This is a genomic window from Haemophilus sp. HMSC71H05, from assembly GCF_001838635.1.
GTDB lineage: Bacteria > Pseudomonadota > Gammaproteobacteria > Enterobacterales > Pasteurellaceae > Haemophilus_D > Haemophilus_D parainfluenzae_R.
Genome location: NZ_KV838028.1, coordinates 1 through 57671, shown reverse-complemented (window position 1 = coordinate 57671; position 57671 = coordinate 1). Strand labels below are relative to the sequence as shown.

At 39.8% G+C, this 57671-nt stretch carries 43 protein-coding genes, 4 tRNA genes and 1 pseudogene (1 of these 48 running past the window's edge); 22 read left to right on the top strand and 26 right to left on the bottom strand.

The genetic code is table 11. From position 1 onward, the window contains the following. On the top strand, nucleotides 1-5304 hold the 3' portion of the coding sequence (locus HMPREF3279_RS04120; protein ID WP_083327166.1) for a two-partner secretion domain-containing protein. The gene continues 3507 nt to the left of window position 1, outside the view; the window shows 5304 of its 8811 coding nt (coding positions 3508-8811); its start codon lies off the left edge, out of view; its stop codon occupies nucleotides 5302-5304. 5 nt (nucleotides 5305-5309) lie between these two features. After that, the gene (locus HMPREF3279_RS04115; protein ID WP_243583402.1) at nucleotides 5310-6161 is read left to right on the top strand and encodes a hypothetical protein; all 852 of its coding nucleotides are present in this window, start codon (nucleotides 5310-5312) and stop codon (nucleotides 6159-6161) included. Nucleotides 6162-6264: 103 nt separating this feature from the next. On the opposite strand, the gene purT is transcribed toward HMPREF3279_RS04115, so the two are convergent. From purT to HMPREF3279_RS04095, 4 genes are all read right to left on the bottom strand, one after another. Continuing rightward, complete coding sequence (purT, locus tag HMPREF3279_RS04110) at nucleotides 6265-7446, bottom strand: formate-dependent phosphoribosylglycinamide formyltransferase (protein WP_070868173.1); 1182 nt, start codon at nucleotides 7444-7446, stop codon at nucleotides 6265-6267. A gap of 9 nt (nucleotides 7447-7455) precedes the next feature. Then, nucleotides 7456-7959: an S-ribosylhomocysteine lyase gene (gene luxS, locus HMPREF3279_RS04105; protein ID WP_070868172.1), complete on the bottom strand. Its 504-nt coding sequence runs from the start codon at nucleotides 7957-7959 to the stop codon at nucleotides 7456-7458. A gap of 256 nt (nucleotides 7960-8215) precedes the next feature. Further along, entirely contained in the window at nucleotides 8216-8695 is a 480-nt protein-coding gene (locus HMPREF3279_RS04100; RefSeq protein ID WP_070853235.1) for a YqaA family protein, read from the bottom strand. Further along, nucleotides 8695-9294: a beta-phosphoglucomutase family hydrolase gene (locus tag HMPREF3279_RS04095; protein WP_005694997.1), complete on the bottom strand. Its 600-nt coding sequence runs from the start codon at nucleotides 9292-9294 to the stop codon at nucleotides 8695-8697. The genes HMPREF3279_RS04100 and HMPREF3279_RS04095 overlap by 1 nt, the downstream gene beginning before the upstream one ends. A 111-nt stretch (nucleotides 9295-9405) precedes the next feature. On the opposite strand from HMPREF3279_RS04095, the gene HMPREF3279_RS04090 reads away from it, so the two are divergent. Next, complete coding sequence (locus tag HMPREF3279_RS04090; RefSeq protein ID WP_070868171.1) at nucleotides 9406-9771, top strand: PRD domain-containing protein; 366 nt, start codon at nucleotides 9406-9408, stop codon at nucleotides 9769-9771. A 22-nt stretch (nucleotides 9772-9793) separates the two neighbouring features. On the opposite strand, the gene ppx is transcribed toward HMPREF3279_RS04090, so the two are convergent. The 7 genes from ppx to HMPREF3279_RS04055 form a co-directional block, all read right to left on the bottom strand. Beyond that, a complete protein-coding gene (gene ppx / locus HMPREF3279_RS04085) occupies nucleotides 9794-11338 on the bottom strand; it encodes an exopolyphosphatase (RefSeq protein WP_070868170.1) in 1545 nt (514 codons plus the stop codon). A gap of 8 nt (nucleotides 11339-11346) precedes the next feature. Next, entirely contained in the window at nucleotides 11347-15246 is a 3900-nt protein-coding gene (locus HMPREF3279_RS04080; protein ID WP_070868169.1) for an autotransporter assembly complex protein TamB, read from the bottom strand. Between the two features lie 3 nt (nucleotides 15247-15249). Then, nucleotides 15250-16986, bottom strand: a complete 1737-nt coding sequence (locus HMPREF3279_RS04075) for an autotransporter assembly complex protein TamA (RefSeq protein WP_070868168.1) — start codon at nucleotides 16984-16986, stop codon at nucleotides 15250-15252. 188 nt (nucleotides 16987-17174) lie between these two features. Next, a complete protein-coding gene (gene dtd, locus HMPREF3279_RS04070) occupies nucleotides 17175-17609 on the bottom strand; it encodes a D-aminoacyl-tRNA deacylase (protein WP_049368186.1) in 435 nt (144 codons plus the stop codon). Further along, on the bottom strand, nucleotides 17606-18430 hold the full coding sequence (locus HMPREF3279_RS04065; RefSeq protein ID WP_014064504.1) for a virulence factor BrkB family protein: 825 nt from the start codon (nucleotides 18428-18430) through the stop codon (nucleotides 17606-17608). Before HMPREF3279_RS04065 ends, dtd begins: the two co-directional genes overlap by 4 nt. After that, the gene (locus HMPREF3279_RS04060) at nucleotides 18430-18903 is read right to left on the bottom strand and encodes a YchJ family protein (protein WP_070868167.1); all 474 of its coding nucleotides are present in this window, start codon (nucleotides 18901-18903) and stop codon (nucleotides 18430-18432) included. Before HMPREF3279_RS04060 ends, HMPREF3279_RS04065 begins: the two co-directional genes overlap by 1 nt. A gap of 1 nt (nucleotide 18904) precedes the next feature. Further along, nucleotides 18905-19570: an MOSC domain-containing protein gene (locus tag HMPREF3279_RS04055; protein ID WP_070868166.1), complete on the bottom strand. Its 666-nt coding sequence runs from the start codon at nucleotides 19568-19570 to the stop codon at nucleotides 18905-18907. Between the two features lie 123 nt (nucleotides 19571-19693). On the opposite strand from HMPREF3279_RS04055, the gene HMPREF3279_RS04050 reads away from it, so the two are divergent. After that, the gene (locus HMPREF3279_RS04050; protein ID WP_070868165.1) at nucleotides 19694-21193 is read left to right on the top strand and encodes a helicase HerA-like C-terminal domain-containing protein; all 1500 of its coding nucleotides are present in this window, start codon (nucleotides 19694-19696) and stop codon (nucleotides 21191-21193) included. Nucleotides 21194-21241: 48 nt separating this feature from the next. Further along, nucleotides 21242-22000, top strand: coding sequence for a uridine phosphorylase (udp, locus tag HMPREF3279_RS04045; protein ID WP_070868164.1), 759 nt, complete (start codon nucleotides 21242-21244; stop codon nucleotides 21998-22000). Between the two features lie 45 nt (nucleotides 22001-22045). Here the strand turns inward: udp and HMPREF3279_RS04040 are convergent, their stop codons facing one another. From HMPREF3279_RS04040 to HMPREF3279_RS04010, 6 genes and pseudogenes are all read right to left on the bottom strand, one after another. After that, a complete protein-coding gene (locus HMPREF3279_RS04040) occupies nucleotides 22046-22861 on the bottom strand; it encodes a shikimate 5-dehydrogenase (protein WP_070868163.1) in 816 nt (271 codons plus the stop codon). Between the two features lie 9 nt (nucleotides 22862-22870). Continuing rightward, a pseudogene (locus HMPREF3279_RS10225) lies at nucleotides 22871-22954 on the bottom strand (serine O-acetyltransferase); the annotation flags it as partial. Between the two features lie 1430 nt (nucleotides 22955-24384). Continuing rightward, complete coding sequence (gene cysE, locus HMPREF3279_RS04025; protein ID WP_070868160.1) at nucleotides 24385-25182, bottom strand: serine O-acetyltransferase; 798 nt, start codon at nucleotides 25180-25182, stop codon at nucleotides 24385-24387. A gap of 9 nt (nucleotides 25183-25191) precedes the next feature. Then, complete coding sequence (gene gpsA / locus HMPREF3279_RS04020) at nucleotides 25192-26199, bottom strand: NAD(P)H-dependent glycerol-3-phosphate dehydrogenase (RefSeq protein WP_070868159.1); 1008 nt, start codon at nucleotides 26197-26199, stop codon at nucleotides 25192-25194. Nucleotides 26200-26252: 53 nt separating this feature from the next. Then, nucleotides 26253-26762 carry a protein-export chaperone SecB gene (secB, locus tag HMPREF3279_RS04015; protein WP_070868158.1) on the bottom strand — a complete coding sequence of 170 codons (510 nt, stop codon included), beginning with the start codon at nucleotides 26760-26762 and terminating at the stop codon, nucleotides 26253-26255. Nucleotides 26763-26771: 9 nt separating this feature from the next. Continuing rightward, complete coding sequence (locus tag HMPREF3279_RS04010) at nucleotides 26772-27218, bottom strand: rhodanese-like domain-containing protein (protein ID WP_070868157.1); 447 nt, start codon at nucleotides 27216-27218, stop codon at nucleotides 26772-26774. 249 nt (nucleotides 27219-27467) lie between these two features. On the opposite strand from HMPREF3279_RS04010, the gene ansB reads away from it, so the two are divergent. The 3 genes from ansB to HMPREF3279_RS03995 all read left to right on the top strand — a co-directional run bounded on the left by ansB (nucleotide 27468) and on the right by HMPREF3279_RS03995 (nucleotide 30735). Then, the gene (gene ansB, locus HMPREF3279_RS04005; RefSeq protein WP_049371982.1) at nucleotides 27468-28517 is read left to right on the top strand and encodes an L-asparaginase 2; all 1050 of its coding nucleotides are present in this window, start codon (nucleotides 27468-27470) and stop codon (nucleotides 28515-28517) included. Nucleotides 28518-28672: 155 nt separating this feature from the next. Next, complete coding sequence (locus tag HMPREF3279_RS04000; protein WP_065243672.1) at nucleotides 28673-29974, top strand: anaerobic C4-dicarboxylate transporter; 1302 nt, start codon at nucleotides 28673-28675, stop codon at nucleotides 29972-29974. A 125-nt stretch (nucleotides 29975-30099) separates the two neighbouring features. After that, entirely contained in the window at nucleotides 30100-30735 is a 636-nt protein-coding gene (locus HMPREF3279_RS03995; RefSeq protein ID WP_070868156.1) for a hypothetical protein, read from the top strand. Nucleotides 30736-30789: 54 nt separating this feature from the next. Here HMPREF3279_RS03995 and HMPREF3279_RS03990 read toward each other — a convergent pair whose 3' ends face one another. After that, complete coding sequence (locus HMPREF3279_RS03990; RefSeq protein ID WP_070868155.1) at nucleotides 30790-32313, bottom strand: YfcC family protein; 1524 nt, start codon at nucleotides 32311-32313, stop codon at nucleotides 30790-30792. A gap of 171 nt (nucleotides 32314-32484) precedes the next feature. Then, on the bottom strand, nucleotides 32485-33363 hold the full coding sequence (locus HMPREF3279_RS03985; RefSeq protein WP_070868154.1) for a VirK/YbjX family protein: 879 nt from the start codon (nucleotides 33361-33363) through the stop codon (nucleotides 32485-32487). Nucleotides 33364-33597: 234 nt separating this feature from the next. On the opposite strand from HMPREF3279_RS03985, the gene lon reads away from it, so the two are divergent. From lon to serA, 4 genes are all read left to right on the top strand, one after another. Continuing rightward, nucleotides 33598-36015, top strand: coding sequence for an endopeptidase La (gene lon, locus HMPREF3279_RS03980; RefSeq protein ID WP_070868153.1), 2418 nt, complete (start codon nucleotides 33598-33600; stop codon nucleotides 36013-36015). Between the two features lie 48 nt (nucleotides 36016-36063). Next, entirely contained in the window at nucleotides 36064-37212 is a 1149-nt protein-coding gene (gene hemW, locus HMPREF3279_RS03975) for a radical SAM family heme chaperone HemW (protein ID WP_070868152.1), read from the top strand. Nucleotides 37213-37321: 109 nt separating this feature from the next. Then, a complete protein-coding gene (gene rpiA / locus HMPREF3279_RS03970; RefSeq protein ID WP_005695032.1) occupies nucleotides 37322-37981 on the top strand; it encodes a ribose-5-phosphate isomerase RpiA in 660 nt (219 codons plus the stop codon). A gap of 19 nt (nucleotides 37982-38000) precedes the next feature. Continuing rightward, a complete protein-coding gene (gene serA / locus HMPREF3279_RS03965; protein WP_070868151.1) occupies nucleotides 38001-39233 on the top strand; it encodes a phosphoglycerate dehydrogenase in 1233 nt (410 codons plus the stop codon). Between the two features lie 110 nt (nucleotides 39234-39343). Here the strand turns inward: serA and hybE are convergent, their stop codons facing one another. The 6 genes from hybE to hybO all read right to left on the bottom strand — a co-directional run bounded on the left by hybE (nucleotide 39344) and on the right by hybO (nucleotide 45536). Continuing rightward, nucleotides 39344-39853 (bottom strand): hydrogenase-2 assembly chaperone, encoded by a 510-nt coding sequence (gene hybE / locus HMPREF3279_RS03960; protein WP_070868150.1) that lies wholly within the window; start codon nucleotides 39851-39853, stop codon nucleotides 39344-39346. 90 nt (nucleotides 39854-39943) lie between these two features. Further along, on the bottom strand, nucleotides 39944-40417 hold the full coding sequence (locus HMPREF3279_RS03955) for a HyaD/HybD family hydrogenase maturation endopeptidase (RefSeq protein ID WP_070868149.1): 474 nt from the start codon (nucleotides 40415-40417) through the stop codon (nucleotides 39944-39946). Beyond that, nucleotides 40417-42126 (bottom strand): hydrogenase 2 large subunit, encoded by a 1710-nt coding sequence (hybC, locus tag HMPREF3279_RS03950; protein WP_049365051.1) that lies wholly within the window; start codon nucleotides 42124-42126, stop codon nucleotides 40417-40419. The genes HMPREF3279_RS03955 and hybC overlap by 1 nt, the downstream gene beginning before the upstream one ends. Continuing rightward, nucleotides 42126-43352, bottom strand: a complete 1227-nt coding sequence (gene hybB, locus HMPREF3279_RS03945) for a Ni/Fe-hydrogenase cytochrome b subunit (protein ID WP_005695037.1) — start codon at nucleotides 43350-43352, stop codon at nucleotides 42126-42128. Before hybB ends, hybC begins: the two co-directional genes overlap by 1 nt. Then, nucleotides 43345-44385 (bottom strand): hydrogenase 2 operon protein HybA, encoded by a 1041-nt coding sequence (gene hybA / locus HMPREF3279_RS03940; RefSeq protein WP_049383968.1) that lies wholly within the window; start codon nucleotides 44383-44385, stop codon nucleotides 43345-43347. The genes hybB and hybA overlap by 8 nt, the downstream gene beginning before the upstream one ends. A 2-nt stretch (nucleotides 44386-44387) precedes the next feature. After that, nucleotides 44388-45536 (bottom strand): hydrogenase 2 small subunit, encoded by a 1149-nt coding sequence (gene hybO, locus HMPREF3279_RS03935; protein ID WP_049365049.1) that lies wholly within the window; start codon nucleotides 45534-45536, stop codon nucleotides 44388-44390. A 403-nt stretch (nucleotides 45537-45939) separates the two neighbouring features. Between hybO and HMPREF3279_RS03930 the strand changes: the two genes are divergently transcribed. The 6 genes from HMPREF3279_RS03930 to cydC all read left to right on the top strand — a co-directional run bounded on the left by HMPREF3279_RS03930 (nucleotide 45940) and on the right by cydC (nucleotide 55961). Then, a complete protein-coding gene (locus HMPREF3279_RS03930) occupies nucleotides 45940-46497 on the top strand; it encodes a LemA family protein (RefSeq protein ID WP_257282832.1) in 558 nt (185 codons plus the stop codon). An 11-nt stretch (nucleotides 46498-46508) separates the two neighbouring features. After that, complete coding sequence (locus HMPREF3279_RS03925; protein ID WP_070868148.1) at nucleotides 46509-47396, top strand: DUF3137 domain-containing protein; 888 nt, start codon at nucleotides 46509-46511, stop codon at nucleotides 47394-47396. Nucleotides 47397-47572: 176 nt separating this feature from the next. Beyond that, nucleotides 47573-49999, top strand: coding sequence for a DNA topoisomerase (ATP-hydrolyzing) subunit B (gene gyrB / locus HMPREF3279_RS03920; protein ID WP_070868147.1), 2427 nt, complete (start codon nucleotides 47573-47575; stop codon nucleotides 49997-49999). Nucleotides 50000-50163: 164 nt separating this feature from the next. Further along, nucleotides 50164-52494 (top strand): TonB-dependent hemoglobin/transferrin/lactoferrin family receptor, encoded by a 2331-nt coding sequence (locus tag HMPREF3279_RS03915; RefSeq protein WP_070868146.1) that lies wholly within the window; start codon nucleotides 50164-50166, stop codon nucleotides 52492-52494. A gap of 70 nt (nucleotides 52495-52564) precedes the next feature. Further along, nucleotides 52565-54310, top strand: a complete 1746-nt coding sequence (locus tag HMPREF3279_RS03910; RefSeq protein ID WP_070868145.1) for an ABC transporter ATP-binding protein/permease — start codon at nucleotides 52565-52567, stop codon at nucleotides 54308-54310. Then, the gene (cydC, locus tag HMPREF3279_RS03905) at nucleotides 54303-55961 is read left to right on the top strand and encodes a thiol reductant ABC exporter subunit CydC (protein WP_070868144.1); all 1659 of its coding nucleotides are present in this window, start codon (nucleotides 54303-54305) and stop codon (nucleotides 55959-55961) included. Before HMPREF3279_RS03910 ends, cydC begins: the two co-directional genes overlap by 8 nt. A 40-nt stretch (nucleotides 55962-56001) precedes the next feature. Here cydC and coaA read toward each other — a convergent pair whose 3' ends face one another. Beyond that, nucleotides 56002-56937: a type I pantothenate kinase gene (coaA, locus tag HMPREF3279_RS03900; protein WP_005695046.1), complete on the bottom strand. Its 936-nt coding sequence runs from the start codon at nucleotides 56935-56937 to the stop codon at nucleotides 56002-56004. Nucleotides 56938-57150: 213 nt separating this feature from the next. On the opposite strand from coaA, the gene HMPREF3279_RS03895 reads away from it, so the two are divergent. The 4 genes from HMPREF3279_RS03895 (at nucleotide 57151) to HMPREF3279_RS03880 (ending at nucleotide 57536) form a co-directional block, all read left to right on the top strand. Then, nucleotides 57151-57226 (top strand) — tRNA-Thr (locus tag HMPREF3279_RS03895). 30 nt (nucleotides 57227-57256) lie between these two features. Continuing rightward, nucleotides 57257-57341: transfer RNA gene (locus HMPREF3279_RS03890), tRNA-Tyr, on the top strand. Between the two features lie 41 nt (nucleotides 57342-57382). Beyond that, nucleotides 57383-57457 (top strand) — tRNA-Gly (locus tag HMPREF3279_RS03885). A gap of 3 nt (nucleotides 57458-57460) precedes the next feature. Then, a tRNA-Thr gene (locus HMPREF3279_RS03880) sits at nucleotides 57461-57536 on the top strand. Nucleotides 57537-57671 lie beyond the last annotated feature (135 nt).

The window sequence follows — 57671 nt, the reverse complement described above, 5'->3', positions numbered from 1 at the left end:
GGACGTACTGAAACCGGCAATAGGCTTGTCGATCGTCAAAGTGAATTGAAGGTAACTGACAAAGGCGGTGAGTTATCTATTCAAAGTGGTGGCGATATCACCTTGAAGGCAGCAAATGTGAAGTCGGCAGGCACTGTTGATGTGAATGCTAAAGGTAAACTCTTGGTGACGACTGAGAAGCAAAGCAGCAAAGAGCATTATAACTTTAGTAATAACCATCACTATCACTTAGATAAGGAAAGTGAAGTAGGTTCAGTTATTGAGGGTAAAGATGGTGTACGTTTAATTGGACAAGAGGAGACGACACTTCGTCAAGCGAAGGTTAGTAGCGAAGATGGTAAGATGATGGTTGCGTCTAAAGGTGATGTTCTCATTGAAGAAGGTCGTGATATTGAGCATTTAGATCGCCGAAATAAACAAACATTGAAAGGTTTCTTAACCAAAGAAACCGAAGAACGTCGTCATCATCACGATTATAATTTAGCTAAAGGTAGTAGATTACAAGGTAAAAATGTTGAAATACTTTCTCAAACATCAAATGTTTCTGTAAAAGGATCTGACATTCAGGCTAAAGAGAATATTCATTTACAGGGTAATCAAGTAAAAGTCACAGCAAGCCTTGATAAGATGGAGTCCCAAGATTCTTCTTCATTTAAGAAATCAGGATTAAGTGTCTCAGGTAAAGGTGGCGTAATGCAGATTGGTTACCAACGAGACAAATTGAACAATAACGGTTCAAGTTACAACGAAAATGTAAATGGTAGTGAATTAGTTGCAAAAGATGGCAATTTATCTATTTATGCTCAACAGGATGTAGATGTAGATGCTTCACGCTTAGCTTCTGGTAAAGATATGTCGATCACGGGTAAAAATGTTCATTTAAATGCGATGAATGAACAGCATGACAGTGAATATCATCAGGAACAAAAATCGACAGGTTTTGGAATGGGCTTTGTATATGATCCAGTTTCTCGAGCAAAAGAAAACTATCGTCAGAAAGAAGCTCAAGGTGCTACAAAGAGCGTTGTTGGTAAGGCTATGGGGGCCTCTGATGCAGTTGCTGATTCTATAGAATCCATGGTGCGTGGCATACAACCTTATGCTAACCACAATCGTAGTGAATCAAATAAATACAATCAAAAAACTGTCGCAAAAATAACTTCGCTTGAAGCTGGCCGTAATATGAGTATAAATGCTATAGAGGGCGATATTCGCACTCAAGGTAGTAGCATAAGTGCAGAAGGTGATGCGCAGTTTATTGCAGCTAAAAATGTTGATTTTAATGTGGCGGTACACGAGCAATCGCAACATGCTTCATCTCGACAACGAGGAGCCGGTGTAGACGGTTTGGCGAAATATGTGGCAGGGGTGCACACACAGCGAGAAAATGGGGATACTAGTCTTCGGCAAGAGGTTGGTGCTCAGATTTCCATTGGTGGTAAGAGCACTACAATTGCCGAGAACGGTGATATTACTCTAAAAGGAACGACATTTGTCTCTAATGACAAAAATATCCTGCAAGCTAATAATGGCGATGTGAAATTACTGACAGCAGAAACAACGGATAGAAGCACTCAGATGCGCAAAGGGCATAGTGTAGGGGAGGCGGCTATCTCAGATACTGAGCGTTTCTTTGGTTATAATCGCACTAGAATGAATCAGGACGGCGAGCAGATTACGCATAAGGGTAGTCAACTTGCAAGTCTCAATAGCACGGTTGATGTGTATGCGGGTAAAGATTACCTGCAAACAGCAAGTGAAGTTTTAGCCAAAGAGAAGGTCAATATTAATGCTCAAAATATCACTATCAATAATGCAATTAATCACCAAGATAACAGCTATAGTGAGAGTGATTTAAAAATAGGCCAATTTAGTCGTGTAAAATCGCCAATCATCGATTTAATTAACACGATTGAAGGGGCAGCAAAAAATGACAAAGCATCGGATCGCTTGAAAGCAGCGAATGTAATGAGTGTGGCAGCGCAGGGTTATAACTTATATAACGCCTTCAGTAAGATGGCGACAAAAGACCCGAAATCTAACACCTATTTGCTTCGTGTTGAATCGGGTAGCGGTGTGGCACATAGTCGTCAAAGCCAAGAGAGTTTTGGTGATATCAGCCAAGGTAGTCGCATAAATGCCAAAGAGATTAATCTTATTGCTCGCGGTGATGGTAGCTTAAATGAAAAGGGCGAACGTCAATTAGGAAATATCAATTTAACGCATACTGATCTTACATCCCGAGATGAAAATGGTAATAGAATCAAGGATAGTAAAATTACCTTAACCGGCAATGAGTTGAATATCAAAGCTGGTGAAAGCCACACTCAATTTAAAGGACGTAATCAAAGTGTAGGTGTTGAAGCAGGGGTGGCGGCAACAGTAGGTGCTCAAACCGGTATAGGCGTTTATGCACGAGTAGGCGGAAGCAGTGGCAAGGAAGATGGCGAAAGCAAAACTTACCAAGCCAGCCACTTAGACGCACAAACTGTGACTTTAAACAGCCAAGGGGATACTAATCTTATTGGTAGTCAGGTGGCGGCCAATAGGGTGAATGCCAATGTGGGTGGCAAGCTCAACATTGAAAGTTTACAAGACGAAGAACGCTTTAAAACCAAATCAAGCGGAGGCGGTTTAGAAGTGGAATTTGGTTTTGGCAACAACTGGAGCTTGAGCGGTTATGGTAATGCTTCAAAAGGCACAACTCACCGTAAACAAGTGAATGAACAAGCCGGTATTTTTGCTGAAGAAGGCGGTTATCATATCAATGCTGATAGCGTTCAGTTAAAAGGTGGTGCGATTGCGAGCACCAATCCAAAAAATAGTGAATTAGCGACAAATAAACTGACTTTTGAAGATATTCAAAATGAATCAAGCAGCAGTGCAGCGAGCGCAAGCGTTAGCGGCAGCATCAAAGAGTCAAAAGAAAAATGGGTTGATAATGAGACCGGCAGAGCGGTTAAACCGAACACAGAAAATAGTACCAAACTAGACAGTCAACGTAGTGGGGGTATAAGTCCAGGCTTACCAATGTTTGAGCGAGACAGTGACAGTTCGGTTACCAGAGCGACACTGACGGAAGGGACGATTATCTTGAATAAAGATACTCATCCAACCGTCACCACAGCAAAAGAGTTAGGTATCAATACAGACCTTGCCCAAGCTAATAATCAAGTGGCACAGACGAAAGATGTGAAAGCGCAAATCCAAGAGCAGCAACAGATTTCGACAGCTATTGGTAATGTGAAATCGGCTGTGGATACTTATACGTCAAATAAATTAAATGAAGCAGAAACTGCTGAACGACGTGCAAAAGCAGAATATGATAAAGCTCAGGCTAATAATGCAAGTAAGGATGAGTTGAATTTCCTTGAATATCGGTTAAGAGAAGCTAAGCGAGAAGTGGGTGAATGGGGATATGGCGGAGGAAACCGTCGAACTATAGACACCGTCACAGCCCTCTTTACTGGCGTACTCTCAGGGCAAGGTGCTTCAGCCACAACTGTCGCAACCTTATCGCCAACGGTGAATAAACTGATTGCGGATAATACGCATGATAAAGCAACTAATGCACTTGCACATGCCGTATGGGGAGCGATTGAGGCTCAAGTCAATGGCGGAAGAGCAGCACATGGTGCGATAAGTGCAGCAGGGGCTGAATTACTGGCGCCACAAATTGCCTCTATACTTTATGGTAAATCGGAAGCTGATTTAACGCCAGATGAAAAGGCGGGTGTCATTAGTATGGCAAGTCTTGCAGGCGGTATTGCCGGTGCCATAATGAACGGAAAATCAGAAGGTGTTGAAATCATTGGCAATACGGCAATTAATGCACAGATTGCGGAAAATACGGTGACGAACAATTACCTTTCTGGGTGGCAGGCTAAGCAAAGAGATGAAGAGTTTGCGGCATGTAATGGTAGCTTGCGCTGTGAATTAAAAACAGGTGTTTATTGGGAATTGGTGAGTTCGGGACAAGATACTGCTTATGGTGCCGGGCTTGCGACGTCAATTCCAGTGGGGCTTTTTGAAACAGGGAAAGGCATTGCTGAGATTGCGATGCATCCGATTGACTCACTGAATGCGATTAAAACCTTAATTCAAGAAGGCAATTTCACTGAAGCAATGAAACAATCCTATGCGAATAGAATTGATAAGATGATTGTTGAGTATGAGAAAGCGGGTGCAGAAGGGGCTTTCAAGGCCGGTTTAGAGGCAGGTCAATTACTGCAAGAGACGGCGGGAATACTTGCTGGTGGTGCGGGTTTGGCCAAAGTTGGAATTAAGCTAACGAAAACAGCGACAAACTTAGCGAAGAATGTTGTTAAGCATGAAGGAAAGGTGATAAATGTAGCATCAAGTGTAGCTTCAACGGTCAAAGAAACTACTACACTTAAGCCTAAACCAGAAAAAACACTAAATATTGTTTGTGGTATGGGAGAAAAATGTTTTGTAGCGGGCACCTTAATTGAAACTGTAAATGGTTTAAAACCAATAGAGGAAATCCAATATGGTGAACTGATTTGGTCTCGTGAAGAATTTGGTGAGAAATATGCTTATAAACCTGTTTTTGCTAATAAGGTAACGTTAAATCAAGAAACTTTTAAGGTTGTTGTGAAAAATGAAGATGGTAAAACTGAATCCTTTGTCACTACAGCGGAACATCCTTTCTTTGTTGAAGGAAAAGGATGGTTGAAAGCGATTTTACTTAAAGAAGATATGGTTCTACTTGATAGAAATGGCTTACCATCTTTACAAGTGGTATCGCAACAGGCTACTGGAAAACTAGAAACAGTTTATAACATCGCCGTAGAAGAATTTAGCACTTACCATGTAGGGGAATTTGGTGTTTGGGTTCACAATGCAAATTGTTGTGATTTTGTGAATGTAAAATATGGTGATATTGAGGCTAAATTTAAGCAAGGCGGTTGGGTTAATCCAAAAAATGATCGAGTGATGTATATCGATCCTTTTGATGGTAAATTTAAAGATTTTCCAGATGGAGCAAGAGCTTCGGTGGATCATATTTTGCCACAAAGCGCATTTAATAAAATTGATGGTTTTGATAAATTACCAAAACATGTTCAAAATGAATTAATTAATCACCCTATGAATTTACAGCCTTTACCAAAGGAACTAAATTCATCTAAAGGTGCTAAAATTGAAACAGGAACGGAAGGTTGGCAGAGATATGTTAAGGAAAACAAAGATATATCACCAACATATAGAGCGTATTTAGAAAACACTCAAAGAAATATGGTGGCTTTAGTTGAGGAACAGATTAAAAAGAGAGGTCTTAAGTGAAATTTATGACTAAATCTGATTTATATAAAGAGTTTGACGAAGTCTATTTCAACTTATCAGAGCTATGCTTTGATAAAATAAACTTATTTTATCGAAAATTTGATGATTTTGACCCAATGAAATTTGATGGTTTAAATTTAGTAAATAAAGTTGAACCAGAAAATTATCTTATTGAACGATTTAAAGTTATACAGCCTGAGTCATATTCTCATTTATACGATGGAAGATTTTTTTATGCTATTAAAAGAAGCCAGATTCCAGTAATGAATGATATAACTGAATTTGGCGTAATAATTAATGATATTGTTTATTACATAAGTTATGACCCATTTTCATTCTCTAAGGGAGAATATAAGCTACATCATAAAAGTATTCCTTATGAATTGCTTAACTCTTGGTTATTTTTTAGTGATAAATGGATTGTCTCAGAGGGTATAACTTCAAATATATATAAAAGTAATTTACCTTCATTATTATTAATGCCTATTCATTCAATTATAGAAGGTTTTGAAGATAGTCATGGCGTTGCACTTCCTGAATATACAACATTTCTTGAGCAGAAATTTAATCATGCTTTTAGACAAAGCTATGACGATGATAAATTCAATGATAAAAAATATTTTGAATTAAGATGTTTGCTTGATACCCGCTCTAATGATGATTGGAGTAAAACAGGATATCAATTATTTGTGTCTTCACATAATGATGAACGTAATGTTTATGTGATACCTAGAGCAGATGTGATGGGTATTAAAAAGTTGACGAATCCAGCAGAGGCAATAGATCATTATGCTGCTCATTTATTCTCACGTGCTGAGGGTGAGTTTGATTTTATGAAATATGCAGAAGATTTCTAATTAATACAATAAATTAAAGTGCGGTCAATTTTCACAGAGTTTTAAAACCTCTTAAAAATTGACTGCACTTTTTATTTTCAACGATGCTTATGTTAAGTAAATCTTATAATTTCACATCCAACTTCGCGTAAGCACGCTCTACTTTTTCCAATGCTTTTTCTACGGAAATATCACGAGCGAGTAAGACACCTAAACGGCGATGGCCATTGACTTCGCCTTTGCCGAAAATGCGAATATTGGTGTTTGGTTCAGCCAATACTTCGGCGATATTGCCAAATTGCACGTTTTTCGATTGACCTTCTACCACAATGGCTTTGGAAGCGGATGGGCTAATTAAGGTGATTTCTGGGATAGGTAAGCCTAAAATCGCACGGGCGTGTAAGGCGAACTCAGATAACTCTTGAGAAATTAGTGTGACCATGCCGGTATCATGTGGGCGAGGGGAGACTTCATTGAAGATAACCTCATCACCACACACAAACATTTCCACGCCGAAAATACCGCGACCACCTAATGCAGTGGTGATTTTCTCTGCGACCTCTTGTGCTTTTTTCAAGGCTGCATCAGACATAGCTTGTGGTTGCCACGATTCACGATAGTCACCATCTTCTTGACGATGGCCGATTGGCGCTAAGAAGCTGGTGCCATTAATGTGGCGAACGGTGAGTAAGGTGATTTCATAATCGAATTTAACAAACCCTTCTACAATCACGCGTCCTGCACCTGCACGACCACCTTGTTGAGCGTAATCCCAGGCTTTTTGTAAATCGTCTTTGGATTTTAAAATACTTTGACCGTGGCCAGAAGAAGACATAATCGGTTTTACCACGCAAGGAATACCGATTTTTTCAACCGCACTTTGGAAGTCCGCAAAGTTATCGACAAATTGATAAGGTGAGGTTGGCAAGCCAAGCTCTTCAGCGGCTAAACGGCGAATGCCTTCGCGATTCATCGTCAGCTTGGTGGCTTTGGCGGTAGGCACAACATTAAACCCTGCTTTTTCTAATTCAATCAGCGTATCGGTCGCGATAGCTTCCACTTCCGGCACGATGTAATCTGGGCGCTCTTTTTCCACTAAGGCTTTGAGGGCTGCACCATCTAGCATAGAAATCGTATAAGCACGATGTGCCACTTGTTGTGCTGGGGCATTTTCATAACGATCGACGGCAATCACTTCCACGCCTAAACGTTGTAATTCAATCACCACCTCTTTGCCCAGTTCACCAGAGCCAAGCATCATCACTTTGATAGCATTCGGGGTTAATGCTGTACCTAAGGTTGTCATGTTGTGTCCTTATTTTAAGAAAGATTCATCAAGCGCTAAATCGTCATTTTTATTAATCCCCACACCGCGAGCAATCACATTTTTAGCAATATCATGTGCTTCTTCTAAAGAATGCTCGGTGTAAGTCCCACATTGGTATTCGTTTAATTCAGGAATTTGGTTTTGATCTTGCACGGTTAAAATATCTTTCATGGAAGCTAACCATGCATCAGCCACTTGTTGCTCGTTTGGTATGCCAATTAATGACATGTAAAAACCTGTGCGACAGCCCATTGGGGAAATATCGATGATTTCTACATTGTCATTGTTTAAATGGTCACGCATGAAGCCCGCAAATAAATGCTCAAGGGTGTGAATCCCTTTTGGTGGGAGAATTTCTTTGTTTGGAATGCAAAAACGGAGATCAAAAACAGTGATGTCATCGCCCTTTGGGGTACGCATGGTTTTGGCAACGCGCACAGCTGGTGCGTTCATACGGGTGTGATCCACTTTAAAACTGTCGAGTAATGGCATATTTATTTCCTTGAAAATCAGTGATTTGTAAATTAATTACAAGTTTTTGTAAATTTTTTTACATTTTTTTACAATTTCTTTGAACTTTTCTTTTTAGCGTCGGTCTTATAAAACAAGCAACTTGCAGTTGTTTTAATAAAATTGGTTCCTTAGGTTATTTGCCCCTTACTTGATAAGGGGCGTTTTTTTATCTATTGAATATTAATTCGTCGTTATTCTAGCCCACAACCAGGTTATGCACAAAGGCTATTCACGGCTATGACACGAAAGGTAAACTGAAAAAGAGCAAGGCAATATAACGGAGTCCTTTTCCAATCGTCATAAAAATCAAACAACTGAGCCAATTCAATCGAAGCCAACCGGCTACCGCACAAAATACATCCCCGATAATAGGCAACCAGCTCAGTAATAAAGTGATAGCACCATAGCGTTGTATTTTGTTTATCGCCCATAAAGTGCGGTCATTTTTGCTGTCGATTTTCGGAAACCATCGTCCAATCCAATAAGTGGTGAGGCTGCCTAGTGTATTGCCTGCGGTTGCTAGAAAAACAAGCCAAAAAATATCCGCACTTAATAATGACCCGACCAATACTTTTGGCGCAGCCAGGGAGACAAACACAATTTCTGAATTACCTGGCAAGATGGTGGCACTTAAGAAAGCGCTGAAAAACATTAGCCACAAGCCATGGGTTTGCCAGAAATCAGCCCAAAAGCTGAAAGAGAAAATGTCCCACATTAGGCTCTAATAATCTCTCGTGTTCTAACATCAAATACATCCATCCCCGCACTTAATCCCGCTTTTACGCCGAGATCGGCATCTTCAAAGACGATACAGCGTGATGGTTCGGCTTTTGCCAGTTCTGCACAGCGTAAAAAGGTTTCTGGATGCGGTTTATGTTCTTTCACATCATCAGCGCTGACAATGGCGTTAAAGTAATGTTTGATGTCTAATTTTTGCATCAACATATCAATGATTTGGCGGTTCGAACCTGAACCGAGCGCAATAGGTTTTTGTTGATAGTAATGACGCACCACGTCAAAGGTTGGGAGTAATTTTGATTCTGTTGGAATCAATTCATAAGAAAGTTTGCGTTTTGCTTGTATGACTTCATTTAAACGTTCTTGTGGCATGCCGGCATCTTGCATAATGGCTGAGGCGATAGTGCTCACGGTTGCACCACCTAAATCATACATAATTTGGCTGTTAAAACGATAACCAAATTGTTCCCCCACCATGTTCCACGCACGGGCGTGTACTGGCATGGTGTCGATTAAAGTGCCATCCATATCAAAAATCAGGCCATCATATTTTTCAAAAAGTCTGTTATCTATCATTTATTGCTTTCCTAGTTAGTAAATTTTTTCACTTTGTTTCAATTTTGTGATCTGTGCACTGGTAATTTTATGAAATAGCGGTAAAGTTATCCTATCTTAAAAAGGAATGTTATGTCGTTACTCAAACAATTAACCCGTTGGAAAATTCGCGGTCAGATTGATCAGGACGTTATTGATATTATTCTGACTTTGCAAAGTCGCCTCGAGCATCATTGGCGCATTGATGTGTCTATTCCGACCGTCATTACGCTCTTATTGCATATTGCCAACAGCCTTGCTCGCTTAAAACGAGGCGGTTGCGTTTCTCCGCTTCATCAACCTTTTTATGATGAAATGCAAAGTGCGGTCATTTTCCCTGATGTTTTGGAAATTCACCACGATTTGCTTTCTTTTATTCCGCAAGAAATTCCCGAAGCTGAGCAGAGCTATTATCTTGCCAATATTTATAGCTTGCTGTTGGAGCAAGATAAAAAATAAGGGCATAAAAGCCCCTATTCTATCAGTTAAAAATCAAACTGAGTTCTAAATCTTTGAGTAAATTGCTTTCTAAGCGCAAATCATTCCATACTAATGGATTATTATCCAAGTAATGTTTCTCAAAAGTCAGTTCCCAAGTCTGCAAAGAGCGGTCAATTCTGAGGTTGATTTTATCGGTGCTATCTGTCGCCTGACGAGATTTATTTAAAATCACCGAAATGCGTAAAAGAATAAGTAAAACAAGGACATCTTCATCTGCATAACGAGCAAAAATCGGTAAATCATTCTTTTTAAATGCGCCCGTGTGATAACGAACTAAATTCACCAATAAGCGTTGTTGCTCACGATCAAAACCCGGTAATTCCATATTTTGCAGAATATAAGCAGAATGTTTTTGCACATTGCGATGATTGATTACAATGCCGACTTCCAATAAACGCGCTGCCCAAATCAACAGATTTTTCATTTCATCAGCAAGATGAGGTTTTTGCCAATGGGTATATTGGTCAATTAAGGTTTTCGCACTATTGGCCACGCGATCAGCTTGCGCTAAATCTAAGTTAAATTGTTCGGCAAGTCCTAATGCAGTACGAGTACGGATGTCTGAAACCTGGAAGTTTTGTTCCAGGCTGTAAATCACCCCTTCACGCAAAGCACCGTCAGAATAGCGCATATTTTCTAAACCAAAAACGTCAAAAACAGCGCTTAAAATGGCTAGGCCTGGCACAAAGACATCGACGCGATCAGGGTTTAATCCTGCGATATTGAGCTCTTCAAAATGAGAAGCTTGTAAGGTTCGTTCAATTAAATTTTGTAAGCGTTCAGCGGTGATGATGCCGTTCGGGTCAAGGGTTGCGGTAATCACTTGATAGACGGTTTTGATGGTGCCCGATGAGCCTAACACTGATTGCCACCCGAGCTTGCGATATTCCCAGCTTAAATCTTCAATTTTATTGACCGCACTTTGGCGAGCTTGCTCGAAGTTTTCTTTTGAAATTTCGCCATTCGGGAAGAATTTTTTGGCAAAGCTCACACATCCCATATGACGACTTTCTGCCACTAAGGGGGTGAAATCGTCACCGATGATCATTTCAGTCGAACCACCACCAATATCGATGACTAGTTTACGTCCGCTTTCTGGTTGAGTGTGGCAAACGCCTGCATAAATGGTTTTGGCTTCTGTTTGACCGCTGATGATATTGATCGGATAAGGAAAAACGGCAGCAGCCTGACGTAAAAATTCGTCATTATTGACCGCTCTTCGTAAGGTATAAGTGCCTACGACATTCACATCTTTCGGTTCAAAGCCTTGTAAGCGTTCAGCAAAAAGTGCAAGACAACTTACACCGCGCTCAATGGCTTCTTGGCTTAATACATTGTGCTCATCTAAGCCGTCGGCGAGCCTCACTTTTTGTTTTAAACGAGAAAGCACCTGAATCGAACCATTGATAATCCGCGCCACAATCATGTGGAAGCTGTTTGAGCCTAAATCAATGGCGGCAATCTCCCGGGTCTCACCTCGGTGATGAGGTTCTGCGAGTTGAGCCAGTTGCTTGTCGTTGCGCATGTCCTTTCCTAAAATTCAAATTGATACAATAAATCAAAAACTTGGTTTGTGCTGGAAACTGATTGGAAATAAAGTTGCGGCATTAAGCGGTAACGCAAGGTCACTTCGGCTAAGCCATCAAACAATCCTACACCGTATTTCACTTGTAAGCGTTTACCAATATTACCACTAACTTGTACTTTGGAGCTATCCCCAACACCGGCAGTGCCTAAGTTTAAGTCTTGAATACCAAAGGCTTCGCCAATACCGCCGACTACTTTACCACTTTTCGCCAAACCTAAGCCAAGTAATGCCGCACCTACAGAACCACTAGAACCTGCTTCACCACTGTTTTCTAATGAGCGACCGGTTAATAAATAAGAAAGTGCCTGGTCTTGAGATTTGGCTGGGTCAGAGAAAATGGTGACTTGTGGGCTAGATGCCATACCAATCACTTTTACCCCTGCTGTGACCTTATTGTCCTCCATGGCTTCTGGGTTACGAATAGCTTCAATATTTAACATTGGTTGTGAAGGTAAACCTGAGAAGCTGATTTGCCCTTTACGAATTAATAAATCCTGTCCAAAAGAGGCATAACGACCATTTTTTAGGTTAATTTGACCAAATAAACCTAATTTGCCTTTATCCTGTTTCACAGAAAGTAATCCGTTTAAATTGGTTTTTAATCCATAGGCATCTAAATGCACATCGTCGCCGATTTTAATTTTTAAATCAGATTGAATTTGCATGCCAGATTTGGTTTCTGAAGCAAATTGGCGATTAATGAGTTCTTCTTTACTTTTTCTTGGACCATTTAAAATGACTTCATCTTCACTCACTGGTTCAGCATTGTCCGGTAAGCTTTCAATGGCAATTCTTGCCCAAGGGATATCCACATTACCACTCAAATCTAAGAGTTTTGGTGACGCTTTGACAACCACATTTGGGCTGACTTTTAATTTCGCCATGGATGGAATATCAACTTTGAAATTATCTGCTTGCGCTCTAACTTCTGCCGTCCAGTTATCCATGTGAGCCCAGTTAGCTTGTCCATTAATATTTAGTTTGCTATCTGGTGTTTGAACATTGCCATTTAAGGTTGAAGAGGTGCCATTAAAGCGAATTGCTACTTGGCCATCAGTCACATCAAAAGGCAGGCTTTTCAGTTTCGTTTTCACATTTCGAATGTCGAAATTGCCATTTAATAATGGTTTTTCTAAGTTACCACCGAAACTTAAGCGTGAGACCACTTCACCATCTATGCTTTCACCGCTGGAGAAAAGTTGATTGGCTAAGGATAAGCGTAAACCTTCAATCGTAAAGGTACCGCCTAATTGACGACCTTTACTTAAATCATGAATTTTTAAGTCTGTGCCTATTCGACCTTGATTTTGAACGTTAATGTCAGATTTCAAGGTTAAATTGTTATTTTGAATATCGGCATTCACACTTAATTTAGGAATATCCAGCTTAAAGGTACGGTAGTCTAATTTTTGTGCCACACCAATGTTATTACCTTCCACTACCACATTCAGTTGTAACGGTTTATTCGTGAACCACGCCACTTTTCCTCGGCTTTGTAATTGGCCTTTGAGCGTGTCTTGTCCCATCAATTTATTCACTAAATCTAAATTAATACGTTTAAGCTCAAAAGGGACTTCGCCGTTTTTCCCTGCCGTAAATTGTTGAGGGAAACACAGATCTAAGTCTTGGTTAATCCAGCAGTGTGAACCAATGGTGGCTTGGATTTTTTTATTGTCATAAGTCACCGGAATGGTTTGATTCACTTTAAAGTCACCAATAGGTGAGTTTAGGCTCACTTGGCTTAAATTGCCTTTCCATTGCAGAGAAGTGCGGTCAAAATTACCAGTGATTTGTAAATCAGCTGCAACAGGTTCACCTTTGGATTTTAAGGTAAGCGTATGATGTTTTTCATCACCTGATGCATTCAAATCAATATTATGTAATTTGATGCTGTCACCATAACGGAAGTTTTCCGCTTTGATGGTAAGTTCACCTTTTACTTGAGGTTCACTCACAACATTACCTTTAATTAAGGCTTTGGATAAGTCTAACCCTTGGAAGTGCAAACCTTGTGCCGTTAAATCAGTATTAATGGTTGGCGCAGTAAGCTTACCTAAAATCTGTGCTTTACCAACGACGGAGCCCGATAAATCTTGCCACAGGCCACGTAAGCTTGGTGCGTTGATATCTAAATCTAAGTTTGATTTATCACCCAATGTACCTTTTGCCGCAATGCGGTTATCGCCATAGTTCAGCAATAGATCAGGAATGTTTAATAAGGTTTCATTACTTAAAAAGACACTACCTTTTAAGCTTAATGTGCGAGAGGAAAGACTACCGGTTAAATCCACGGTAGGCACATCCACTTTCCAATGATTGGAATCAGCGGAACCTTGAGAGCTCACTTTGCCCGATAATACGGCTGGCATGGCTGGCACATAAGGGCGAATGTTCATTTTGTTTAAATCAGCGGTTACATCCCATTGCGCGCCATCTTTCCAGTTTGAGGAACCCGTTAAACGTGCCGTACCATCTAGGGCAGCAAGTTTTAATTCGTTGAGGATGACTTCATAGAGTTTACCGTCTGCATTCAAATCAACGTGGGTATGAGGGATATGATCCATCCCCTCCACGCCACCAACAACTTCTGCGTGATAATTCAATAAATCGCCAGTAAGCTTGATATCAACATCGTTAATCTTGAGTGGTGCTAGGCTGTCTGCAAAAGCATATTGACCTTTTTTCGCTTTTAATTGCAGATTTAATGGCATTTTATCTTCAGCCAGTTTCACATCACCTGTTAAGGTGGCATCAAGCACCCCCTGTGTGGTTAACGAAAATGCGGTCGTTTTTTTCAAGGAGCCCGATACATTGAGATCAACTTTGCTGGCAGGCAGAATGGTTTTATCTTTTGATTTAAAGGCTTGGAGATCCGATTTTAATGTGAGATCAACTGGAAAATCGTCATTGAGCTGGAGTTGCCCTTGGCTAGAAAGTGTACCAAGAGAGCTGTCAATGTCGAGTTTTTGTAATTTCACTAAATGATCGGTGGCATCTGCTTGCAATTCCACTTTAGGCACAGTGATTTTTTGGATTTCTTCGCCTTTTTCATTGAGCGATTGATATTGCCAGTTTGTACCCAAAAAACTTGGAATGTGCATATCAAAAGGCAAGTTCACCGCATTTAAATTACCTAAAAAAGCCGGTGTGAGTGTTTGCTCAATTTGCGCCCAATCAACGGGTTTAGCGGGTTCTTTTTTCTCAGGTTGAGGTGTATTCGGTTGAGTTTGGGAGACAGTTGAGAAAAGCACGTCTGAAAGCGTGGTGGGCTCAAGGGTAAGGCCAGATTCATTGTTTAAACTGATCGCACTTTGAAAAGACGAAAACGTAATATTGCTTTGATCGAGTTTCATATCAAAGTCAGTAATCGCCACATTTTTCACTTGCACAGAAACCGGTAAATGGATTTTTTCCATTGGACCACTTTCCGTTTGTTTCTCTTCAGAAGGTGGCATGACACTGGTATCAATGGCAATTTTCGGCTGCGTTAAGCTGAGATCATCAACAATAATATCACCCGAAAGTAAACGAGCTAAATGCAGTTGTAATTGCGTTTTAGGGAGTGCCACATCTACGCCGGTTGTTTGAAAACGTAAATTTTCTAAGACTAAACCATCTTGTAAGCCACCGCTGACTTGCTCAATAGATAAGCTATCGAGCATTTTATCGGCGAGTTGAATAAGTGCACGTTGTCCACTATCAAAAGACAGTGCTGTGACTAAGCCTAAAACAGGAATAAAAATGACCGCACTTCCGACACATAAAATTTTACGGCAGGTCTTTTTCTTTTTAACGGGTTGTGTGGTTTGGTTATCTGGTTGTGTTTCTTGTTCAGACATAGTCATACCCTAAATTTCAGCCCCTAAGCCAATGTAAAATTGAATGTTTTTGCTGTTATCTTTATCTCGAATTGGCGTTGCAATATCAAATTTGATGGCGCCAATTGGCGATGCCCAACGTACACCGACACCCGCACCATAACGCAATTCGGTGGCTTTGTAAGAGTTAGCCGCCAAGCCTGTGTCTGCAAACACGGCACCCCACCAGTTAGGGTAAACTTGATATTGATATTCAAGGCTACCTGTTACTAAACGAGAACCACCAACTAATTTCCCCTCTTTATTTTTCGGTGAAATTTTCTTATAGCCATAACCTCGCACGCTGCGATCGCCCCCTGCAAAGAAACGTAGTGCAGGTGGAATTTTTCGAATATCAGGCGTATTTAAATAACCAATTTCTGCACGGGTAATAAAACGGTGATTTTCTGCGTACGTACGAATCCAGGCGGTAGAAGCTTGAACTTTAAAGAAATTAGCATCGGACATCCAAAGCTTATTCCCTAAATCAACCGTGATTTTTTGGGTATCTCCCCATGTTGGGAATTGACCACCTCTTAAACGGGTACGGTTAAAGCCCCCAGTTGGATAAACCAGGAAGGTTTTATCGGTGAAATCAGCTTGTGTGTAGCTGTCATAACGGACACGAAGACCCGCAAAATATTGCCAACCCTCGCTATTATTCCAATAGCGTAATGCAGCGAAAGTGAGGGCTTTGGTATCCGTATCGTTTTTATTTTCTTTTTCATAACCGGTTGAAAATTCATAATAATAATTTAATGGATTTTTCAACAATGGCATTTTATAGGTGGCTTCAAAGTTTTGTTTTGGCGCAGAGACATAAAGATTTGTACGGAAACTATGGCCTCGGCTATTGATCCAAGGTTTTGTCCAACCAATTTGGACATGAGGGCCTGTATCAGTCGCAAAACCGACCCCAAGCTCCATTGAGTTTTTCTTACGTGGATAAAGTAAAAGTTCGATATCGACTAATTTCTCTTCTTCGCGGACATGCGGTTGTAAAAGTACGGAGCTAAACCAGTTGGTGGAAGAAAAATTATTGGTTAATTCAGATAAATCACTGACTAAATAAGGATCGCCCGATTTGATGTTGAGCATGTTTTGCAAATAATCTTCGCGAATTTGGGAATGGTTGAAGGTGATATTGCCATAATGATAACGTACGCCACTATCAAATAGCATACGCCACCATGCTTCATGCGTTTCTGGGCTGATTTCTAAGCGAGAAATTTGGAATTTTCCGTCAAGATAACCACGAGCTAGCGCAAGGTTTGAAATGCTGCTTTTATAATCATCGTATTTTTGATGCTCAACTAACTCACCTTGTTTTGGCAAGTTTTTACGGAGTGCCGTGAAGTTTTCGTCTTCTGCCGCTTCGCCTGTAATTTCAACGTCTGTTCCTGCAATTTTACTTGGCTCACCCGGGGTGACATTCGCAATAAGTAAATCTCGTTGACCTTTACGTTTTTTCAATTCAAAGGTCACGGAAGAACCATAATAACCAAAGACTCGAAGGCCTTTATCGACAGCATCTGAAACTAATTGTTTATACCGATCTGAGCCATCCATCTCGCCTTTATCAATGAGATTGACATTCATGTCAGTATTGCGAATGGCGCGTTCACCCTTAATACCGCGGATCTCAATATCTACGGTTTGTTCTGCAAGGGCTGAAAAACTCATCCATCCAAGCAAAAGTGCGGTTATTTTTAACGAAATTTTTTTCATTTTATTACAAGCTAAACTTTAAGAAGGTCCACATCAAACCGCCCTAGTTTACCCATAAAATAAGTGGATTACCAACGCAATTATGGATGGGATTTGAAATTGTTATATGCATTTGAGCGTTAATACGACAATGCGATCAAAGAAAGAGTTTCCTTTGCTTTGAAAAAAATAGTGATTGTTCTCTTTATTCAGACATTTAACCAAAATGTAACCGGGCCATCATTGGTTAGCGTTACTTGCATATCTGCTGCAAATTGTCCGTTAGCAACGGTGACTTTTTCTGCACATTTTTGCGAAAAATACTCATACAATTCGTTAGCCAATGCTGGCGCGGCACCTTTTGAGAAACTTGGTCGTAGCCCTTTTTGTGTGTCTGCGGCTAGGGTAAATTGGGATACCACAAGCACTTCGCCACCGATTTGTTGCACGTTTAAATTCATTTTGTCATTTTCATCGCTGAAAATACGGTAATTTAATACTTTCTCGGCAAGTTTATCCGCCTTGGCTTGGTCATCTTCTTTTTCCACGCCTAATAAGACCAATAATCCCTTGCCGATTTGTCCCACAATTTGACCTTCAACTTCCACTTTAGCCTGTGTTACACGCTGGATTAATGCAATCATTTTACTTCCTCTAAATTTGTTTGATTCGTTGACCGCACTTCTGCAAGCACTGCGGCTAATTGCGCACCCAATAACACTACTGTCCAGCTGATTTGAATCCACAATAACATGATTGGCAGCGTCGCCATGGCACCATAAATTAATTGATAAGACGGGAAGGTGGCGATGTACCAAGTAAAGGCTTGTTTTCCTAAGGTAAAGAAAATTGCCGCAATTAATGCGCCTGCTGCAGAGTGTTTGATGCTCACTTTCTTATTTGGCACGACCATATAAATGAGCGTGAAAATAAACCAAGTAGAAAGAAATGGCACAAAACTGAGGAGTTTTAAGCCAAAAGAGAGCGTTTCCGATTGCTCGAACATAGCTTTGACGTAGGAACTCGCCGCAATGCTAGTACCGATTAAAAGCGGGCCGAGCGTTAAAATGAGCCAATAAATAGCAAATGACGTAAAAATTGGGCGATTACTGGTGTCTTTCCAAATGCCATTGAGTGTACGGTCAATGGAGTTAATCAGCATTAATGCCACTAAAATCAAACTCACAATCCCCACGGCGCTCATTTTCTTTGAATTATAGACGAATTCATCAATATATTGTCCCACAACATCACTCGCGGAAGGAGCGAAATTGGTGAAGATGAATTCTTTCAATGCACCGGTGACTTCGTTAAAAACGGGAAAGGCGGAGAAAATTGAAAACACCACCATAATTAATGGCACGATAGCGAGCATGGTGCTGTAAGTGAGTGAACCGGCGGCTTGCGTTAATTTATTTTCTTGAGAACGCTGCCAGAATAATGCGAGAAAAGACGTTAAGGTCATTAGAGCAAGCCTCCGCAACAATGTTTAAATTTCTTCCCTGAGCCACAAACACAAGGCTGTTTATTGCTTGGGAGCGGTACAGTGGGATCAACAAAATACCAACGACCATCAATTTTTACAAAAAGAGAATATTCGTGATGCACTTGCGGCTGTTCGCTGCCTTGAAAATGTGCTTTAAATTCAACCGCACTTTGTGTTTTGGTTAAGGTTTCTGCTTTGACAATATCTAAATCGAGCCATTGCGTTTCATCAGCCCAATCTTGCAGGGCTTTTTCATCTAATAAGGTTTGTTGGCTTGGGACAGTGGTTTGCACGATATAAGGAATATTTTTGAGTACAAACGCTGAATAGCGGGAGCGCATAAGTTGTTCCGCTGTTTCTGGAAACATGTTGCCTGAATGAAAGCGTCCACAACAATCTTCGTAAGAAAGCGAAGATTGGCATGGGCAAAGTGCGGTCGTTTTAGCCGACATTTTAGGCCGCCTGCTGTAAATTACGTAATTGTGAGTTAACAGAACGTTTAAACGCTGGCGCTAATTCTTCAATGGCTAAGGCTTCTTCTAATTCTGCCACACTTGAAGGAGTAGAAAGTAGCGTGTTTAAACGACGAATAGTCCATTCAGGATAAGGACGGTGTTGCAAGATGAGTTCATCACCTTGATGAATTTCCCCTTCTTCAATCACACGCACATACCAACCTGTCCAACCGGACTGACGAATTACCTCTCTTGTATTCTCATTCTTGGTATTATGAGATAAACGCTCGCAAGGTTTGCGGGGTTGAGACACTTCTAACAGAGTAGAGCCAATTTTGTAACGATCGCCTACACAAACGTTATCTTCATGTAAGCCTGATACCACAAAGTTTTCACCGTAAATCGCGCTACCGTGAAAATCAAACTTTTCACCAAGTAGCTCGTTTAAAGCAGGGAAAGAGACATCAGACATAAAAAACAAGGCTTTATCAACACCACCGTGATGAGCCTTTAAACCCACATCGTTACCTTCTGCACCCAGTGTGTGCACTTTTACCATCGATACCGGTTTTTTACGGATGGCACTTTCATATGAGCTACCATCAGGGAACGTTAAGGTTTCTATTAATCCTGTTTTAATAATAAGAATTTTTGCGTTTGCCATATATTTTTCCTGCTTTGAGTTAGTTTTGAGAAATTATACCGTAAAATCACTTAAATTTTGACCGCACTTCGTTTTTTCCTTATCATTCGTCTTAAATAAAACCAACAAAACAAAGGAATCTTTATGCAATATTCTCTCGCGCGTACCGAACAAGGTCAAACCCTTGGCATTACCGCAAAAATGGCAAACCGTCATGGTCTGATCGCTGGGGCGACAGGGACGGGGAAAACCGTGACATTACGTAAAATGGCAGAAGCGTTCAGTGATGATGGTGTGCCAGTCTTTTTAGTGGATGTAAAAGGCGATTTGTCCGGTTTAGTCAAAGCGGGCACATTTAGTGGCAAAGTGGCGGAACGCATTGAGCAATTTGATTTAGGTGGCGAGAGTTATTTAAATGGCTATCCTGTGTCATTTTGGGATGTATTCGGTGAAACAGGTATCCCGCTTCGCACCACGATTTCTGAAATGGGACCATTATTGCTGTCCCGTTTGTTAAATTTAAATGCGACCCAAGAAGGCTTATTAAACTTAGTGTTCCGAGTCGCTGATGATAGAGGCTTATTGCTTATCGATCTGAAAGACTTGCGCGCTATGCTTAAATTTGTAGCAGAGAACGCCAAATCGTTCCAAGTAGAATATGGCAATGTATCAGCAGCGAGTGTGGGCGCGATTCAACGTGCTTTACTGACCCTTGAAAATGAAGGGGCGACAAATCTTTTTGGTGAGCCAGCATTAAATCTTGAAGATTGGTTACAAACCCGTGATGGTCGAGGAGTGATCAATGTTTTAAATTCTGAAAAATTAATTAATTCCCCAAGAATGTATAGCGCATTCTTGCTTTGGTTGATGTCTGAGTTATTTGAACAATTACCGGAAGTTGGCGATCCAGATAAACCTAAATTTGTGATGTTTTTCGATGAAGCACACTTACTTTTTGATGGCGCACCGAGTGTGTTGGTGGACAAAGTAGAACAAGTGGTTCGCTTAATTCGTTCTAAAGGTGTGGGGATTTATTTTGTGACCCAAAATCCATTAGATTTACCGGATACCGTGTTAGGCCAATTAGGTAACCGTGTTCAACACGCATTACGTGCTTTTACACCACGCGATCAAAAAGCAGTGAAATCTGCGGCAGAAACGTTCCGTTCAAATCCTGCTGTTAATGTGGTTGAAACCATTTCAACTTTAGGTGTGGGTCAAGCATTGATTTCATTCTTAGATGAAAAAGGTATGCCAACGCCGGTTGAAGTGGCGTATGTTTACCCACCGAAAAGCCAACTTGCACCGATTACTGAAGAAGAGCGTGCAGCGTGGGTGAAAGACGATGATCTTTACGCCTTCTATAAAGATTATGTGGATAATGAATCAGCTTTCGAAGTGTTAAATGCGCAAGCGGATTTAGCGGCAGTACAACAAAAACAAGCTGAACAAGCGCAGCAAGAGGAAGAGAGCGGTTTATTTGGTAGCTTAAGTCGTATGATTTTTGGAACACAAAAACGCGGGGATAAACTTTCTCCGACAGAACAAATTGTGAATAGCGTGGCAAAATCAGTTGGTCGCAATATTCGTAATGAAGTGACCAAACAAATCATGCGTGGTATTTTAGGCGCATTGAAAAAATAACGAAATTTCACCGCACTTTGCAGCAAGAATGATAAAAAGGAGATTGTTATGTCTGATGTATTTCACTTAAACCTGACTAAAGCACAATTAAAAGGTGCTACATTAGCTATCGTGCCAGGAGATCCTGCACGTAGTGAACGTATTGCTAAAAAACTTGATAACCCTGAGTTTCTTGCAAGTACGCGTGAGTTCACTTCTTGGTTGGGCTATTTAAATGGTCAACCGGTGGTGGTATGTTCAACCGGTATTGGTGGCCCGTCTACGTCTATCTGTGTGGAAGAGCTGGCTCAGCTTGGCGTGCGTACATTCTTACGTATTGGTACAACAGGTGCGATTCAACCACATATTAATGTGGGGGATGTACTTATCACAACAGGGGCTGTTCGTCTTGATGGCGCAAGTCGTCATTTTGCCCCAATTGAATATCCGGCAGTGGCAAATTTTGAATGTACCACGGCGCTTTTCAATGCAGCTAAAGAAAAAGGCATTGAGCCATTTGTAGGGATTACCGCGTCGTCTGATACCTTCTATCCAGGTCAAGAACGTTATGATACTTACAGCGGTAAAGTATATCGTGATTACCAAGGCTTGTTAAAACAATGGCAAGATCTCAATGTGATGAACTATGAGATGGAATCCGCGACGTTATTCACAATGTGTAACGCTCTTGGCTTACGAGCAGGTATGGTAGCAGGTGTGATTGTGAACCGTACGCAACAAGAAATTCCAAATGAAGCCACCATGAAAGATACGGAAGACAAAGCAGTATCAGTCGTAGTGGAAGCCGCAAGAAAATTGTTAGCGTAAAACTCAGATAAAATAACCGCACTTTTTAGAAGTGCGGTTCTTTTTTTAACTGTTTTTTCGAGCAAAGGCAGCCGCTTCGGCGACTAATTGGTCATCAGGGCGTACACTTGTGTAGAGCTCAAATTGTTCAACGGCTTGTAACACAATCAATTCTGCACCAGAAATTGTTTGTTTACCTTTCTGTTGAGCAAATTGGATAAACGGTGTTTCAGCAGGAATCGCTACTACATCAAAAGCGGTTTGAGCTTGTTGAATAAGATTTTCAGGAAAGGCGAGATCAAATTCTTCTTTTCCACCCTTCATCCCAATTGGCGTAACGTTGACTAAAATGTCTGCCGATTGATTATCTAAAGATGGGATATATTCATAGCCATAAAGTGCGGCTAAATTTTTACCTGTTTTTTCATTTCGAGCAAAAATCTTCAGATGCTCAAATCCGCTGTTTTTAAAGGCTGCGACGACGGCTTTTGCCATGCCACCACTGCCTTGTACAATCACGCGATTCTTTTTATCTAATTGATATTCTTCGATAAGTTTAACAATGGCAATATAGTCGGTGTTGTAAGCACGAAGAAACCCTTGATCATTCACAATGGTGTTCACGGACTGAATTGCTTGTGCGGAAGGCGAGATTTCATCTAAAAATGGCATACAGCTTTCTTTAAATGGCATCGAAACAGCACAGCCTCGAATACCAAGTGCACGAATGCCTTTGACTGCACTTTCAACATCAGTGGTGGTAAAGGCTTTATAGATAAAATTAAGCCCTAATTTTTGATACAGATAGTTATGAAATGTTGTGCCAAAATTGCCTGGTCTACCAGAAAGAGACATGCAAAGTTGGGTGTCTTTGTTAATCATATTTTGGTCTTAAATATTCAAATTTATATCATCATCAATAAAATATTGATTCATTTCAAAAGCTGGTTTTGCCGCTTTGTCTTTAATTAAAAGGAGATTGGTAATGATATCTTAAAAAAGTTATAGGGTGTAATACTACACTAAATAGAAAAGTAAGAGCGAAAAGCGTTCCGATGCAAAATACACAATTTAAGAACAATAAACATACAACATTATCGGTAATAAATAATGTATTAGTTTCTACAGCTTGAAGATCCCAGCTATCGATGTATGTCAAAAATATAAATGTTGCTACAAGAAGCAGTAATGATATGATGAAGACTAGTTTTCTCAGTATGGTTTTTATTATACTTTTCTCTATTGTAATACCAGAATCAATCATTTCACGTTCAGATAAATAAGTAAGCTTTGAAGTCAATACAGTATAAATAGCAAACAAAGGGGCGATTATCATTGATAAATTTGAAATTACTTCAGATTGAAAGGAGTATATATGAGAGTATACTCCGTTCCCTTTTATTAAATACGTATCAATGAATACTTCAAAATCAGTTATTGGAATATTATTAAAAAAAATGACTATGAGAACAAACAATACTGATATAAAAACGCTACCATATACTAAAAAATTCTCATTTATCAAAAATTTTGGATACTTTTTTTCCTCTATCATATGTTTGCCTTTCTTATAAATATTTTTAAATATTTATATCGTTATCGATAAGATATTGGTTTATTTCAATTTGGTCGGTATATATGATACTTTAATGAAGATACTGGGTGACGTATTACGCTAAACAGCACAAAAAGTGTAAAGAATGTCCCTGTATAAATTATATAAGTTAAGGATAGCAAGCATATTACATTATCCCTAACAAATAATGTATTAGTTTTAGATTCTTCAAGATCCCAATTATATATGTATGTTAAAAACACACACATCGTTACAAGAAGCAGTGCTGATATAATAAAGCAAAATTTCATTAATATAGTTTTTTTTACACTTTTCTCTATTACCCTTCCACTATTAATAATTTCATTTTCCGACGAGTAAGTGAGCTTCAAAGTTAATGCTAGATAAATAGCAAACAGTGGAGCAATAATCATCGACAAATTTGAGATTATTTCAGATTGAAAGGAGTATATATGAGAATATACTCCTCTCCCTTTGACTAAATATTTATCGATAAATATTTCAAAGTTAGTTATTGGAACATCATTAAAAAAAATAATTACAAATATAAATAATAGCAAAACAAATATGAAACTATACGTAAAAAAAAACTCATTCATCGAAAGTTGTGGATACTTTTTATCTCTTATCATATAGATCCCATCTTATTAAGTTTTTCAAGAGAATCCGCTATACTTAAATTACCGTTATTAACACGCATAGCAAAACTAGACATATGATTAATTAGCGCATTAATTGTCTAACAACTTATTATTTAAAGTCAAAATGAAAGTTTTTAAAATGTGAATTTCATCACAATAATTTTAAGTATTTGTAAGTATATTACCTTTTAAATATTCAAATTTATATCATCATCGATAAAATATTGATTCATTTCGAATGCCGGTTTTGCCTCTTTGTCTTTACCGACAATACGAGCAGGCACACCTGCTGCAGTGGCGTATTCAGGTACAGGTTGAAGTACAACAGAGTTGGCACCAATTTTGGCATATTTGCCCACTTCAATATTGCCGAGAACTTTTGCGCCTGCCCCAATCATAACGCCTTCTCGTACTTTTGGATGGCGATCGCCGGATTCTTTACCTGTACCACCCAGGGTGACACCTTGTAAGATAGACACATCATTTTCAATTACCGAGGTTTCGCCGACGACAATACCGGTAGCATGGTCAAACATAATGCCGTGCCCAATTTTGGCGGCAGGGTGAATATCCACATCGAAAGCCACTGAAATTTGATTTTGTAAATAAAGTGCGAGTGCTTTTCGATTTTGGCTCCACAAATAATGGGTAATGCGATAGCTTTGAATGGCGTGAAAACCTTTTAAATAAAGCAATGGGGTAGACCACAATTCCACAGCGGGATCGCGGTGGCGAACAGCTTTAATATCACAAGCGGCACAATCAATGATATTGGGCTCAGCTTGATAGGCTTCTTCAATAATTTCACGCAGCGAAATTGCGGGCATGATAGGGTTAGCCAGTTTATTCGCAAGCAAATAACTCAAGGCACTGCCAAGATTTTGATGTTTTAAAATAGTGGAATGGAAAAAGCTTGCGAGCATTGGTTCGCATTCTGCTAGTTCTTTTGCCTCTTGGCGAATGTGTTGCCATACTTCTAACGTCATTTTTTCTCCTTATTCGCCTTTTCGTTCACGACCCAATAAGCTCAGTGCCACGTCTTGTGCACTTTTACCACAAAAGAGCATTTGGTAAATTTGTTCTGTAATTGGCATTTCCACGCCTTGTCGTTGTGCTAATAAATAGGTTTCTTTGGTGTTATAAAACCCTTCCACCACTTGACCAATTTCATCCATGGCTTGTTGACCATCAGTTCCTTTACCAAGCATTAAACCAAATCGACGGTTACGGGATTGGTTATCGGTACAAGTGAGTACTAAATCTCCTAAACCTGACATACCCATAAAGGTTTGCGTATTAGCCCCCATGGATATGCCTAAGCGAGTAATTTCCGCAATCCCACGGGTAATCAATGCGGTTCTCGCATTGGCGCCAAATCCCATGCCATCCGAAATACCCGCACCAATCGCAATCACGTTTTTAATGGCGCCACCTAATTGAACGCCGATCATATCTTGGTTTACATATACTCGAAAATGCTGACTGCAATGAATTCGCGCTTGAAATTCTAAGGCAAACTTTTCATTACGAGAGGCAAGGGTAATCGCTGTTGGCAAACCTTGAGCCAATTCTTTCGCAAAAGTAGGACCAGAAAGCACCGCCGTCGGAATTGCTTTACCTAGGGTTTCTTCCACCACTTCTTGTAGTAATCGGCCAGTGTTGCGTTCTAATCCTTTGGTTGCCCAAATTAAACGATGATCAGGTTTTAAGTGCGGTCGAATTTTTAAGAGAATTTCGCCGAAAGCATGGCTTGGCACCACAATTAAAATGTCTTTTGATTGATCAAGGGCTGTTTTCAAATCTAATTCTAAATGCAAACTTTCTGGAAATTCAATATCAGGCAGAAAACGGCGATTTTGACGTTCCTGTTGCATTTGATGAATGTGATCGGGATTGTGCCCCCAAAGATAGGTTGGAGAGCCATTGCGAGAAAATGAGATAGCGAGTGCTGTTCCGTAAGAACCGCAACCAAGAATGGTAATTGGAGATTGGGATGGGTTCATTTCAATCACCTTTAAAATAAAAGGGCAGACGGTATCGCCTGCCCTTATCACAATTAATGTTGGGTTTCCTGATTTTCTGCCGCTTCAGCTGCTGCTTGCTGCTTGTTCATGTAATCAATGAACAACGCATCGAAGTTTACCGGAGAAAGGTTTAATGCCGGGAATGTGCCGCGATTCACTAAGTTAGAAATCAATTCACGTGCATAAGGGAAAAGCATATTTGGGCATTGAGATGTTAAGCAGTGTGCCATTTGAACATCTTCTAAACCGCTGATTGTAAATACACCAGCTTGTTTCACTTCACAAATAAACGCCACATCACCAGAATCTTCCATGGTGGTTTCTACGTTGATATTTAACGTGACTTCATATAAATCTTCACCTACTTGAACGGCTTCAGTGCTTAAATCAAAGCCAAGTTTTGGTTTCCATTCTTGGTGGAAAATATGAGGAAGATTTGGTGCTTCAAAAGAAACATCTTTTACATAAATACGTTGAATTTGAAGTACGGCTTCTTGTTGCTCTTCAGCAGCTACTTCAGGTTGTTGATTTTGTTCAGACATAGAGGATCCTTAATTATGTTTTTTTACTAATGGTAAATTTGCACCCGCCCAAGTCGCTAAGCCGTCTTTTAACACATAAACTTTTTCAAAGCCTTGTTTGGTTAAAAGTTCTGCGGACGTAGCAGAAGAAACACCGTTAACATCCACAATGATAAGCGGTTTTTCTTTGTGATGTTCAATTTTGCCTACATTTTGATTTTTAATTTCAGTTGGAAGTAAATTGACGCTACCAATGATATGGCCGCGTTGGAATTCATCAATAGGGCGTAAATCAATCACTACGGCTTCTTCATCGTTCATTAAGCGAACCGCTTCAGGGTTGGTGATGACGCGATATTTTTGTGTCGCACTTTTAAAAAAGGTGAAAAGTGTCATAAAAAGGACAGCAAACCATGCGATCGTTAAAAAAGTGTGTTTTTGAGCAAATTCAATTGCTTGAGGAATAAATTCTTGCATGTTGTTCTCAACTTAATTTTAATAATGAATAAGAGTTTATCTTCAGATGAAATAAGGCTTTAAGTATAACCGCACTTTAGTTATCTTTCAAAAAAATTATCAAGGAAACGCAACGTTGGCGAAAGCTTATACAATCGGATCAATAAAAATGTGATCGGGATCATAAATATCTTATCTTTGTGTTTATTCTACGCCTAATTAAGTAGAGAATAGCCAAACTTAGATTATAAAACGTAAAGGGAGACACGCATGAAATTAAAAAAATTAACGGCACTTATGATGCTCGGATTCGGTTTTTCGGTCGCACAAGCTGCGGAATTACCTAATATTACAATTTTAGCAACAGGTGGCACGATTGCCGGAAGTGGCGAAACTGCCGTTTCTTCTGCTTATAAAGCAGGGCAACTCAATGTTGATGCATTAATTGATGCGGTGCCCGAAATTAAGCAGCTTGCAAATATAAAAGGTGAGCAAATTGTGAAAATTGGTTCACAAGATATGAGCGATGATGTGTGGTTAAAATTGGCGAAAGCGATTAATGCACAATGTAAAGATACTGATGGTTTTGTGATTACTCATGGTACCGATACCATGGAAGAAACCGCTTATTTCTTAGATCTTACTGCGAAATGTGAAAAGCCAATTGTATTGGTGGGTGCAATGCGTCCTGCGACAGAAAAAAGTGCGGATGGTCCGTTAAACCTTTATAACGCCGTCGTCGTGGCAACGGATAAAAAATCATCAGGTCGTGGCGTATTAGTGGCGATGAATGGTGAAGTATTAGGTGCACGTGATGTGACCAAAATGAGTACCACTGCAGTACAAACATTCCATTCACCAAACTATGGTACCTTGGGTTATATCCATAACAGTAAAGTAGATTACGAGCGTTCACCTGAAAGCAAACACACTGTGAACACACCATTTAACGTAGATAAATTAGACAGCTTACCGAAAGTGGGCATTGTTTATGCTTATTCTAATGCACCAATTGAGCCGTTAAATTCATTATTGGATGCGGGCTATCAAGGCATTGTTTCTGCAGGTGTGGGTAATGGTAACGTGAATGCCGCACACTTAGAACGTTTAGAAAAAGCAGCGAAAGATGGTGTAGTAGTGGTGCGTTCATCTCGTGTACCAACGGGTTATACCACACGTGATGCGGAAGTAGATGATTCTAAATATGGTTTTGTGGCTTCAGGTACATTGAATCCGCAAAAAGCACGTGTGTTATTGCAATTAGCCTTAACACAAACAAAAGATCCAAAAGTGATTCAACAATACTTTGAGGATTTCTAGGAAAGTCATTGAAAGTGCGGTCAGAATTTGAATCAAATTTTAACCGCACTTTCGGATAAAATAGACTAATCCAAGTAATAAATATAGATAATGCACTAGTTTGTTGTTAATATATGTTCCGGAATTATTTTTAAAATTAATATGGAGAAAATATTATGATTTGGGCTCAACTTTTAGTCGTCCTACTCTTTATTTACCTAGGGGCTAGATTAGGCGGTATTGGTATCGGTTTCATGGGTGGTATGGGTGTTGTGGCACTTTCACTACTTGGCTTAAAACCGGGTGCCATTCCGTTTGATGTAATTTCAGTTATCATGTCTGTAATCATGGCAATTGCGGCAATGCAAGTTGCGGGTGGTATGGATTTCTTAGTAAAAGTAGCTGAAAAAATTCTACGTAAAAATCCAAAATACATTACCTTCCTTGCGCCAACTGTAACTTACTTTATGACTGTGCTTGCAGGTACTGGTCACACCGCGTTCTCAACACTTCCAGTAATTGCTGAAGTGGCAAAAGAACAAGGCATTCGTCCTTCACGTCCACTTTCTATTGCGGTTATCGCTTCACAAATTGCGATTACAGCGTCTCCAATTTCTGCTGCGGTGGTATTCCTTTCTGCTGAATTAGAGAAAAACTTTGGCTTAAGTTACTTACAATTGTTAGGTATTTGGATTCCAACTACTTATGCAGCATGTATGATTACTGCGGTGATTTGTAACTTCCTTGGTAAAGATTTGAAAGATGATGAAGTTTACCAAGATCGTCTAGCAAAAGGTTTAATTACTATGCGTGGTGAAATGCAAATTGAGATCAAACCTTATGCAAAACGTTCTGTCGCAATTTTCCTTATCGCGATTTTAGTGGTCATGCTTTATGCAACTGCAATCAGTAAAACAGTTGGTTTAATTCAAAATCCAATTCTTTCTCGTGATAACGCCATTATCTCTTTCATGCTTGCAACTGCAGCCATTATCACTATGGCATGTAAAGTGGATACCGCAAAAATTACTAATGCAGCAACCTTTAAATCTGGTATGTCAGCGGTAATTTGTGTGCTTGGTGTAGCATGGTTAGGTAATACCTTCGTTGAAGGTCATATCGATCAAATTAAAGCGGTATCAGCTGAATTCTTACAACAATACCCTTGGAGTTTAGCGGTAATCTTGTTCTTCGCAAGTACCTTACTTTACTCACAAGCTGCAACTGCAAAAGCATTATATCCAACTGCAATTTTATTAGGTGTTTCTCCGGAAGCTGCGATTGCAGCATTTGCCGCAGTATCAGCATTATTTATTCTTCCTACTTACCCAACCTTAATTGCGGCAGTAGAAATGGATGATACTGGTTCAACTCGTATCGGTAAATATGTATTCAACCACCCATTCTTAGTGCCAGGTGTGATTGCAATCAGCTTATCTGTATTATTCGGTTTCTTAATGGCGGGTGCAGTTTTATAATCTCCCATTAAACTAACATAAATGAAAACCATCTTGTCTGCAGATAAGATGGTTTTTTTAATGGGGAACTTCTTCTCGCTGTGATACTCTAAAGGGCAACCTATTTTTATATATAAGGAAAACCAATGAAGTTATTTAAAATCCTTTTTGCTGCATTAATTGCTTATGTGCCAACAGCATGGTCTGCGGTGGATTATAATATTAAATACAGTTCCAATTATTTAATGCCGGCGTATGTACATTTTAAAGCTGATGGTTCACAGTATTCAGTCAATGCGAAAATTAATATTCCGTTGTACAACATTGTGTTTACTTCTCGTGGTTCGCAAACTGCGAGCCAATTTAAAATGGTGAATTATCAAGATGTGCGTAATGGTAAGCCTTATGCTATTTCTAAAATTTCGCCAACAACAATTGAATACGGTAAAGTGAAAAATGGGTTAGAAACCGAACCGTTAACATTACCGACTTTTGACTTATTCACCATGGCATTTCAGTTGAGCTATTACGATAAATTGCCAACCAGTTTCCAAATTACAAACGGTAAAAAACTTTATCCAATGGAAAATGTGAATGTGAAGAAAGTGGAAAAACGGATCCAATATAACAAGCAAACTGTCACGGAAATCACTTATTCATTTAAAACAGGTAATAAGGATATTATGGTGAAGAAATTCTCAGGTGAACAATTTCCACGTTATATCAAATACACCAGAGATGGTGATGATTATGAGTTAGAGTTTGATGAGTTTGTCAAATAGCATCAGATGATAAAAAGAAGCCACGCAAGATTGCGTGGCTTTTTATTTTATAGCTTATTGTGCATACATAAATACTTGAACGAGAAGAAGTATCGATGAGATAACAAATTGACAGCCCACGATTGGCATGACAAATTTCAACCATTTATTGAATGGAATACCAAGCATTTGTAGCGTGACAAGGACCAATCCTGTTGGCGCAAGGAATAACATAATATATTGTCCCCAGTTGTAAGCCGATACCACGATATCTCTTGGAATGCCAACAGTATCAGCCAGCGGTGCCATAATTGGCATAGCGAGTACGGCAAGGCCTGAAGAGGAAGGTACAACCAATCCTAAGAAAATGAAGACAATGAGCTGACCAATAATAAAGACACCACCATTCATTCCACCAACAAGATGAGTCATATAATCGAGAATAGTGTCAGAAATCATTCCTTGCTCTAGAATGATATTAACTGCTCGAGCGAGTCCGATAATTAATGCGACGCCGACTAATTCAGAAGCACCATGAGTAAATCCATTTACGACATCTTTTTCAGGCAATCCACTGATAAACATAATAATGATGGTAATGGCTAGGAAGGAAGCCGCCATTTGAGGGAACCACCAACCACCAAACATCACCCCCCATACCATGAGAGGAAAGGCGCCACTAAATAGAATCAGAATCAGTTTTCTTCTAAAGGTAAATTCAACGGTTGCATTCGGATCAATATCTTTCATATAGAGATCATAGAAGGCCCGGCGATCGTCATAAGTATAAGAAAATTCACGATTGGCCCGCAGTTTTTTACAGTACCAATACATATATGCTACTACACAGGTTCCACCAAGAATCAGACCCAGTGTGCGAAATCCCATCCCTTCAGTGAATGGAATCCCTGCAGCGTTTGAAGCAATAACAACGGAGAATGGATTGATTGTAGAGAAGGCTGTGCCCATTGAAGCTGCGAGAAATATGGCGCCGACACAGACAATAGAATCATAACCCAAGGCTAAAAAGACAGGAACAAGAATTGGGTAGAAGGCTACCGCTTCTTCTTCAATACCACAAGCCGTACCGCCTAATAGCATTAACACGCAGACAGCAAAGACAACAGAGAATTCATTTCCTTTTGTTTTCTTGGTGAGAGACATTAATCCGGCATTGAATGCTCCAGTTTTGTTTATCACACCAATCATTCCACCGAGTATGAAAATAAAAATCATAATATCCGCGACTTCAATGGTGCCATCCACCATGGCGTGAATCATATCGGTAATGCCTTTTTCGTGTTGTTCAATGCGTTGATAGGTATCGGGGATAGCAATCGGCTTTTTGATAATGCCGTTGGTGAAATTAGAAAGTTGAATTTTGATATTGAGTTGATTAAGGGTTTGTTCTGTTGCTGGATAGCTTTGATCGGGAATTCCGTGGGTTTTGACAATAAAATGATTTTCGGTGCTGTCGTAGGAAAGTTTAGAGTAGGACCCTGAGGGAATAAGCCAAGTAAGACCAATAGCAATAAGAAGAATAATAAAGAGAATGCTAAATGCGGAAGGGAATTTCATCTTTTTCTTTGATGCTTCCATTATGGAGAACTCCTTGTGTTCGGATTAATCAATAAGCCGAGCGCGTATTCTACACAAAATGAGCAAAAAAGCAAAGTGTGATTTTTGAAAGAATTCAATAATATCGGGGTGAGCAATCGTTTACCTGGGCCAAGCTTTGTTTTGAGTAAGCCTGGCTTAAGTCTATTTTATTTAGGAAAATTGAGTAATTTTTTCACTCAAATCATCTAACATTTCATAACGTTTTCGGTACATGGAACGTTTTTTGCTAGCGATTTCTTCCAGCGGTTTGCGGGCACTTTCAAGCGGTAATTGCCAATATTGACCTTTTAATTGCCCTTGGTTTTCCTGCCAAAATTCATCGTAGTTGAATAGGATTTTACTGCGCGCAGATAAACGGTATTTACCTTGTGAAGTGTGAGGGATACCGATTAATTCACATTGCCATTTTTCAGCTAACAAGCGGAAAACATTCATCAACATAAACATTGGACGAACACCGTGTAATTCCTTTGTGGCTTGTTTCACAGCTTCTTGTGCCTCTTTATAAGAAGGGCCTTGAATTGAGGCGATAAGTAATTTATTTGGCTTTAAGAAGGTGAAAGAAGCATCATAAATGCTACGCCCATCATTGTCTTTTAAGTTAATGGAAAAATAACCTTCAAAAGGGTCAATCTGGTTGATGTTGAAATAAATACCAAGTTGATCCGTTAATTGTGCTAATAAAAGGGATTTTTCTTGGAGTAGTTTTTTACAAAATTCTACGCCCATTTTTTCTTCAAGCATTAGCAGATTATTGGTAATGGCATTGAGTCGATCGGTTGCAGAAAAACGTTTGTCACAATAGGTGGCGAGCAATGCATTAAAACGATATGGATTTTGTTGAAAAAGCGGAATCCAAGTTTGGTTTGTATTTAAGAAATTAACCAATGCATCACATTGTTTTTTAAATAAAAATTTGCGTCCGTAATAACGGGCTTTATCCCTTAATTGTTTTTTTAATGGATGATTACAAGAATCGGGTAGTAATTCTTGAAAGGTCGCGAAAGTAATAGTTTGTTTTGCTGTCATAGTGGATAAAGTGCGGTTATTTTTTCAAACGTTTTTATTGGGTAAAATCATGCTGATTTTTGACCGCACTTATTGTACCTGTATTCCATGGTTTTTCCAATTAACCATCAATAAAGGTGGTTCTTTACTTGCCTATTTTTCGATTTCTCCTTAATATGCCAAATCCTACCTTGAATTTATGCAACTCATCCCCATATTCAATGAAATTATAGAATTGATGTAAGAGAGATAATTATGAACGCCAAAAGAACTCAACAACGTACACTTCCTGTATTGCCATTACGGGATGTCGTCGTTTTCCCTTATATGGTGATGCCACTTTTTGTTGGGCGTGCAAAATCGATTAGCGCCCTTGATGAAGCCATGAATGAGGGCAAACAATTATTATTGGTGTCACAAAAGCAAGCAGATTTAGAAGAACCTACCGTTGATGATGTATTCGATGTCGGGACGATTGCGAATATTATTCAACTATTAAAATTGCCAGACGGCACAGTAAAAGTGTTGGTGGAAGGGCAACAACGCGCGAAAATCAATCAATTAAATGATGGTGAAGACCATTTTTCTGCGGAAGTCACACCAATTGAAACCTCATTTGGTGATGAAAAAGAATTAGATGTGGTGAAGGCAGCTGTTTTAAATGAATTTGAAAGCTATCTTCAACTCAATAAAAAAATTCCTGCAGACGTTTTAGGGGCACTTCAACGCATTGATGATGCCGATCGTTTAGCGGATACCATGGCTGCGCATATTCCAGTAACTGTTCGTCATAAACAAAGTGTGTTAGAACTGGCAGATGTGCAAGAGCGTTTAGAATACTTGCTCGGTATGATGGAATCTGAAGCGGATATTCTTCAAGTTGAAAAACGCATCCGTGGCCGTGTTAAAAAACAAATGGAGAAAAGCCAGCGTAACTATTATCTTAGCGAACAAATCAAAGCGATTCGCAAAGAAATGGACGAAGGTGAAAGTGAAGATACCATTGATGAAGTTGAACAACTTCGTCAAAAAGTTGAAGCAGCAGGTATGCCAGTAGATGTGCGCGAGAAAGTAGAGAGTGAGTTACAAAAACTCAAAATGATGTCAGCGATGTCTGCGGAAGCAACGGTGGTGCGTAGCTATGTTGAGTGGATGCTTCAAGTACCATGGCATAAACGTACTAAAGTGAAGAAAGATATCGCAAAAGCACAACAAGTCTTAGATGCAGATCACTATGGTTTAGAACGTGTGAAAGAACGCATTTTAGAATACCTTGCAGTGCAAGCACGTCTAAACAAAATCAAAGGTCCAATCCTTTGCTTAGTCGGACCACCAGGGGTAGGTAAAACCTCATTAGGTCAATCTATTGCGAATGCCACTGGTCGTAAATATGTGCGTATGGCATTAGGTGGAGTACGTGATGAAGCAGAAATCCGTGGTCACCGTAAAACTTATATTGGTGCATTACCGGGTAAATTGATTCAAAAAATGGCAAAAGTTGGCGTGAAAAACCCACTCTTCTTGCTTGATGAGATCGATAAAATGTCTTCGGATATGCGTGGTGATCCTGCGTCAGCCTTGTTAGAGGTGCTTGATCCAGAACAAAATACTACCTTCAATGATCACTATCTTGAAGTGGACTACGATTTGTCTGATGTGATGTTTGTGGCAACCTCAAACTCCATGAATATTCCGGGTCCATTGCTAGACCGTATGGAAGTTATTCGTCTTTCTGGTTATACCGAAGATGAAAAACTCAATATTGCGATGCGTCATTTGTTGCAAAAACAAATTGAACGTAATGGATTGAAAAAAGGCGAATTAACCATCGAAGAAAACGCGATTTTAGATATTATCCGTTATTACACCCGTGAAGCTGGTGTACGTGGATTAGAGCGTGAAATCTCTAAAATCTGTCGTAAAGCGGTGAAGAATTTATTAGTCAATCCAAAAGTAAAATCCATTATCGTTAATTCAGATAACTTGCATGACTATCTTGGTGTGAAACGTTTTGAATTCGGTAAAGCGGATACGCAAAACCGTGTAGGCGAAGTAACAGGCCTTGCGTGGACAGAAGTGGGCGGTGACTTACTGACCATTGAGACCGCTTCAGTGGTAGGTAAAGGCAAATTAACCTTCACTGGTTCATTGGGCGATGTGATGAAAGAATCTATCCAAGCCGCGATGACCGTAGTCCGTGCACGTGCTGAAAAATTGGGTATCAATTCTGAATTCCATGAAAAACGTGATATTCATATTCATGTGCCAGATGGTGCGACACCGAAAGATGGTCCAAGTGCAGGTATCGCAATGTGTACGGCGTTGGTTTCTTGTTTAACAGGTAACCCAGTGCGTGCCGATGTCGCAATGACTGGTGAAATCAGCCTACGCGGTAAAGTATTACCAATTGGCGGATTAAAAGAAAAATTACTTGCGGCACATCGTGGTGGTATTAAAACGGTATTGATTCCAAAAGATAACGTGAAAGATTTGGAAGAAATTCCAGATAACGTGAAAGAAAATCTTGCGATTCATGCGGTAGAAACCATTGATGAAGTGTTAGGCTTAGCGTTAGAGAATCCACCAGAAGGCATTGAATTCGTGAAAGTGGAAACGAAAGCGAAAGCACCTCGCCGTAAAGCTGCGACTAAAACAGCAAGAGCGGTCAATTAATGACTCATTTTTAGGGCTTGTGAAAACAAGCCCTTTTGACTTTTAATTATGCAAAAATTTCCTCCTCTTTCCCTTTATGTTCACATTCCTTGGTGTGTGCAGAAATGTCCTTATTGTGATTTCAATTCGCATGCACAGAAAGGCACAATTCCTGAACAAGAATATGTGCAACATCTGATCGCTGATCTTGAGACAGACTTAGAGAAATATCAGGCTAGTATTCAAAATCGTCCACTTCATTCAATTTTTATTGGTGGTGGCACGCCGAGTTTATTTTCAGCAGAAAGTATCAAGTTGTTATTGGCAGAAATTCAACGTCGCATTCCTTTTTCAGAGAATATTGAAATCACTATGGAAGCCAATCCTGGCACCGTGGAAGCAGAGCGTTTTAAAGGTTATGTGGACGCTGGTGTAACACGTATTTCTATGGGCATCCAAAGTTTTAATGACGATAAATTACAACGTTTAGGGCGTATTCATAATGCGGCGGAAGCTAAAAGTGCGGTCAGTTTGGCGAAAGTTTCTGGGTTAAAAAGTTTTAATCTAGATTTAATGCACGGCTTGCCAAACCAAACGCTTGAGGAGGCTTTAGATGATTTGCGACAAGCCATAGAGCTTGCTCCGCCACACCTTTCTTGGTATCAACTCACCATTGAACCCAATACCATGTTTGCTTATCGTCCACCTACGTTGCCGGATGATGATGCGCTGTGGGATATTTTTGAGCAAGGTCACCAACTTTTAACCGAAGCCGGTTATCAGCAATATGAAACATCCGCTTATGCGAAACCGGGCTTTCAGTGTCAGCATAATTTGAATTATTGGCGATTCGGGGATTATTTGGCGATAGGCTGTGGTGCCCATGGAAAACTCACTTTCCCTAATGGTGATATTTTACGTTTTTCTAAAACGAAGCATCCAAAAGGGTATTTGCGAGGAGAGTACCTTTATGAAGAAAAAAACGTGGAAAAAAATGACCGCGCTTTTGAATTCTTCATGAATCGCTTCCGCTTATTGGAAGCGGTGCCAAAACAAGAGTTTGAGCATTACACGGGGCTTTCGCAAAGTGCGGTCAAAAATCAAATTGATTTTGCCATTCAACAGAATTATATCGTCGAAACACTGGATTCTTGGCAAGTCACCGAACACGGAAAATTGTTTTTAAACGAGCTGTTAGCACTTTTTTTAGATGAATAAAATTTTTTCATCATCACGAATAAATTTTTACACTTGTTTATTTAATAGTGTCGTATTAAAGTAAGGCAAACGTTTACGTTGTTATCCACGATTTAAAAGGGAGAGAAAAATGGACCAATTAGAAATGAAAAAATTAGCGGCACGTGCGGCGTTAAAATATGTTAAGCCCGATACCATTGTTGGCGTGGGAAGTGGTTCAACAGTGAATTGTTTTATTGAAGCCTTAGGTGAATTAAAAGATCAAATTCAAGGCGCGGTAGCAGCATCTAAAGCCTCAGAAGAATTGTTACGTAAACAGGGTATTGAAGTGTTTAGTGCTAACGATGTATCCAGTTTAGATATTTATGTGGATGGCGCAGATGAAATCAATCCACAAAAAATGATGATCAAAGGCGGCGGTGCGGCACTGACTCGCGAAAAAATTGTGGCCGCTTTAGCGAAAAAATTTATTTGTATTGTGGATGCTAGTAAACAAGTGGATGTGTTAGGTAGCACGTTCCCATTGCCAGTAGAAGTGATTCCAATGGCACGTTCACAAGTTGGTCGTAAATTAGTTTCTCTTGGTGGTGCGCCAGAATATCGTGAAGGCGTGGTGACGGATAACGGCAACGTGATTTTAGATGTACATAACTTCGCAATTTTAAATCCAGTGGAAATGGAAAAAGAATTGAATAATGTCGCGGGTGTGGTAACAAATGGTATTTTTGCCTTACGTGGGGCGGATATTGTGATTGTTGGTACGCCAGACGGCGCAAAAATTATTGATTAATAAAAATAAGGAAGCAAACATGACAAACAAAGTCTCACTCGACAAATCAAAAATTAAATTTGTGCTATTAGAGGGCGTGCACCAAAGTGCATTAGATACCTTACATGCGGCTGGCTACACCAATATTGACTTTTACAAAAAAGCTTTAGATGGTGATGAGCTAAAAGAAGCGATTAAAGATGCCCATTTTATCGGCTTACGTTCGCGTACCCAATTAACTGCTGAAATGATTGAAGCTGCACCGAAGCTTATTGCTATTGGCTGTTTCTGTATCGGTACCAACCAAGTGGATCTTAATGCAGCAAAAATGCGTGGGATTCCAGTATTTAATGCACCGTTCTCTAATACACGTTCTGTGGCTGAATTAGTGTTGGGTGAGATTTTGCTCTTAATGCGCAATATTCCTCAAGCGAATGCAGATGTGCATCGTGGTTTATGGAATAAATCGGCAGTGGGTTCTCATGAAGTGCGCGGCAAAAAATTAGGTATCGTGGGTTACGGCCATATCGGTTCGCAATTAAGTATTATTGCGGAGTCTCTAGGGATGGAAGTATATTTCTACGATATTGAAAATAAATTGCCATTGGGTAATGCAAAACAATTACATACACTTGAAGAGTTATTAGGTTCTTGTGATGTGATTTCGCTTCATGTACCAGATTTACCTTCAACTCGTAATTTAATGAGTGCTGAACGTATTGCGCAATTAAAACAAGATTCTATTTTGATCAATGCAGCACGTGGTACGGTAGTGGATATTGATGCTTTAGCAGCTGCGCTTGAACAAGGTAAAGTTCGTGGTGCAGCTGTTGATGTATTCCCTGTTGAGCCTGCATCAATCAATGAAGAGTTTGTTTCGCCACTACGTAAATTTGATAATGTGATCTTAACCCCGCATATCGGTGGTTCAACCGCAGAAGCGCAAGAAAACATTGGTTTTGAAGTAGCGGGTAAATTTGTGAAATATTCAGATAACGGTTCAACCCTTTCTTCCGTGAATTTCCCTGAAGTATCCTTGCCAGAACACGTTGGTACAAAACGTTTACTTCATATTCACGAAAACCGTCCTGGTGTATTAAACAAATTGAACAAAATTTTCGTTGAAGCTAATCTCAATATTGCAGCACAATTTTTACAAACCGATCCGAAAATTGGTTATGTGGTCGTTGATATCGAAACAGATGATGCATCACCGTTATTGGCTAAACTTCGTGAAATTGAAGGTACAATTAAAGCACGTGTGTTGTATTAATTTGAAAAATTAAGTAAAAACTGACCGCACTTTGTGTGGGATGGAACGCAAAATGGGCAAAGTAAGTTAGTTTACTTTGCCCATTTTTATTAACTGTTTGCAGCTAACATTTATTTGATCATCGCCTTAAATAGATTACGGCGATCAGAATTAAATGTCGGCTGTGCAGTTGGGATGGATAAAACCATACGCAAACAATCTTGTGTGAGTTGAACTGCTTGCTCGTTAGTCAGATTTGGGTCGAGTGGTGAATGTAAGGAGCAACTTAAATATTGCGGTACATTTTCAAGACTACTAACGGTGAAAGTGAGTGCTTTGTAAGGCAGTTGCACAGTGAGTTTATCGCCTAATTCACGCGGTTCCCATTGTTGTTGAGGACCAGGCAGAATCACCACACTCATCATCCATGGCGTTAATACGGTACCGATCCATTGATCTTCAAATAAAACAAATTTAGGGCAGAAACACTCGATGCCTTTGTGATAAAAAGGAAGATCTTGCATTTCAGGTACAATGTTTTGCATTTCGGCAAGGAAAATCTCCGTTGGGTTTTCTTCAAAGCCCGTAACAGAGGTTAAAAGTGAGGTAGAGTTTTCAGGTGTTTTTTCGTGTCGATACATGGTTTATTTTTCACATAAAACTTAATCAAATTAAAGCACGCATCAAAAGATGCGTGCTATGAGTGATTGGCTATTAAATTCCTTGCTATTCTAAATAGCGGCCGTTAAGCCATATTCCTTAATGACTTGATTTAACGTTTCAAAAACCTTTGGCAACACATTTTGTATCGTTTCAGTCAAGCCAATTCCAGATTCTAGTGATTCTGGTTGGATGCCGATGAGACAAAGGTGTTTTGGAAATTCGTCCGTTAATTTCATTGCAGAAAGAACATCACAAATGCCGAGTTGGTGTGGCGAAATTTTGCGAGAGAAAAAGGTGGGCACTTGCTCGTCATGTAACACGACAATCTCACCCGGCTGTTTGTTAGCAAGCACGGCATCGACAATAATCAAATGCTCGCGATTTGCCATCGCATCCAGTAATTCCATGCCACAAGTACCACCATCGATGATGTCAAAGTGCGGTTGAATTTCAGGGCGTTTTTCAAGCTCCTGCACAACACGCACACCGACACCTTCATCGCTTAACAAAATATTGCCAACGCCAAGAATTAACGGCTTCATTACAACACCTTCACTTCAGTCACTTCGCCGTTTTCGGTATTAACTACGTGCACGGCACAGGACATACAAGGGTCGAAAGAGTGAATGGTTCTGACCACTTCTAACGGTTTAGTTGGATCTGCCACCGGTGTACCAATAATGGAAAGCTCATAAGGGCCCATTTGGTCTTGTTCATTACGCGGACCCGCATTCCATGTAGATGGTACAACTGCTTGGTAGTTTTCAATGCGACCGTCTTTGATGACAACCCAGTGAGAAAGCATACCACGTGGTACTTCACCGAAACCAACACCACGGAATTCACCGCTTGCTGGAATATCTGTTTTGATATACGCCGTCATATCACCTTTAGCGATATTATCAATGAGCATTTGCCATTGAGCACTTAAAATATCATTGATCGCACAGCAATGCACGGTACGACCGATAATACGTCCAAGGGTAGAATGTAATTGATCGGTAGTTAACGTGTTACCAGTCAATTTTTCATAAATGCCTTTTAATTCATTGAAGTGGTTGACAGTTGGCGTGTCATTCGCAGCCAAACCACACATTAAATAGGCGAGAGGCCCCACTTCGACAACTTTACCGTAGAAGGTTGGTGCTTTTACCCAAGAGTATTTACCATCATCTTGCCAGCCGGTATATTTCGGACGAGTTAAGCCAGCCCAAGGTTCTAATGGCTCATCATCTTCGTACCAAGCGTGTTTACCACTTTCTTTAATGCCTTTTACAACGAACTCATCTTTTTGTTGGTCGATTGCACGGAAAGTTGATAAATCGCCGTTTTCGATATAACCACCTTTCAACATGAATTTAGAGTTATCTGCATCAATTGGGTATTCAGGTACAGATAAGTAGTTGCCTGATGTTTTACCAAGGCTTAACCATTCTGGATAGTAAGCCGCAAATACTGCCGCATCTACTTTATATACTTGGTTAATGAAGTCAGTTAAGCGATCGATACAAGCTTTCACGAACATGAGACGTTCTTGGTTTAGTACCGCTTGGGAATCTAAGTTAATTGGGTTTGCTACGCCACCAATCGCCAAGTTTTGAATATGTGGTGTTTTACTACCGAGTAATGCCACCACGCGGTTAGCATCACGTTGACATTCAAGGGCTTGCAAATAGTGTGCGACGGCAATGAGGTTTACTTCTGGTGGAAGTTTCATTGCTGCATGACCAAAATAACCGTTAGCGAAAATACCAAGTTGTCCGCTATCCACTAATGCTTGGATTTTTTTCTGTACGTTGCGGAATTCGTTAGCACTGTTTAATGACCATGTAGATACACCTTTTAGCATATCTGCTGCTTTTTCAGGATCAGCTTTTAGCGCAGCGGTGATATCCACCCAGTCCATCGCGGAGAGTTGATAGAAATGCACGATATGGTCGTGAATGCTGTGGGCAGCAAGAATCATGTTACGAATATACTGTGCATTGACTGGGACTTTAGCACCGATAGCATCTTCTACGGCACGTACGCTGATAATCGCATGTACTGTAGTACATACGCCACAAATACGTTGCATAATCATCCATGCATCACGTGGGTCGGCTCCTTTTACGATATTTTCCATACCGCGCCACATGGTACCAGAGGACCAAGCATTGGTGACAACGCCGTTTTCAATTTCGCAATCAATACGTAAATGACCCTCAATACGGGTAATTGGGTCAATTGAGATACGTTTTTTTTCTGACATTATTCTGCTCCGCTAACTTTTTTGCTGAATGCCGCTTTTTCGGCAATAATTTTTTCTGAGTCTTCGGTATGTTTTTCTTTAAATACCGGTAATACAGGGAATAAACGAATGATTAAAATATAGGCACATACTTCAATAGAAACGAAACCGATTGAAATAAGCAATTCTTCCGCAGATGGGAAATATTGATAGCCGTTGCCTGGATTATACATGATAAGCGAATAGTTCATACGCCATAATGCTGCACCGAGTAACATGCTTAATGCCGAAATAAATAACCAACGGGAATCTGATTTTTTCTCCCCAAGGAAGAGGGTTAGTAATGGTAATACCATCAACCAGACTTCCATCCAGAACATCCATGCTTCAAATTTAGTTAATTTATCGAAGCCCACAACCATTTGCAGTTTGTCGTGATAAATCAACTCACCAAAACGCACCGCTAAGAAACAGAAGATCAATCCTGCAGTAACGCGTGCTAATTGAGTAAATAAATGACGTTCATCTGGTGTTTTTCCTGCAAGACCTGCTTTAACTAAAGAACCCTCAAAAATCACAATAGAGAAACCCATAATGAAAGCTGTCAGCAAGGAGAGAATTGGTAGCGCTTCATAGCTTTGCCATACCGGATGGACTTTGTGACCAGCTACAATCATCAAGGAACCCATTGAAGATTGGTGCATCATTGGTAACAAGGCACCCAAGGCAATAATGAAAAACATGATTTTATTCAGTTTATTAAACCATTTTTTCAAGCCGAAGAAACCAAGCCATACCGGGGCAAATTCTAGGGTCACTACGATGATATACACCGTCATACAAAATGCTGTTTCAAATAGAACGGAATTCGTGTTGAACTGCCCTGGAATGTAGAAATACGGTAAATGCCAATAACGCCCCATATCAATGGTGATAGATAAACCACCAAGGGAATAGCCGAATAAACTTGCAAGTAATGCTGGGCGAACAAGAGCGTGATATTTTCCTTTATTGAAAATATACACGGTCCAAGCGAGTGCCCAACCGCCACAGGCAAATCCTGTACCAACAAGTAAGTCAAAGGCAATCCATAAACCCCAAGGATAACCGCCATTAAGTGCGGTCACGGAACCAATACCAAAAACTAAACGTTTTAAAATTAATAAAACGCAAAGCACGGCAAGTGGTGCAAAAAAGAGAATTGCGGCAGAAACAAGGCGACCGCCTACCGGACGTGGATTACTCATGATGCTCATCCTCCGCTTCTTCGATTTCCTTACGTGCCTGACGCATGGCTTCTTTTTGTGCTGCAATACGCTCAGCGATCTTATCACCATGCATATTTTTGTAAGTCATAAAGGTTAGTCCGGCAAGTGCGACTAGTGGCAATGCTAAACCGCGATACAAGAAGTGTTGTAAATGCGCTGCACGAGAACCTGTTGCGACTTCATCTAAGTCTGGTAAACCAAGGTTAGCAAAAGGCACACCACTTAAGGCGAGTACCTGTGTACCACCACCTTCTTTTTCACCGTAGATATGATATTGATATGCTGGCACGGTAGCACGGTATTTATCAGTGCTATTGACGTGTTGACGTGGGTAATCATATTCAGTACCACGTAATAAGCTTAAACGACGTTTCGCTTCTGCCAATAATTCTTCACGTGTACCAAAAATAATCGCACCAGTCGGACAAACATGACAGCAACCAGGTAATTCACCTTTATCTAAGCGTTCAACACCTTTTTGGTTACAGAGTTCACATTTGCTGATTTCACCGAATGGATTATCGTAGTCGTATTTTGGTACATCAAATGGACAACCTACCATACAATAACGGCAACCGGTACAAATATCGGGATCGTATTTCACGATACCCGTTTTGGGATCTTTGGTGAGTGCTTGAACAGGGCAAACGGCAACGCAGTTAGGGTCAACGCAATGCATACATTGTTTTTTCACATAAGCATAACCGTTTTCTGTTTTGTCTTTATTTGTGCCGTCGCCATCACTCCATACTTGAATCACGTTACGAGTAAATGGAGTGAGTTTGTCGTTATTTGACCAAGTTTGATCACCTTTTGGATTCACGGGTGTGTGGTTCACGTTTTGACATTCTGCCACGCATGCTTGACAACCTACACAAAGGGTAGAGTCGTAAAGCATTCCAAGTGCGCCGGGAATAGGCTCAACCGCTTCCGATGCCTGCACATTTGATACAGGCAAAGTAGATGCGATTCCGCCAAGCATACCCGCTTTTAGAAATTTTCGTCTATCCATTATTATTTACCTGTATGTTCTTCTTTCTCTGCAGCTTTAGCTTCAGAACGGGCTTTATGTTGAGCGCTTAATTCGCGTAAGGTCACAACACTCACACCGGCTAGGATTGCAGCTGCACCGCCTAATAAACCAATAGCCGTCATGGTTGCACCTGAACCTTCGGTGTTATTAACATCTGGTTTTTCAACGCGTGGTGTTGGATTTTCTACGCCCGCTAATTGGAAAATACCTTTGGTAAAGCCGACGCCTTTTTCGTTACAACCATAGCAAGGGTGCCCGATACCGACTGGCCAGTTATTACCACCGACATCGCAGAATTCTAAGGTAGAGCAGTTGCCGTAAGTTTCTGGCCCTTTACAACCAAGATGATATAAACACCAACCGTTGCGGTGACCATAATCGCCGTATTCTTTGGCAAAACGACCAGCATCAAAGTGCGGACGACGATAGCAGTTTTCATGAATTAAGCGATCGTAAGCGAATAATGGACGATTTAATTTGTCCATTTCGGGTAGTTTCTTATAAGTAAGAATATAAGCAACAGTTGCAAGGAAGTTGTGTGGATTTGGTGGACAGCCAGGAATATTAATTACCGGCGTGCCTTTTGGTAATACTTCAGATAGGCTGCTTGCACCAGTTGGATTGCCACCGCTAGAAGGTACGCCACCCCATGCCGCACAAGAACCGATCGCAATAATCGCCGCAGCCCCTTTAGCGGCTTCTTGGATGTGTTCTACAATCGGTTTACCTGCTACCATACAATAGACGCCGCCGTCTTTCACCGGAATAGATCCATCTACGACTAAAACATATTTTCCATAATACTGTTTAATTGCATTATGTTTGTTATCTTCAGCTTGTTCCCCGAAGGCTGCAGAAAGGGTTTCGTGGTATTCTAAGGAAATCATTTCCAATACCAAGTTTTCTACTGTTGGGTGGGTGGCGCGTAGCAAGGATTCTGTACAACCCGTACATTCTTGCGCACCAATCCATAATACTGGTGGACGTTTAGGTTCTGTTAAAGCAGCGGTCATTTCTGCCCCCGCTTTTGAACTTAACCCCATAGTCGCCGCAAGTGCGGTACATAACTTCATAAAATCCCGACGGGAAACTTCTGCTAAAGCAGAAAATAATCCATCACTTCGTTGCATATAATCACTCCAATTGGCACGTTACTTGTATGGTTAATCTGACTATGATATGCCTTGATGCAGGAAATTTATTTGATCGTAATCAAAAATACCCTTATTTTCCTTACAAAATAAGTGGGTAAGTGATTGTTTTTACTTGTTTATTGAGAATGATTGTTATTTGTTGGTGACATATTTACTTAGAGTGCATTTTTTGTACACTAAATCATAATAATAAAGTAAGGATTTGGGCTCAGAAAAACTTCGTGAATATTGACCGCACTTCTGGGTGATATGAATGGGGAAGTGGATAAAACTAAATTCTTGGTTTTATTGATTTTTATCAACAAAATATTGTCTAAGTGAATAGATTTTATTGTGCTTTTCCCTATACTGAGTAGGGAAAATTTTCTATGGAGAAATAATGATGAATATAGTTGTAGGTATTGTCCTTCTCGGTTTAGCTTTCACTATTTCAATGTATAACAAACTGATTAGAAAACGTAATCAGGTGAGTAGTGTTGAAGCCAGTGTGGATGTTCAGTTGAAACGTCGTTATGATTTATTGCCAAACCTTGTCGCCACCGCCAAGGAATATATGTCGCATGAGCGTAGCCTGCTTGAACGTATTGTGACGTTACGTGAAAGTGCTAAATCAGCCCATTCTACAAGTGAAAAATTCCAACTCAATAATGAGATTTCGGGTTTATTGCGTAATTTACAGGTTCGTCTAGAAAATTATCCGGATCTCAAAGCCAATCAAAATCTTATGCAAATTCAGACCACACTTAGTGATGTGGAAGAGCAAATTTCTGCAGCAAGACGTACTTATAATTCAGCAGTTGAAGAGTATAACAATGCAGTGGAAATGTTCCCGTCAAATTTAATTGCAAACTTGTTTAATTTCCAGAAAGGAACATTTTTCGATATTCCTCAAAATGAAGCTGAAGTGCCTAATGTGGGTAATTTATTTAAACAATAAGTGGACAAACCATGAATACACCAAAAGAGATTGAAGGGATTCGTTTTCTGGGATTAGAAAAGTTAGATGAGGAACGTTTAGCTATAAAATCCCTCATCAATAAATGGATTATTATGCTATGCGTTGGGTTATTTTTCCTCATCGGAACGATAGGGTATGGGTATCTATTAAGTACAGCTTTAATCCTTGGTGTGCTCATTTATTCTTTTCGTCATTTATTTTTTAAATATAAGCGTTTTATCGCAGAATTTAAGACTCGCGTGATTAATACAATTGTCCAGGAATTTGGTTTTCACTTTAACGCTGATAGAGGACTGAATATTGGTGATTTCCTCTCCGTTTATGATAGTGGTCCCGCGACCTTCCGTAGTGAGGATTTAATCTTTGGTGAGTTTAACCAAACTGAAGTTGAAATTTGTGATTTTTCAGCATTTAACATGTCGTTGAAAGAGAAATCCGTTAAGGCATTAGGTGCTCAGAATTTTCAAGGCATTTTATTTAAAGCCACTTTTCCTAAAGAACTGGCTCATTGGGTTTATGTTTGTGATAAGAAAGAAGCAGGTTTAAGAAAAGAAGGTAAAATTGCATTGATGGATAATCCGTCTTTTAATCGGTATTTTGATGTGTTTACTGAAGATCAAATCTTAGCCAGATATGCTTTATCGCCTAAGTTAATGGAACGTTTTTGTGGACTGAAAGAGAAATTTAATTGCCCTATTTCGATGGTACTTCGTAACCGAGAAGTGATTATTGCGCTTAATTTAGGAAAGAATAGTTTTGAACCATCCTTTGAAAAGTCATTGCTAGAAGACAATACGATTCGTGATTATATTTCGAGTATCAAAGGCTTTACAGATATGGTGAAAGAACTCGGGTTAAATAACCATATTTGGAAATAAGTGTTAATGTAATAAAAAAGACGAGTTTAGATAAAAACTCGTCTTTTTGTTTATATGCTATGTATTTGTTTATTGGTTTTTTAACACCGAAAATTTTGACCGCACTTTTATTTCGCAAAATAGTCAGTTTTTTGCTATAATTCCGCACAATTTTCATTACAAAATAGAGAAAAACTATGTCAGAAACACCGGTTACAGAAAATGCTTATGGTGCATCAAGTATTAAAGTCTTAAAAGGGCTTGATGCGGTTCGGAAACGTCCGGGCATGTATATTGGGGATACCGATGATGGAACAGGCCTACACCATATGGTGTTTGAGGTAGTGGATAACGCGATCGATGAAGCACTTGCTGGCTATTGTTCCGATATTATCGTTACTATTCATGATGACAATTCTGTTTCCGTGCAAGATGACGGCCGTGGTATTCCAGTAGATATCCACCCAGAGGAAGGGGTTTCTGCGGCAGAAGTTATTATGACAGTGCTTCATGCGGGCGGTAAATTCGATGATAACTCTTATAAAGTATCAGGTGGCTTGCACGGAGTGGGTGTTTCGGTAGTAAATGCACTTTCTGATAAATTGCAATTAACTATTCGTCGCCAAGGTCATGTGTACGAGCAATTCTATCACTTGGGTGAGCCTCAAGGGCCTTTAACTATTATCGGTGAAACTCAAACGACGGGTACAACGGTGCGTTTCTGGCCAAGTCCAGAAATCTTTGCAATTACAACTTTCGATTACAAAATTTTAGCAAAACGCTTACGTGAGCTTTCATTCTTAAACTCTGGTGTATCAATTCGTTTAATCGATAAACGTGATGGCACAGAAGATCACTTCCATTACGAAGGTGGTATTCAAGCGTTCGTTGAATATTTAAATAAAAATAAAAATCCAATTCACCCAAAACCATTCTATTTTTCAGCTGAAAAAGACGGTATTGGTGTGGAAGTCGCATTGCAATGGAATGATGGCGTAAACGAAAACGTTTATTGCTTTACTAATAATATTCCACAACGTGATGGTGGTACTCACTTAGCCGGTTTCCGTGGCGCATTAACCCGTAGCTTAAATAACTATATGGAAAGCGAAGGGTTACTGAAAAAAGAGAAAGTGAGCACATCAGGTGACGACGCGCGTGAAGGTTTGGTAGCGATTATCTCAGTGAAAGTGCCCGATCCTAAATTCTCTTCACAAACAAAAGACAAATTAGTGTCTTCTGAAGTGAAAAGTGCGGTTGAATCTGCCATGAATGAGCGTATGCAGGAATATTTATTAGAAAATCCAGCGGATGCAAAAATCATTGTAAATCAAATTATTACAGCTGCACGTGCGCGTGAAGCGGCTCGTAAAGCCCGCGAAATGACCCGTCGTAAAGGTGCATTAGATATTGCGGGCCTTCCGGGTAAATTAGCGGACTGCCAAGAAAAAGATCCAGCACTTTCAGAACTTTACCTCGTGGAGGGGGATTCTGCGGGGGGGTCGGCAAAATCAGGTCGTGATCGTAAAACCCAAGCAATTCTGCCATTAAAAGGTAAAATTCTTAACGTTGAAAAAGCACGTTTTGACAAAATGCTTTCTTCTCAAGAAGTGGGCACATTAATTACAGCGCTTGGCTGTGGTATTGGTCGTGATGAATATAATCCAGATAAATTACGTTACCACCACATCATTATCATGACCGATGCGGACGTGGACGGTTCACACATTCGTACCTTATTGTTGACCTTCTTCTATCGTCAAATGCCAGAATTAATTGAGCGTGGTTATGTGTATATTGCTCAGCCACCACTTTATAAAGTGAAAAAAGGTAAACAAGAGCGTTACATCAAAGATAACGACGAAATGGTGCAATATGAATTAATGCTTGCGTTAGATGGTGCCGCGTTGCATATCAGTGCTAACGCACCAGCAATGAATGATTTAGTGTTTGAGAAATTAGTGAGTGAATATAACAATGTTCAGAAATTAATTACTCGCTTAAGTCGTTATTATCCAGAGCCATTATTGCAAGGTTTGGTTTATCAACCACAATTAACCGTTGATTTAATGCGTAATGAAAGTGCGGTCGAAAATTGGGCAAATTCTTTCGTTGCATACTTAACTGAAAAAGAAACAGAAGCGCATTTATATTCAGCGAGAACGCAGTTTAACAGCGAACGCCAAGTATATGAAGCAGTCATTACTGTTCGTAAACATGGTATTGATACCGATTACTTCATCAACTTTGATTTTGTCACGGGTAATGAGTTTGCGAAGATTACTGCCTTCGGTCAGCAAGTGAATGGCTTGCTAGAAGAGGGCGCTTACGTTACTCGTGGTGAAAAAACGCAACCTGTTCAATCATTTGAACAAGCCGTTGAATGGTTGATGAAAGAATCACGTCGAGGCTTAGAAATCCAACGTTACAAAGGGTTAGGTGAAATGAACGCTGAGCAACTTTGGGAAACCACCATGGATCCAAATGCTCGTCGTATGTTAAAAGTATCAATTAAAGATGCTGTTGCCGCAGACCAACTCTTCACTACATTAATGGGTGATGAAGTTGAGCCTCGTCGTGAATTCATCGAAATGAATGCCTTGCGAGCAAACTTAGACGTTTAGTCTAACATTCAAAAATATCACTAAAAATGACCGCACTTAGGGAAACCAAGTGCGGTATTTTTTTGAGTTAGATCACAAAAATAAAAATAATTCTCAATTCTATCTATTTTTTTATTTTATTCTTTTCTATAATTCTGCCAATTTTGCTATTTAAGGATAACAATATGAAAAAGAATAAATTTTTGGCAGTAGCCTATGGAATTTTACCTATTGCTACGGTATCCATTTCTCCATCTTCTTTTGCAGAAGAACAATTAGAGACGATTAATGTTGAAGGTGAATTGAATGCTGAGCGTCAAACACAAGCAGCAGTTGAACATAAAAGTGCTGCAGCTATTCAAAAAGAACTCATTCGAGATAATCGAGATTTAGTACGCTATACAACTGATGTTGGTATTAGTGATAATGGCCGATTTTTAAAAGGTTTCTCTATCCGTGGTGTGGAAGGAAACCGTGTTGGTATCAGTGTAGATGGGGTAAATTTACCTGATAGTGAAGAAAATACCTTATATTCGCGTTATGGGAACTTTAACTCTTCGCGCTTGAGTATTGATTCAGAGTTGGTTAGAGATATTGATATCGTTCGAGGATCAGATGCCTTTAATTCTGGTAGTGGTGCTTTAGGTGGAGGTGTTAATTACCATACTTTAGATGCGCAGGATATCGTTAAATCTAATAATAAATTTGGAGCTTTATTGCGTGGTGGATATGGTAGTAAGAATAGTGAATGGGTTAGAACATTAGGTTTTGGATATGTTGGCGATAAAGTGGATGCTATTTTTATGTATTCACAACGTACAGGTCACCAAATGAAAAGTAAGGGAGAGGGTCCTGAGTTTAACTACTCGAAAAGCCAACATCCAGATCCTGCTACTCACCGTTTTCATAGTTATCTAGCTAAGGTTGGTTATCAAATTACGCCTCACCATAAGGTTGGTATCGGTGTTAATGGTCAAAAAGGTAGCCGATATGTAGATGAACGCAGTTATACTTCTTTCGGAAGTGCTTGGCGTGAAGCGGATGACCAAAATAAACGTATCAATATCAACGCATACTACCTTTATACGCCAGAGTCTAACTACTTGTCATTTGGTAAATTGGATTTTGATTATCAAAAAACAGATTTGGCAGCAGTCAACTATAAAGGACTGCGCGATTGGCTAACAAATGAGAAAAAATTAGGTGAAGTTTTTGATCGTCGCATGAAAACTGAATTTAAACGAGTTTCTGCTGAATTAGAAAGTATGCCGTTTAAGTGGGGAGGGGATCATATTTTCTCTTTTAAAACTTATATAAGTGAACGTGAGTTTAAAAATATTAATCATGACACTAATGAGTATGGATTAGATGAATGGTACACCATTCAAAGACCTGTAAAAACGAAAATATATGGCGCGTCTTTAAAAGATCAAATTACATGGAATCCTCGTTTTGAAAGCGGTTGGAAGCCAACACTCTCAGCAAATCTCGGTCTTCGTTATGATTATGCTAAACTTTCTCCTAAAGCTTTAAATGCGGCTTGTAGTAAGGCTTGTTTAGCTGAAGGTGAACCTTCTCAAAGTAGCTTCTCAAATTGGAGTGGATTTCTTGGGTTAGGAATACAACCGACAGATACGTGGAAATTCGGTTATCAACTAAGTACTGGTTACCGGATTCCTACTGCTACTGAATTATATTTCAGCTTTACTAATGCTTATGGTACATGGAAATCTAATCCAGGATTAAAGTCAGAACGAAGCATCAACCATACGCTTTTTGCTAAGGCACAAAATGAAAAAGGTATGCTTGATATTAACCTATATCAAACTCGTTATCGGAATTTCTTGTTTGAACAAGAAAGTATCATTGAACAAACTCAATATGGACGGATTTACCAAACGCCAATGCAACAAATGGTTAATGTCGATAATGCCCGGGTAAGTGGTATAGAGGTAAAAGGAAGTCTTAATTTAGATACTGTTCTTCCAGCTCCTAAGGGATTAAAACTATATGGTGCATTAGGTTATAGCAAAGGCAAATTATCTAATTCAACCAGCATGCTTTCAATTCAACCGCTAAAAGCTGTTTTGGGGCTTGATTATGAAGATCCAAATGGTAAATGGGGTATTTTTAGTCGATTAACCTATTTAGGTGGTAAAAAAGCAAAAGATGCGAAAACATTTGAAATTAAAACGCGTTGTTTATCATGGACCAACGATCCTTGGTTAGGTGATTATTGTTCAAAAGAAGAGTTATATCAATCTATTGAAAACTATAAATATCTTAATAAATCTGTTTATTTAGTTGATTTATTTGGATTCTATAAAGTGACTGAAGATATTACATTAAGAGCTGGGGTATATAACCTTTTTGATAAAAAATATCATACTTGGGATGCTTTGCGCGGTATTAATGCACACAGTACAACAAATAATATTGATAGAAATGGATTAGGTCTTGAACGCTTCTATGCACCTGGGCGCAACTTTGCAGCCTCTATTGAAATTCGTTTTTAATTATTAAATTGTTTATAGCAAAGTACGCATAGTAATGTGCGTACTTCTTTTTGTTTTAGGAGCAATCATTATGATGATAGATAAACGCCTAATTAACACGGTGGCCGACAGTAAAAAATGGATTGGAATCACGGTGTTATGGAACTGGGTGGCGTTAATTGGTGGGATTATAAGTGCCGTCGTGTTTTCTTATATTTTACAGGCGGCTTATTTTAATGAATTGGGCCCGATAAGTGCGGTCATTTTGGGCATCGTTTTGGTTGCTGCTTTGGCATTGCGTGCCTTTGCGGGTAAAAAATCGGTGCAGGCTTCTTATTTTGCCAGTACGAAAGTGAAACATGAGTTGCGTAGCCTCATTTATCGCAAATTGGCTTCGATGCCACTTAACCAAGTGAATCAACAATCTACTTCAAGTATTATCCAAGTGGCTTCAGAAGGTGTGGAGCAGCTTGAAATTTACTTTGGGCGTTATTTACCTCAGCTTTTTTATAGCTTGCTTGCCCCGCTCACACTCTTCGCTTTTCTGATCTTTTTCAGCTTTAAAACAGCCGTGATTTTGCTGATTTGCGTGCCGCTGATTCCTATGTCGATCATTGCAGTGAATAAAATTGCGAAAAAACTCTTGGCAAAATATTGGTCCATTTATGTGGGATTAGGCAGCAGTTTCTTAGATAACCTACAAGGTTTAATCACGCTGAAAATCTATCAAGATGATGCTTATAAAGCGAAAGCAATGGATGAAGAAGCAGAACATTTCCGCAAAATCACTATGAAAGTACTGACCATGCAGCTTAACTCGGTATCACTGATGGATTTACTTGCTTACGGTGGTGCTGCAATCGGGATTTTAACAGCTCTGTTGCAATTCCAAGACAATCAATTAACCGTATTAGGTGTCATTTTATTTATTCTACTTTCTTCTGAATTCTTTATTCCACTTCGTTTATTGGGTTCTTTCTTCCATGTGGCGATGAATGGTAAAGCGGCATCAGATAAGATCTTTACATTGTTAGATACGCCAGTGGAAACTCAAGCACAAGCGGTCGATTTTGCAGCGAAAAATGCTATTCAAGTGGATATTCAAGATCTGCATTTTGCTTACAGCGAAGAGAAACCTGCGATTGTTGGCTTAGATTTAAGCATCTTACCAAATCAGCTTACGGTATTTGTGGGTAAAAGTGGTTGTGGTAAATCAACCTTGGTTTCATTGCTAATGGGCTTTAATAAAGCGCAACAAGGCAAAATTCTATTCAACGGCCAAGAAATTCAAGAGATTGATCGTCATTCGTTTTATGAAAAAGTGTCTTTGGTGAGCCATAGCAGTTATGTGTTTAAAGGTACGCTACGTGAAAATATGACCATGGCGAAAATCGATGCTACAGATGAACAAATTTATGCGTGTTTAGAACAAGTCAATTTGGCGCAATTCGTTCGAGATAACGGCGGATTAGATATGCAGTTATTAAGCCGTGGCGCGAATTTATCTGGCGGTCAAATCCAACGTTTAGCCTTAGCGCGTGCTTTATTACACAATGCCGAGCTTTATATTTTTGACGAAGCGACCAGTAACATTGATGTAGAAAGCGAAGAAATTATTTTGCAGTTCATTCAACAATTTAAACAACAAAAAAACATTGTGATGATTTCTCACCGCTTGGCCAATGCCGTGAATGCCGACTGCATTAATGTGCTTGAACAAGGCAAATTAATTGAGCAAGGCACACATAAAGAGCTTATGGCAAAACAAGGTGCGTATGCTGAAATGTTCCAACAACAAAAAGATTTAGAACAAATTAGAGAGGTGGCAAATGCGTAAAAATGGTTTTGTTGTAATGGGGCATTTGTTGAAATTAGTGACCCCACTGTCGCATATCATGGCGTTTACTATCACCATGGGAACGCTCGGTTTCTTGGCTGCCATCTTTATTATGGTGCTTGGTGCGATGGGGTTAGTGAATCTTCTTAACTTTGACACCCATTTAAGTTTTTCTGGAATTTTGACCGCACTTATCGTGTTAGCGGTGGCTCGTGGCGTGTTGCGTTATTTAGAGCAAATGTCAGGGCACTATATTGCTTTTAAATTATTGGCATTATTGCGAGATAAAGTATTTTCTTCCTTACGCCGTTTGGCTTTTGTGAAGTTGCAAGACAAACAAGCGGGGCAATTAGTGTCCTTGGTGACTAATGATATCGAATTGCTCGAAGTGTTCTATGCGCACACCATTGCACCAATTATGATCGCGTTTTTTACTTCTGCGATTTTATTGTTGGTCTTTGGGCATCTTTCAGGTTGGTTTGTGCTTGTGGCATTAGCCGCTTATTTAACGGTGGGTGTGATATTACCAATTATCACCACTAAATTGGCCCGTGAAGATGGTCGACGCTATCGTGAGTTGGTTGGTGAAATGAATGATTTCTTCCTCGATAGTGTGCGTGGTATGAAAGAGATCCAACTTTTCGGCTATGTGAAACAGCGCTTAGATGAAATTCAACAACGCAGCCAAAAAATCGATACCGCTTTTGAGCGCATTAAAGACCAAGAAGCAAAAGTACGTGTTTACACTGAAGTGGCGGTATCCGTGTTTAACATCATTATGTTATTCACCGGCTTAATTTTGTTTAGTCTAGATAAGATTGATTTTTCTGCCTTTTTAATTGGCGTGATTTTATTGATGTCGAGCTATGGCCCCGTTATTGCATTAAGTAACCTTTCAAGCAACTTGTTACAAACCTTGGCTTCAGGTGAGCGTGTATTGAGCTTGCTAGCAGAAGAACCCGAATTAAAAGACGTAGAAAGTGCGGTCGATTTGAAGGATGTTTCTCGCATTGATGTTGAGAACGTAAGTTTTGCTTATGGTGAAGAACAAATTTTATCGGATGTTAGCTTGTCTGTGAAAAAGGGTGAAATCTTAGGGATTCATGGCAGAAGTGGTAGCGGTAAAAGCACCTTGTTAAAACTGCTGATGCGTTTTTACGATCCTAAATCGGGTAGCATTAAAATTAATGGCGAAATCTTACCGAATATCAACACCCGTAGTTTGCGAGACAATATGGCGTACATTACCCAGCAAACCTATATTTTCAACGAAACCATCGAGGAAAATATTCGCCTTGCGCGTCGTGATGCAACACTAGACGAAATTATGGAAGCTGCGAAGAAAGCGTCAATTCATGATTTCATTTTGAGTTTGCCCGAAGGTTATCAAACGAAAATGACCGAATTAGGCGGTAACCTTTCTGATGGTGAAAAACAGCGTATCGGTATTGCTCGTGCATTCCTACACAACGCACCGATTATTTTACTCGATGAACCGACCAGTAATTTGGATAGCTTGAACGAAGCGATGATTTTGAAATCATTGTTGAACGTGAAAGCAGAAAAATTGATTATTCTCGTGAGTCATCGCCAATCTACCATGGCGATTTGCGATCAGGTGATTGGCATTGAGAATGGAAGAATGTCGTAAGGCAGTGATAAAAAGAGCGGTCAAATTGACCGCTCTTTTTTTATTTTCTTAATTTCACTAATTCAACTTCGTGATTTTCACCTTTTCTAAGAATTAGATTGGCGCGTTCACGAGTCGGCAGAATGTTTTGTTTTAAATTCAATCCGTTAATGTTATCCCAAATGTTGCTGGCTGTTTCAATGGCTTCTTGCTCAGAGAGATTAGCATAATGTTTAAAATAGGAATCCGGATTGGTGAAAGCACTTTGACGGAATTTTAAGAATCGTTTGATGTACCATTCTTTGAGTAAGTTCTCATCAGCATCAACATAAATAGAAAAATCCACAAAATCAGACACGAAGGTTTGATTGGCTTTATTTGAACCTGTTTGAAGAACGTTTAGTCCTTCTAAAATTAAAATATCCGGTTGATCGACAATATCGAACTTATCAGGAACGATATCGTAAGTCAGATGAGAATAAATGGGCGATTTCACCGATGGTTTACCTGATTTGATATCAGCTAAAAAACGAATTAATTTGGCCGTGTCATAAGAAATAGGGAAGCCTTTCTTCTGTAGCAAATCGTCTTTTTTTAGTTTTTCTAATGGATAGAGAAAACCATCAGTAGTAATCAGATCAACTTTTCGTTCGGTAGGCCAGTGGGTTAGCAAAGATTGCAAAATACGTGCTGATGTACTTTTCCCAACAGCAACGCTACCCGCGATACTAATGATGTAAGGGACTTTAGGGCTCTGTCCGCCAAGAAAACGATTTAAAACGGTTTGGCGGCGAAGGTTTTCGTCAATGTAGTAGTTAATAAGACGTGCAAGTGGCAGGTAAATGGTGCTCACTTCATCAAGAGAAAGCTCTTCATTAAAACCTAAAAGTGGTTTGAGATCTTGCTCCGTTAATTTTAGCGGAACGGATTTTCTTAATTCGGCCCATTGTTGACGGCTAAAGTTCAGAAAGGGCGTTAGTTGTTCGGTAATTTCCACGGTGCTTTATATCTAGAGTGAAAAAATTGGACAAAATATACCCTATAAATGAGTTGTGATCATCGTTTTTTATTAAAAGTGGTGAGTTTTAAAGCAAGAATGTGGCTTTTTGCTTGTAAATTAGACGAATAGTTAAAAAAAACGCATTTTTCATAAAAAAAACTTGTCAGGCATAATATTTTCCATATAATACGCCTCACTTGCTTACAACACGCCGACTTAGCTCAGTAGGTAGAGCAACTGACTTGTAATCAGTAGGTCACCAGTTCGATTCCGGTAGTCGGCACCATCCTTTAGTAAACAAGTATTCATTTAGCGTGGAGGGGTTCCCGAGCGGCCAAAGGGGGCAGACTGTAAATCTGTTGGCTCAGCCTTCGAAGGTTCGAATCCTTCTCCCTCCACCATTTTCTAAATGAATTCTGATGGGACAGATGAATTTAGGACTGCGGGCATCGTATAATGGCTATTACCTTAGCCTTCCAAGCTAATGATGCGGGTTCGATTCCCGCTGCCCGCTCCAAACGCTGATATAGCTCAGTTGGTAGAGCGCACCCTTGGTAAGGGTGAGGTCGGCGGTTCAAATCCGCCTATCAGCACCAGCCTTCCAAATTCCTCTCTCCTTATTAAATAGTAATGATTTTATTGGTTAATGTGGTTTAATTTACCCATCGATAACCGTGTCTATTTAGAGGGACTCTTTAAATGTCTAAAGAAAAATTTGAACGTACAAAACC

What these genes read in the sequence shown, in the direction of transcription:
- HMPREF3279_RS04115 (WP_243583402.1), top strand. Translation starts at nt 5,310, where the DNA reads ATGACTAAATCTGATTTATATAAAGAGTTTGACGAAGTCTATTTCAAC.
- purT (WP_070868173.1), bottom strand. Translation starts at nt 7,446, where the DNA reads ATGACAACCTTAGGTACAGCATTAACCCCGAATGCTATCAAAGTGATG.
- luxS (WP_070868172.1), bottom strand. Translation starts at nt 7,959, where the DNA reads ATGCCATTACTCGACAGTTTTAAAGTGGATCACACCCGTATGAACGCA.
- HMPREF3279_RS04100 (WP_070853235.1), bottom strand. Translation starts at nt 8,695, where the DNA reads ATGTGGGACATTTTCTCTTTCAGCTTTTGGGCTGATTTCTGGCAAACC.
- HMPREF3279_RS04095 (WP_005694997.1), bottom strand. Translation starts at nt 9,294, where the DNA reads ATGATAGATAACAGACTTTTTGAAAAATATGATGGCCTGATTTTTGAT.
- HMPREF3279_RS04090 (WP_070868171.1), top strand. Translation starts at nt 9,406, where the DNA reads ATGTCGTTACTCAAACAATTAACCCGTTGGAAAATTCGCGGTCAGATT.
- ppx (WP_070868170.1), bottom strand. Translation starts at nt 11,338, where the DNA reads ATGCGCAACGACAAGCAACTGGCTCAACTCGCAGAACCTCATCACCGA.
- HMPREF3279_RS04080 (WP_070868169.1), bottom strand. Translation starts at nt 15,246, where the DNA reads ATGACTATGTCTGAACAAGAAACACAACCAGATAACCAAACCACACAA.
- HMPREF3279_RS04075 (WP_070868168.1), bottom strand. Translation starts at nt 16,986, where the DNA reads ATGAAAAAAATTTCGTTAAAAATAACCGCACTTTTGCTTGGATGGATG.
- dtd (WP_049368186.1), bottom strand. Translation starts at nt 17,609, where the DNA reads ATGATTGCATTAATCCAGCGTGTAACACAGGCTAAAGTGGAAGTTGAA.
- HMPREF3279_RS04065 (WP_014064504.1), bottom strand. Translation starts at nt 18,430, where the DNA reads ATGACCTTAACGTCTTTTCTCGCATTATTCTGGCAGCGTTCTCAAGAA.
- HMPREF3279_RS04060 (WP_070868167.1), bottom strand. Translation starts at nt 18,903, where the DNA reads ATGTCGGCTAAAACGACCGCACTTTGCCCATGCCAATCTTCGCTTTCT.
- HMPREF3279_RS04055 (WP_070868166.1), bottom strand. Translation starts at nt 19,570, where the DNA reads ATGGCAAACGCAAAAATTCTTATTATTAAAACAGGATTAATAGAAACC.
- HMPREF3279_RS04050 (WP_070868165.1), top strand. Translation starts at nt 19,694, where the DNA reads ATGCAATATTCTCTCGCGCGTACCGAACAAGGTCAAACCCTTGGCATT.
- udp (WP_070868164.1), top strand. Translation starts at nt 21,242, where the DNA reads ATGTCTGATGTATTTCACTTAAACCTGACTAAAGCACAATTAAAAGGT.
- HMPREF3279_RS04040 (WP_070868163.1), bottom strand. Translation starts at nt 22,861, where the DNA reads ATGATTAACAAAGACACCCAACTTTGCATGTCTCTTTCTGGTAGACCA.
- cysE (WP_070868160.1), bottom strand. Translation starts at nt 25,182, where the DNA reads ATGACGTTAGAAGTATGGCAACACATTCGCCAAGAGGCAAAAGAACTA.
- gpsA (WP_070868159.1), bottom strand. Translation starts at nt 26,199, where the DNA reads ATGAACCCATCCCAATCTCCAATTACCATTCTTGGTTGCGGTTCTTAC.
- secB (WP_070868158.1), bottom strand. Translation starts at nt 26,762, where the DNA reads ATGTCTGAACAAAATCAACAACCTGAAGTAGCTGCTGAAGAGCAACAA.
- HMPREF3279_RS04010 (WP_070868157.1), bottom strand. Translation starts at nt 27,218, where the DNA reads ATGCAAGAATTTATTCCTCAAGCAATTGAATTTGCTCAAAAACACACT.
- ansB (WP_049371982.1), top strand. Translation starts at nt 27,468, where the DNA reads ATGAAATTAAAAAAATTAACGGCACTTATGATGCTCGGATTCGGTTTT.
- HMPREF3279_RS04000 (WP_065243672.1), top strand. Translation starts at nt 28,673, where the DNA reads ATGATTTGGGCTCAACTTTTAGTCGTCCTACTCTTTATTTACCTAGGG.
- HMPREF3279_RS03995 (WP_070868156.1), top strand. Translation starts at nt 30,100, where the DNA reads ATGAAGTTATTTAAAATCCTTTTTGCTGCATTAATTGCTTATGTGCCA.
- HMPREF3279_RS03990 (WP_070868155.1), bottom strand. Translation starts at nt 32,313, where the DNA reads ATGGAAGCATCAAAGAAAAAGATGAAATTCCCTTCCGCATTTAGCATT.
- HMPREF3279_RS03985 (WP_070868154.1), bottom strand. Translation starts at nt 33,363, where the DNA reads ATGACAGCAAAACAAACTATTACTTTCGCGACCTTTCAAGAATTACTA.
- lon (WP_070868153.1), top strand. Translation starts at nt 33,598, where the DNA reads ATGAACGCCAAAAGAACTCAACAACGTACACTTCCTGTATTGCCATTA.
- hemW (WP_070868152.1), top strand. Translation starts at nt 36,064, where the DNA reads ATGCAAAAATTTCCTCCTCTTTCCCTTTATGTTCACATTCCTTGGTGT.
- rpiA (WP_005695032.1), top strand. Translation starts at nt 37,322, where the DNA reads ATGGACCAATTAGAAATGAAAAAATTAGCGGCACGTGCGGCGTTAAAA.
- serA (WP_070868151.1), top strand. Translation starts at nt 38,001, where the DNA reads ATGACAAACAAAGTCTCACTCGACAAATCAAAAATTAAATTTGTGCTA.
- hybE (WP_070868150.1), bottom strand. Translation starts at nt 39,853, where the DNA reads ATGTATCGACACGAAAAAACACCTGAAAACTCTACCTCACTTTTAACC.
- HMPREF3279_RS03955 (WP_070868149.1), bottom strand. Translation starts at nt 40,417, where the DNA reads ATGAAGCCGTTAATTCTTGGCGTTGGCAATATTTTGTTAAGCGATGAA.
- hybC (WP_049365051.1), bottom strand. Translation starts at nt 42,126, where the DNA reads ATGTCAGAAAAAAAACGTATCTCAATTGACCCAATTACCCGTATTGAG.
- hybB (WP_005695037.1), bottom strand. Translation starts at nt 43,352, where the DNA reads ATGAGTAATCCACGTCCGGTAGGCGGTCGCCTTGTTTCTGCCGCAATT.
- hybA (WP_049383968.1), bottom strand. Translation starts at nt 44,385, where the DNA reads ATGGATAGACGAAAATTTCTAAAAGCGGGTATGCTTGGCGGAATCGCA.
- hybO (WP_049365049.1), bottom strand. Translation starts at nt 45,536, where the DNA reads ATGCAACGAAGTGATGGATTATTTTCTGCTTTAGCAGAAGTTTCCCGT.
- HMPREF3279_RS03930 (WP_257282832.1), top strand. Translation starts at nt 45,940, where the DNA reads ATGATGAATATAGTTGTAGGTATTGTCCTTCTCGGTTTAGCTTTCACT.
- HMPREF3279_RS03925 (WP_070868148.1), top strand. Translation starts at nt 46,509, where the DNA reads ATGAATACACCAAAAGAGATTGAAGGGATTCGTTTTCTGGGATTAGAA.
- gyrB (WP_070868147.1), top strand. Translation starts at nt 47,573, where the DNA reads ATGTCAGAAACACCGGTTACAGAAAATGCTTATGGTGCATCAAGTATT.
- HMPREF3279_RS03915 (WP_070868146.1), top strand. Translation starts at nt 50,164, where the DNA reads ATGAAAAAGAATAAATTTTTGGCAGTAGCCTATGGAATTTTACCTATT.
- HMPREF3279_RS03910 (WP_070868145.1), top strand. Translation starts at nt 52,565, where the DNA reads ATGATGATAGATAAACGCCTAATTAACACGGTGGCCGACAGTAAAAAA.
- cydC (WP_070868144.1), top strand. Translation starts at nt 54,303, where the DNA reads ATGCGTAAAAATGGTTTTGTTGTAATGGGGCATTTGTTGAAATTAGTG.